The organism is Pseudomonas fluorescens (assembly GCF_002022275.1).
Lineage (GTDB): Bacteria > Pseudomonadota > Gammaproteobacteria > Pseudomonadales > Pseudomonadaceae > Aquipseudomonas > Aquipseudomonas fluorescens_AJ.
Map to the genome: position 1 here is coordinate 1 of NZ_MSDF01000057.1, position 57671 is coordinate 57671.

At 61.9% G+C, this 57671-nt stretch carries 47 protein-coding genes and 2 pseudogenes (1 of these 49 running past the window's edge); 21 read left to right on the top strand and 28 right to left on the bottom strand.

The features are described from left to right. Positions 1-365: 365 nt before the first annotated feature. From BFW87_RS28320 to BFW87_RS28340, 5 genes are read right to left on the bottom strand one after another with little or no spacing between them, the layout of a single operon-like run. Positions 366-1370, bottom strand: coding sequence for a substrate-binding domain-containing protein (locus tag BFW87_RS28320; RefSeq protein WP_078743015.1), 1005 nt, complete (start codon positions 1368-1370; stop codon positions 366-368). A 37-nt stretch (positions 1371-1407) separates the two neighbouring features. Next, positions 1408-2271 (bottom strand): SMP-30/gluconolactonase/LRE family protein, encoded by an 864-nt coding sequence (locus BFW87_RS28325; RefSeq protein ID WP_078743016.1) that lies wholly within the window; start codon positions 2269-2271, stop codon positions 1408-1410. A 36-nt stretch (positions 2272-2307) separates the two neighbouring features. Next, a complete protein-coding gene (locus tag BFW87_RS28330) occupies positions 2308-3888 on the bottom strand; it encodes an aldehyde dehydrogenase (NADP(+)) (protein ID WP_078743017.1) in 1581 nt (526 codons plus the stop codon). Between the two features lie 10 nt (positions 3889-3898). Next, a complete protein-coding gene (gene araD1 / locus BFW87_RS28335) occupies positions 3899-4888 on the bottom strand; it encodes an AraD1 family protein (protein ID WP_078743018.1) in 990 nt (329 codons plus the stop codon). A gap of 15 nt (positions 4889-4903) precedes the next feature. Then, positions 4904-6226: an MFS transporter gene (locus BFW87_RS28340; protein ID WP_078743019.1), complete on the bottom strand. Its 1323-nt coding sequence runs from the start codon at positions 6224-6226 to the stop codon at positions 4904-4906. Positions 6227-6419: 193 nt separating this feature from the next. Here BFW87_RS28340 and BFW87_RS28345 point away from each other — a divergent pair, with 193 nt between their 5' ends. The 6 genes and pseudogenes from BFW87_RS28345 to BFW87_RS32675 all read left to right on the top strand — a co-directional run. Beyond that, entirely contained in the window at positions 6420-8156 is a 1737-nt protein-coding gene (locus BFW87_RS28345; protein WP_078743020.1) for an IlvD/Edd family dehydratase, read from the top strand. A gap of 46 nt (positions 8157-8202) precedes the next feature. Continuing rightward, entirely contained in the window at positions 8203-8925 is a 723-nt protein-coding gene (locus tag BFW87_RS28350) for a FadR/GntR family transcriptional regulator (protein WP_078743021.1), read from the top strand. A 47-nt stretch (positions 8926-8972) separates the two neighbouring features. Then, positions 8973-9656: an SOS response-associated peptidase gene (locus BFW87_RS28355; protein ID WP_078743022.1), complete on the top strand. Its 684-nt coding sequence runs from the start codon at positions 8973-8975 to the stop codon at positions 9654-9656. Between the two features lie 114 nt (positions 9657-9770). Then, entirely contained in the window at positions 9771-10661 is an 891-nt protein-coding gene (locus tag BFW87_RS28360; protein ID WP_078743023.1) for a bestrophin family protein, read from the top strand. Between the two features lie 154 nt (positions 10662-10815). Beyond that, positions 10816-11895: pseudogene (locus tag BFW87_RS32670) on the top strand (HAMP domain-containing protein); the annotation flags it as partial. 327 nt (positions 11896-12222) lie between these two features. Continuing rightward, positions 12223-12759: pseudogene (locus tag BFW87_RS32675) on the top strand (methyl-accepting chemotaxis protein); the annotation flags it as partial. Between the two features lie 89 nt (positions 12760-12848). Here the strand turns inward: BFW87_RS32675 and BFW87_RS28370 are convergent. After that, on the bottom strand, positions 12849-14069 hold the full coding sequence (locus BFW87_RS28370) for an MFS transporter (protein ID WP_078743025.1): 1221 nt from the start codon (positions 14067-14069) through the stop codon (positions 12849-12851). Then, positions 14066-14740, bottom strand: coding sequence for an RraA family protein (locus BFW87_RS28375; RefSeq protein ID WP_078743026.1), 675 nt, complete (start codon positions 14738-14740; stop codon positions 14066-14068). The genes BFW87_RS28370 and BFW87_RS28375 overlap by 4 nt, the downstream gene beginning before the upstream one ends. A 311-nt stretch (positions 14741-15051) precedes the next feature. Between BFW87_RS28375 and BFW87_RS28380 the strand changes: the two genes are divergently transcribed. The 5 genes from BFW87_RS28380 (at position 15052) to BFW87_RS28400 (ending at position 22196) form a co-directional block, all read left to right on the top strand. Then, a complete protein-coding gene (locus BFW87_RS28380; protein WP_078743027.1) occupies positions 15052-16029 on the top strand; it encodes a hydroxyacid dehydrogenase in 978 nt (325 codons plus the stop codon). 84 nt (positions 16030-16113) lie between these two features. Next, entirely contained in the window at positions 16114-17451 is a 1338-nt protein-coding gene (locus tag BFW87_RS28385; RefSeq protein ID WP_078743028.1) for an MFS transporter, read from the top strand. 76 nt (positions 17452-17527) lie between these two features. After that, positions 17528-18274: an IclR family transcriptional regulator gene (locus BFW87_RS28390; protein WP_078743029.1), complete on the top strand. Its 747-nt coding sequence runs from the start codon at positions 17528-17530 to the stop codon at positions 18272-18274. A gap of 190 nt (positions 18275-18464) precedes the next feature. Then, the gene (locus BFW87_RS28395; RefSeq protein ID WP_078743030.1) at positions 18465-20873 is read left to right on the top strand and encodes a glucose/quinate/shikimate family membrane-bound PQQ-dependent dehydrogenase; all 2409 of its coding nucleotides are present in this window, start codon (positions 18465-18467) and stop codon (positions 20871-20873) included. Between the two features lie 57 nt (positions 20874-20930). Beyond that, complete coding sequence (locus BFW87_RS28400) at positions 20931-22196, top strand: carbohydrate porin (RefSeq protein WP_078743031.1); 1266 nt, start codon at positions 20931-20933, stop codon at positions 22194-22196. A 108-nt stretch (positions 22197-22304) separates the two neighbouring features. Here the strand turns inward: BFW87_RS28400 and BFW87_RS28405 are convergent, their stop codons facing one another. Further along, positions 22305-23480, bottom strand: a complete 1176-nt coding sequence (locus tag BFW87_RS28405; protein ID WP_078743032.1) for a XylR family transcriptional regulator — start codon at positions 23478-23480, stop codon at positions 22305-22307. A 139-nt stretch (positions 23481-23619) separates the two neighbouring features. Here BFW87_RS28405 and xylA point away from each other — a divergent pair, with 139 nt between their 5' ends. The 4 genes from xylA (at position 23620) to BFW87_RS28425 (ending at position 28758) form a co-directional block, all read left to right on the top strand. Next, a complete protein-coding gene (xylA, locus tag BFW87_RS28410; protein WP_078743033.1) occupies positions 23620-24936 on the top strand; it encodes a xylose isomerase in 1317 nt (438 codons plus the stop codon). A gap of 133 nt (positions 24937-25069) precedes the next feature. Further along, complete coding sequence (gene xylF / locus BFW87_RS28415) at positions 25070-26071, top strand: D-xylose ABC transporter substrate-binding protein (RefSeq protein WP_078743034.1); 1002 nt, start codon at positions 25070-25072, stop codon at positions 26069-26071. 5 nt (positions 26072-26076) lie between these two features. Next, complete coding sequence (gene xylG, locus BFW87_RS28420) at positions 26077-27621, top strand: D-xylose ABC transporter ATP-binding protein (protein WP_176159844.1); 1545 nt, start codon at positions 26077-26079, stop codon at positions 27619-27621. Further along, positions 27622-28758: a sugar ABC transporter permease gene (locus tag BFW87_RS28425; protein WP_078743036.1), complete on the top strand. Its 1137-nt coding sequence runs from the start codon at positions 27622-27624 to the stop codon at positions 28756-28758. A 294-nt stretch (positions 28759-29052) separates the two neighbouring features. Here the strand turns inward: BFW87_RS28425 and BFW87_RS28430 are convergent, their stop codons facing one another. The 4 genes from BFW87_RS28430 to BFW87_RS28445 all read right to left on the bottom strand — a co-directional run bounded on the left by BFW87_RS28430 (position 29053) and on the right by BFW87_RS28445 (position 31996). After that, positions 29053-29772, bottom strand: coding sequence for an alpha/beta hydrolase (locus tag BFW87_RS28430; RefSeq protein WP_078743037.1), 720 nt, complete (start codon positions 29770-29772; stop codon positions 29053-29055). A 12-nt stretch (positions 29773-29784) separates the two neighbouring features. Then, positions 29785-30540 (bottom strand): precorrin-6A synthase (deacetylating), encoded by a 756-nt coding sequence (cobF, locus tag BFW87_RS28435; RefSeq protein WP_078743038.1) that lies wholly within the window; start codon positions 30538-30540, stop codon positions 29785-29787. Between the two features lie 45 nt (positions 30541-30585). After that, positions 30586-31140: a histidine phosphatase family protein gene (locus BFW87_RS28440; RefSeq protein WP_078743039.1), complete on the bottom strand. Its 555-nt coding sequence runs from the start codon at positions 31138-31140 to the stop codon at positions 30586-30588. Positions 31141-31456: 316 nt separating this feature from the next. Further along, positions 31457-31996, bottom strand: coding sequence for a DUF4865 family protein (locus BFW87_RS28445; RefSeq protein ID WP_078743040.1), 540 nt, complete (start codon positions 31994-31996; stop codon positions 31457-31459). A 92-nt stretch (positions 31997-32088) separates the two neighbouring features. Between BFW87_RS28445 and BFW87_RS28450 the strand changes: the two genes are divergently transcribed. Continuing rightward, the gene (locus BFW87_RS28450; protein ID WP_078743041.1) at positions 32089-32955 is read left to right on the top strand and encodes a LysR family transcriptional regulator; all 867 of its coding nucleotides are present in this window, start codon (positions 32089-32091) and stop codon (positions 32953-32955) included. An 8-nt stretch (positions 32956-32963) separates the two neighbouring features. On the opposite strand, the gene BFW87_RS28455 is transcribed toward BFW87_RS28450, so the two are convergent. Further along, the gene (locus BFW87_RS28455) at positions 32964-33443 is read right to left on the bottom strand and encodes a YbjN domain-containing protein (protein ID WP_078743042.1); all 480 of its coding nucleotides are present in this window, start codon (positions 33441-33443) and stop codon (positions 32964-32966) included. A gap of 217 nt (positions 33444-33660) precedes the next feature. On the opposite strand from BFW87_RS28455, the gene BFW87_RS28460 reads away from it, so the two are divergent. Both BFW87_RS28460 and BFW87_RS28465 read left to right on the top strand, forming a co-directional pair. Continuing rightward, positions 33661-37110, top strand: a complete 3450-nt coding sequence (locus tag BFW87_RS28460) for a hypothetical protein (RefSeq protein WP_078743043.1) — start codon at positions 33661-33663, stop codon at positions 37108-37110. Between the two features lie 62 nt (positions 37111-37172). Continuing rightward, on the top strand, positions 37173-38057 hold the full coding sequence (locus BFW87_RS28465; protein WP_078743044.1) for an AraC family transcriptional regulator: 885 nt from the start codon (positions 37173-37175) through the stop codon (positions 38055-38057). Here the strand turns inward: BFW87_RS28465 and BFW87_RS28470 are convergent. The 3 genes from BFW87_RS28470 to BFW87_RS28480 form a co-directional block, all read right to left on the bottom strand. Then, positions 37999-38586: a LysE family translocator gene (locus BFW87_RS28470; protein ID WP_078743045.1), complete on the bottom strand. Its 588-nt coding sequence runs from the start codon at positions 38584-38586 to the stop codon at positions 37999-38001. The genes BFW87_RS28465 and BFW87_RS28470 overlap by 59 nt on opposite strands. 88 nt (positions 38587-38674) lie before the next feature. Continuing rightward, entirely contained in the window at positions 38675-40363 is a 1689-nt protein-coding gene (locus tag BFW87_RS28475) for a phospholipase D-like domain-containing protein (RefSeq protein WP_078743046.1), read from the bottom strand. Positions 40364-40400: 37 nt separating this feature from the next. Next, on the bottom strand, positions 40401-40880 hold the full coding sequence (locus tag BFW87_RS28480) for a winged helix-turn-helix transcriptional regulator (protein ID WP_078743047.1): 480 nt from the start codon (positions 40878-40880) through the stop codon (positions 40401-40403). A gap of 107 nt (positions 40881-40987) precedes the next feature. Here BFW87_RS28480 and BFW87_RS28485 point away from each other — a divergent pair, with 107 nt between their 5' ends. Further along, entirely contained in the window at positions 40988-41686 is a 699-nt protein-coding gene (locus BFW87_RS28485) for an SDR family oxidoreductase (protein ID WP_078743048.1), read from the top strand. On the opposite strand, the gene BFW87_RS28490 is transcribed toward BFW87_RS28485, so the two are convergent. After that, positions 41676-42560: an NAD(P)/FAD-dependent oxidoreductase gene (locus BFW87_RS28490; RefSeq protein ID WP_078743049.1), complete on the bottom strand. Its 885-nt coding sequence runs from the start codon at positions 42558-42560 to the stop codon at positions 41676-41678. The two genes, BFW87_RS28485 and BFW87_RS28490, sit on opposite strands and share 11 nt — an antisense overlap. 145 nt (positions 42561-42705) lie before the next feature. On the opposite strand from BFW87_RS28490, the gene BFW87_RS28495 reads away from it, so the two are divergent. Continuing rightward, entirely contained in the window at positions 42706-43143 is a 438-nt protein-coding gene (locus tag BFW87_RS28495; protein ID WP_078743050.1) for an Rrf2 family transcriptional regulator, read from the top strand. Between the two features lie 177 nt (positions 43144-43320). Here the strand turns inward: BFW87_RS28495 and BFW87_RS28500 are convergent, their stop codons facing one another. Beyond that, positions 43321-43950 carry a ribonuclease T2 family protein gene (locus BFW87_RS28500; RefSeq protein WP_078743051.1) on the bottom strand — a complete coding sequence of 210 codons (630 nt, stop codon included), beginning with the start codon at positions 43948-43950 and terminating at the stop codon, positions 43321-43323. A 24-nt stretch (positions 43951-43974) separates the two neighbouring features. After that, positions 43975-44955 carry a Gfo/Idh/MocA family protein gene (locus BFW87_RS28505; protein ID WP_078743052.1) on the bottom strand — a complete coding sequence of 327 codons (981 nt, stop codon included), beginning with the start codon at positions 44953-44955 and terminating at the stop codon, positions 43975-43977. Positions 44956-45082: 127 nt separating this feature from the next. On the opposite strand from BFW87_RS28505, the gene BFW87_RS28510 reads away from it, so the two are divergent. Beyond that, positions 45083-45445, top strand: coding sequence for an NUDIX hydrolase (locus BFW87_RS28510; RefSeq protein ID WP_078743053.1), 363 nt, complete (start codon positions 45083-45085; stop codon positions 45443-45445). Here BFW87_RS28510 and BFW87_RS28515 read toward each other — a convergent pair. From BFW87_RS28515 to BFW87_RS28560, 9 genes are all read right to left on the bottom strand, one after another. After that, positions 45425-46144, bottom strand: coding sequence for a transporter substrate-binding domain-containing protein (locus BFW87_RS28515; RefSeq protein WP_078743054.1), 720 nt, complete (start codon positions 46142-46144; stop codon positions 45425-45427). The genes BFW87_RS28510 and BFW87_RS28515 overlap by 21 nt on opposite strands. After that, positions 46137-48791: an aconitate hydratase AcnA gene (gene acnA, locus BFW87_RS28520; protein WP_078743055.1), complete on the bottom strand. Its 2655-nt coding sequence runs from the start codon at positions 48789-48791 to the stop codon at positions 46137-46139. Before acnA ends, BFW87_RS28515 begins: the two co-directional genes overlap by 8 nt. Beyond that, entirely contained in the window at positions 48788-49981 is a 1194-nt protein-coding gene (gene rocD / locus BFW87_RS28525; RefSeq protein WP_078743056.1) for an ornithine--oxo-acid transaminase, read from the bottom strand. Before rocD ends, acnA begins: the two co-directional genes overlap by 4 nt. Positions 49982-50116: 135 nt before the next feature. After that, on the bottom strand, positions 50117-51235 hold the full coding sequence (locus tag BFW87_RS28530; RefSeq protein ID WP_078743057.1) for a succinylglutamate desuccinylase/aspartoacylase family protein: 1119 nt from the start codon (positions 51233-51235) through the stop codon (positions 50117-50119). A gap of 295 nt (positions 51236-51530) precedes the next feature. Next, positions 51531-52784 carry an OprD family porin gene (locus BFW87_RS28540; RefSeq protein WP_078743059.1) on the bottom strand — a complete coding sequence of 418 codons (1254 nt, stop codon included), beginning with the start codon at positions 52782-52784 and terminating at the stop codon, positions 51531-51533. Positions 52785-52895: 111 nt separating this feature from the next. After that, on the bottom strand, positions 52896-54539 hold the full coding sequence (locus BFW87_RS28545) for an ABC transporter ATP-binding protein (RefSeq protein WP_078743060.1): 1644 nt from the start codon (positions 54537-54539) through the stop codon (positions 52896-52898). Then, entirely contained in the window at positions 54536-55414 is an 879-nt protein-coding gene (locus BFW87_RS28550; protein ID WP_078743061.1) for an ABC transporter permease, read from the bottom strand. The genes BFW87_RS28545 and BFW87_RS28550 overlap by 4 nt, the downstream gene beginning before the upstream one ends. Continuing rightward, complete coding sequence (locus BFW87_RS28555; protein WP_078743062.1) at positions 55411-56352, bottom strand: ABC transporter permease; 942 nt, start codon at positions 56350-56352, stop codon at positions 55411-55413. Before BFW87_RS28555 ends, BFW87_RS28550 begins: the two co-directional genes overlap by 4 nt. Before the next feature lie 2 nt (positions 56353-56354). Further along, positions 56355-57671, bottom strand: partial view of an ABC transporter substrate-binding protein gene (locus BFW87_RS28560; protein WP_078743063.1) — the 3' portion only. It continues 246 nt past the right edge of the window; only the last 1317 of its 1563 coding nucleotides appear in the window; its start codon lies off the right edge, out of view; the stop codon is at positions 56355-56357.

Genomic DNA, 57671 nt, shown 5'->3' on the forward strand with positions numbered 1-57671 from the left:
GGCGGCCCACGGATTCAAGCCGGAGTGAGGGCACACCGAGCCTAGGCGAGGTGCCGAGTGGTGGGGCGAGGACCTTTTGGTTACTTTTGGGTCCTTCCAAAAGTGACCCGCCGTAAGGGCGGAACCCTAGGCGGCCGTTACCGCAGCAATGGATATGTACTCCGACCCTAACCCCCTAGTGCCTGACCCATAGCCTTCGCGAGCAAGCCCGCTCCCACAGTTGGATCGTGGGCATCAGTGAGAGAGTGTCCAGCCTTCAGGCCGCTATCGCAGGCAAGCCAGCTCCCACATTTGAACTTCACAAGGACACGAATCGGCATTCGTGCTTCGAGCGGCCCCATCACGGCGGCCGCCAAACCAAAAAGTCAGTTCCACAAACCGATCTTCTCCAGCTCCTGCTTAAAGTTCGCACGCGTGATCAACGTCACCTCATCCATGGCGGTGTACTTCGGCGGCTCCGTACCTTTGGTCACCCACTCATACATCATCAGCGCCGTGTTATACCCCTCAATATGCGGACTAGGCAGCATCGAGCCAAAAAACCCGCTGTCAGCTTTTTTCAGCTCGCCAATCGCATCCGTCCCATTGATGCCAATGCCAATCACATTAGCCGCAGCAAACCCCGCACTCTCAGTCGCACGCACCCCACCCAGCACCGTGTTGTCGTTCATGCCACCAATAATCAAGTGCTTCGCACCACTCGGCAGCTTGACCAGCGCCGAATTGGTCGCATCCATGCTGCCGGGAACATCCAGCGTCTTGGCAGCCGTAAACAGAATGTGATCCTTGGGAATACCCGCATCCTCCAGGGATTTAACCGAACCGTCAGTGCGCTTTTTACCGGTATCAAGCTCGTTGAAGGTATTGATCACCGCATACGTATCCTTCCACTCCCACCCGCGCTTTTTCGCCTCCGCCGCCATCGCGGCGCCCTGCTTCTGGCCCACCTCAAACGCCGCCATACCAAGGTATGGCACGTCCTCCATGAAATTGCCCTTGGCGTCGACAAAACGGTCATCTACCGCAATCACTTTCAGCCCGTTAGCCTTGGCCTTGGCAACAATGGCCGGGCCGAGCGACACATCCGGCGGGCAGATCACAAAGCCCTTCGCGCCGTTGGCCGCCAGGCTGTCGATCGCCGAAAGGGTTTTCTCGCCATCGGGCACAGCGATCTTGATCACAGTGAAACCATGTTCCTTGCCGGCTTTTTCGGCAAAGGCCCATTCGGTCTGGAACCACGGCTCTTCAGCCTGCTTGACCAGAAAACCGATCTTCACTTCCTCAGCGGCGAGCAACAGCCCGCTCAAGCTCAGGGTCGAGACCGCCACAGCGGCGCAGCACAGGGAACGCAAACCACGACGACGATTCATACGGGTGACTCCTTGTTGTTGTTTTAAAGTCTTGGGTTTATCCGGCAAAGCGGTGACAGGGCTTGCCTGCCACGTCGACCTCAATGGCCAATACCGCGCCATCCAGAGGGTGATCCAATGGGCTGGCGGCACTGGTGATATACAAAGTGGTCAGGTTCGGCCCACCGAATACGCAACTGGTTGGGCGACTGACAGGCAGTTCGATGACACGGTCCACTTCACCGCCGGGCGTCAGGCGCAGCAGGCAACTGCCATCCCAACGCGCGTTCCAGATATAGCCTTCGGCATCCATCGCCGAACCATCCGGCCCGCCGTGCGCGTGCGACCCGAACCACAGGGTGGCGGGGTCGAGTTGGCCATCGGGCTGGATCGAATACCGGTACAGCGTCTCGTCCATGCTGTCGCCGAAAGTCACCTCGGTGCCGTCATCATTCCAGAGCAGGGTGTTGGGAATACCCAGCCCACTCAGCAGCGGCGTGACCTGCGCATCGGCATCAATCCGAAATAGCCCACCGGAGCGCCGCGTGATCGGCAAGTCTTCGCCGTTCTCGCCAATATTGTTTTGCATGGTGCCCAACCACAGGCGGCCCTTGGCATCGCAGCGTGCTTCATTACCGCGGTTACCCGGTTGCGGGTCGGCCACGCACAGCAGGGTCAGGGCTTCGGTGACCAGGTCGAGCCGGTAAACACCGCTGCTCAAGGTCACCAGCGCATCGCCGCTTTCACACGGGATAAATGCCGAGACATGCTCGGGCAATTGCCAAATGCGCAATTGCCCATCCATCAAACGCAGCGCCTGTTTGCCGGCGATATTGACCCAATACAGCGCCTGGGTCGGCACGTCCCAGAACGGACCTTCGCCCAACTGCGCGCGGTGCGGGGTAACGGCGATACACGACATGTAGCCTCCTGGATTTTTATTGTTTTCGGCTGCGCGTCACAGCGGTTCACGGGATGGCGTGCCATCCACCAGCCGCTGGATACGCAACGGATTGGCGTTTTTCAACGCGTCGGGCAGCAGGCTATCAGGGTAATTCTGGAAGCACACGGGGCGCAGAAAACGCTCGATGGCCAAGCTGCCGACCGAGGTGCCACGGGCATCCGAGGTGGCAGGATACGGGCCGCCGTGAACCATCGAATCGCAGACTTCAACGCCGGTCGGGTAGCCGTTGAGCAGGATACGGCCGACCTTTTGCTCCAGCAGCGGCGTCAGTTCGGCGAACTGATCAAAGTCGGCCGGTTCGCCAATGATCGTCGCGGTGAGCTGGCCGTGCAGCCCGTTCAAGGCGGCGCTGAGCTGGGCCTTGTCGGCGACTTCAACAAACACGGTGGTCGGGCCAAACACTTCTTCCTGCAGTACTTCATCGCCGTCGATCAACAGCTGCACGTCAGCCTTGAACAGCTGCGGCTGCGCCTGTTTGCCCGTTTGCGCGCTGCCCGCCAAGTGCTGAATGCCCGGGTGTGCCAGGAGCTTTTCCAGGCCTTTGCCGTAGCTGTTCAAGGTGCCCGCATTGAGCATGGTTTGCGCCGGTTGATCGCCGATCAATTGGGCGACCTGCCGGGTGAACGCGGTGAACTGCGCTGATGCAATACCGATCACCAAACCGGGGTTGGTGCAGAACTGGCCGCAACCCTGCACCACCGAGGCCGTCAGGTCGCGGGCGATGCTCTCGGCACGGGCCTGGAGTGCCTGAGGCAATACGATCACCGGGTTGATGCTCGACATTTCGGCAAATACCGGGATCGGCTGCGCGCGTGCGGCTGCCATGTCGCACAAGGCACGCCCGCCCTTAAGCGAGCCGGTGAAACCCACGGCCTGGATCGCCGGGTGCTTGACCAACGCCTCACCCACGCCATCACCGAAAATCATGTTGAACACGCCCGCCGGCATCTCGGTGGCCTCGGCCGCCCGAATGATCGCATCGGCGACGCGCTCAGCCGTCGCCATGTGCCCGCTATGAGCCTTGAACACCACCGGGCAGCCTGCCGCGAATGCCGCCGCCGTATCGCCGCCGGCGGTGGAGAACGCCAGGGGGAAGTTGCTTGCACCAAACACGGCCACGGGGCCGAGGCCGATGCGGTATTGGCGCAGGTCCGGACGCGGCAGCGGCTGGCGATCGGGCAGTGCCCTGTCGATACGCGCCCCGTAGAAATCGCCGCGACGCAGCACCGTTGCGAACAGGCGCATCTGACCGCTGGTGCGCCCGCGCTCGCCTTTGATCCGTGCAGCCGGCAGCGCGGTTTCACGGCAAACCAGCGCAACGAAATCATCCCCCAGCGCGTCCAGCTCATCGGCCACCGCATCCAGGAATTGCGCGCGGCGCGAGGCGCTTAATGCGCGGTACGCCGGGTAAGCAGCGGCGGCCGCTTGGGCGGCAGCGTCGACCTCTTCGGGCGTGGCCTGGTAGAAGCCCTGGGGCAAGGCTTCGCCGGTGGTGGCATCGACGCTTTTCAGCGTGACACTGCCGTTGGCGCTGCGCTGCCCGCCGATGTAGTTGTGGCCGAGAAACGGGGTCATGGTGATCTCCTTAAAGCGTGATGACGTCGCCGGGTTCAAAGGCCGCATCGCTGGTGCCGACACGGTTGACCAGCGGCGCGCCGAACTCGGCCTGGCTGATCTCGAACACATCCCCCGGCTGAGTGCGTATGCCGTCGGCGAATGACAACGTGGCGGTGCCGAAAAAGTGAATATGCACATCACCCGGCGTGAGGAACTGGCGGTATTTGAAATGGTGGTATTCGAGGTTTTGCAGGCTGTGGCACATATTGGCCTCGCCACTGAGGAATTCGTTCCGCCAGATTTCCTCGCCGTTGCGCAGGATGCGGCTGGTACCCGCCAGGTGCTCGGGCAACTCGCCCACGCGCAGCTCCGGGCCATAGCTGCAACTGCGCAGTTTGGAATGGGCCAGGTACAGGTAATTCTTGCGTTCCATGATGTGGTCGGAGAACTCGTTGCCCACGGCAAACCCCACGCGGTAGGGCTTGCTGTCGTGGCCGATCACGTAAAGGCCGCCGATTTCCGGCTCTTCTCCGGCGTCTTCGGCAAACGGTGGCACCGGGAACGCCCCACCCGGACGCACAACGATGCTGCCGTCGCCTTTGTAAAACCACTCGGGTTGCACGCCTGCCTGACCGGCGGCCGGCTTACCGCCCTCCACGCCCCATTGGAAGATGCGCATGCTGTCGGTCAGAGCGGTGTCGTCAGCGGCCTGGTGCATTTTGTCCCGCGCCGAGGCGCTGCCCAAGTGGGTCAGACCGGTGCCGCTGATCAACATGTGCGCCGGGTCCGGGTGGTCCAGCGGCGGCAGGATTTTCAGGTCCGCCAACAACGCGGCGTAGTCGTAGCTGTCGCCCAAGCCGAGGCTGTTGACCTGTTGCGCCAAATCCACACCGGCTTCGATGGCCGCCAGGGCCAGTTCGCGTACCGTACGCGCACCGGTCACTTCGCGCAGTTTGCTGCCTTCGACGACGCCAACGCGACGCTCGCCATTACGTAATTCGAACTGAACCAAACGCATTAAATTTCTCCTGGATTAAAGTCGTGAAGCGCCACGCGCACTGGCGGAAAACTGGTCGACAGGCAGCACGTGCTTGCGCTCCAGCACGCGGTAAACCACGCCGGTCAAGACCAGCCCGAACACCATCACCCCGGACAGAAAGTACAAGCCCGAAGCCAGGTTGCCGGTGTATTCCTTGAGCGCACCGATCACGAACGGGCCGATATAGCCGCCTAGGTTGCCCACCGAATTGATCAGCGCAATGCCCGCCGCCGCACTGGCACCGGCAAAAAACCGCCCCGGCAAGGTCCAGAACACCGCAGTGCAGGAAAACAGCGCAAACGCCGCCAGGCACAGCGCGGCCATTTGCAGCACCGGCACACTCAGCCAGGCGCTGCAGAACAGGCCGATGGCGCCGAGCACATAGAGCACGGCGAGGTGGCCGTAGCGGTCATTCAAACGGTCGGAACTGCCCGGGATGATCAGCAGCCCGATGATCCCGAAGATGTAGGGCACGGCAGAGATGAAACCGGTGGTGAGGTCGCTGCCGCCGAATTGCTTGATCAGGGTCGGCAGCCACAGGCCCAGGCCATAAATGCTCAGGGTCACCGGCAGGTAAAACAGCGCCAGCAGCAACACCCGCGTGTCTTTGAGCGCCTGCAGCGGGTTGCCGTGACGGGTCTGGCCGTAGGCTTGCAGGTCTTTATTCAGCTCGCCGGTGAGCCAGGTTTTTTCGTTCTCGGTCATCCAGCTGACTTGCTTGGGGCCATCCGGCAGAAAACGCAGCACCGGCCAGGTCAGCAGCAGCGCCGGGGTGCCGATCACGATAAACAGCCATTGCCAGCCGTGCAGGCCGAGGATGCCGTCCATGCCAAGCAATCCGCCAGACACAGGACCGGTAATCATCATCGCGATGGGTTGCGAAAGGATGAACAGCCCGAGAATCTTGCCGCGATGGCGCACCGGGAACCATTGAGTGATGTAGTAGAGAACGCCCGGGAAGAACCCGGCTTCCGCCGCGCCGAGCAAAAAGCGCATGACGTAGAAACTCTGCGGCCCCTGCACGAACGCCATGCCGATGGTGATGGCGCCCCAGGTCAGCATGATCCGCGCAAACCAGCGCCGCGCGCCGAAGCGGTCGAGCATCAGGTTGCTGGGGATTTCGAAGAGAAAGTAGCCAATGAAGAACAACCCCGCACCCAACCCATAGGCGGCGTCGCCAATGCCGACGTCGGCACCCATGTGCAGTTTGGCAAAGCCCACCGCCGAGCGGTCCACGTAGGCGATCAGGTACAGCAGGATCAGGAATGGAATCAGTTTCAGCGTGATGCGCCGAATAAGCCGCAATTCCTGGCTCATGGGGTCGATCTCCGATTGTTGTTTTTATAGAAGCTCGGGGGGCGCGCCTCTGGCGAAAAATCGCCAGGGCAACGCCTCAGTTGGACCGACTATATAGTACGACTATTTACAAGACAACACTTCCAAAGCATCGATTTTGCGCTTATGTTTACGACTATATAGAACATATAGTCATACAATAAGAGAATCGATCATGCCTGATAAAACGCCCGCCCTACGCTCCGCCCAGTGGTTTGGCACCGCCGACAAGAACGGTTTCATGTACCGCAGCTGGATGAAGAACCAGGGCATTGCCGACCATCAGTTTCATGGCAAACCGATCATCGGCATCTGTAACACCTGGTCGGAGCTGACCCCGTGCAACGCGCATTTCCGCCAGATTGCCGAGCACGTCAAACGCGGCGTGATCGAGGCCGGTGGCTTTCCCGTGGAGTTCCCGGTGTTCTCCAACGGCGAATCGAACCTGCGCCCGACCGCGATGCTCACGCGCAACCTGGCGAGCATGGACGTGGAAGAAGCCATTCGCGGCAACCCGATTGACGGCGTGGTGCTGCTTACCGGTTGCGACAAAACCACCCCGGCACTGCTGATGGGCGCGGCCAGTTGCGACGTGCCGGCGATCGTGGTCACCGGCGGGCCGATGCTCAACGGCAAGCACAAGGGCCAGGACATTGGTTCGGGCACGGTGGTGTGGCAGCTCAGCGAGCAGGTCAAGGCCGGCACGATTACTCTGGATGATTTCCTTGCGGCCGAGGGCGGCATGTCGCGCTCTGCGGGCACCTGCAACACCATGGGCACCGCCTCGACCATGGCCTGCATGGCCGAAGCGCTGGGCACCTCGTTGCCGCACAACGCGGCGATTCCGGCGGTGGATGCGCGGCGCTATGTGCTGGCGCATATGTCCGGCATGCGCGCGGTTGAGATGGTGCGCGAAGATTTGAAACTGTCGAAGATCCTGACGAAAGAGGCATTTGAAAACGCGATCCGCGTGAATGCCGCCATCGGCGGTTCGACCAACGCCGTGATTCACCTGAAGGCCATCGCCGGGCGCATCGGCGTGGAACTCGACCTCGACGACTGGACCCGCATGGGCCGTGGCGTGCCGACCATCGTTGACCTGCAACCGTCGGGGCGTTTCCTGATGGAGGAGTTCTACTACGCCGGCGGCCTGCCCGCGGTGCTGCGGCGTCTCGGCGAAGCGAATCTGATTCCGCATCCGAACGCCCTGACCGTCAACGGCAAATCCCTGGGCGACAACACCAAGGACTCGCCGATCTATGGTCAGGACGAAGTGATCCGCACCCTCGACAACCCGATCCGCGCCGACGGCGGCATCTGTGTGCTGCGCGGCAACCTCGCCCCGCTCGGCGCGGTGCTCAAGCCGTCTGCGGCCAGCCCCGAGCTGATGCAGCACCGCGGCCGCGCGGTGGTGTTTGAAGACTTCGACATGTACAAAGCGCGCATCAACGACCCCGAACTGGACGTGGACGCCAACTCGATTCTGGTCATGAAAAACTGCGGGCCCAAGGGTTATCCGGGCATGGCCGAAGTCGGCAACATGGGCTTGCCGGCCAAGCTGTTGGCCCAGGGCGTGACCGACATGGTGCGCATTTCCGACGCGCGCATGAGCGGCACCGCCTACGGCACGGTGGTGTTGCACGTGGCGCCGGAAGCCGCCGCCGGCGGGCCGTTGGCCACGGTGAAGGAAGGCGACTGGATCGAACTCGACTGCGCTAACGGCCGCCTGCACCTGGACATCCCCGACACAGAGCTGGCGGCGCGCATGGCAGATTTGGCGCCGCCGCAGAAACTCATCGTCGGCGGCTACCGCCAGCTGTACATCGACCACGTGTTGCAGGCCGATCAGGGCTGCGACTTTGACTTCCTGGTGGGCTGCCGTGGGGCTGAAGTACCGCGTCATTCCCACTAAGTGGGATGCTATGATGCCGCGAACCTAGTCAGAGCCGTCCGTCGTTATGGATCACCAGCCGCCCAAGCCGCGCAAGAGCATGCATGCCCAGATCGTTCAGGACTTGGGCATGCACATCGTTTCCGGCCGCTTCAAGCCCGAAGAACGCCTGCCCATGGAGGCCACGCTCTGCGAGGAGTACAAGGTCAGCCGTTCGGTATTGCGCGAAGCGACCCGGGTGCTCAGCGCCAAGGGCCTGGTGTATTCCAAGCCACGGGTGGGCGCAGTGGTGCGCCCGCGCCTGAAATGGCACTTGCTCGACCCGGACGTGCTGTCGTGGCTGATGCAGTCCACGCCCCACAGCGAGTTCTTCAATACGCTGGCGGGGGTGCGGCGCATTCTTGAACCGGAAATCGCCGCCATGGCCGCGACCACCGCCACCGCTGAAGACATCGCCACCATCGAAAAAGCTTACCTGGGCATGGAAACCGCGAAGACTCACGACGACCTACTGCAGGCCGACCTCGACTTTCATCGCGCCATCGCCGACGCCACCCGCAACGACTTGCTCGCCTACATGTGCAACATGCTCTCGCTGCCGCTGCGCGAGTCGATCAACATCACCAACCGCCGCCCCGACATCCAGGGCCTCAGCCTGCCGCGCCACAAGGCGATCCTCACGGCCATCCAGAACCGCGACGCCCTCGGCGCCCGGCACGCCTCGCTGGTGCAACTCGACGACACCCGCGTGGCGCTGGACACCGTGATGAATGTGCTGACGCCGTTGTAACCCGCGCATCTGCGGCTACGCTCAGGTGACAGCCTGAGGGATCAGCCATGTGCGGACGACTGACGCAGTACCGGGGCATCCACGACTTTGTGGCCGCCTTGAGCATGCCCAATGCCCTGGTCAACAGCGTGGGCGAGCAACCCCTTGAACGCTACAACGTGGCGCCTTCGACGCCAGTCGCCCTGCTCCACCTTGAAAACGAACTGCTGCACGCCGACCGCGTGCGCTGGGGCTGGCGCCCGCACTGGGCCAAAGACCGCGCGCCGCCGATCAATGCGCGCGTGGAGAAAGTCGCCAATGGCCCGTTCTTTCGCGCGATCTGGCCGCACCGCGCCATCGCGCCGATCGACAGCTGGTTTGAATGGGTGGACGAAGGCGGTCCGAAAAAACAGCCTTATCTGATTCGCCGTCGCGACGGTGAACCGGTGTTTTGTGCCGCAATTGGCCAGTTACCGGACACCGATGAAGGCGCGGGTGAGGATGACGGGTTTGTGATCATCACGGCCGACAGTGCCGGCGGCATGATCGATATTCATGACCGCAGACCGGTGGTGCTCAACCCGGAACTGGCGCGCGAATGGCTGGACCCGGCCACACTCAGAGGGCGTGCCGAGCAGATGGTGATGTTTCAGGGTGAACCGGCCGAGGCGTTTGAATGGTTTCGCGTGGACGCGGCGGTTGGTAATCCGCGCCATGATGGGCCGCATGTGATTGAGCGCATCGACGGCTGACACCCTGGCGATCGGAAACGATTCAGCCTGCGCAAACATTAACGCCGAACCTTTCCCCCAGACCCGCGTCCGAGCTAAGGCACCGTTGCCAACTGCTCGCCGCGAGGTTGTCGTTTGAAAGCCGCCATCATCAAAAAGTATCGTTTGATCATCAAGACCATGGGCTATGTGGGCTGGGCCCTGTTCTGGCTGTTGTTGTGGGATGTCGCCGTGACGGTGGACTTCATGCTGTTTCTCACCACCAAAATCAATTTGCCGCTGATGCCGCTTACCCTGCTGGGTTCGGCGCTGGTGGTACTGATCAGTTTTCGTAACAGCAGCGCCTACAACCGCTGGTGGGAAGCGCGCACGTTGTGGGGCGCAATGGTCAATAACTCACGCAGTTTTGCCCGTCAGGTGCTCACCCTGATGGATGACCCGGACACCGAGGTCAACCCGGTCAAGTCCACCCTGCTGCGCCGTCACGTCGCCTATGTGAACTGCCTCGCGGCGCACCTCAAGGGCCAGCCATGCCCGGATGAGGTGCGCGCATTTATCCCCGCCGAAGAATTTGCGCGCAACGGTGCCACCAACAACTTTGCCAATGACATCCTCACCGGCTCGGCGGCGATACTTGCCCGGGAATACAAGGCCGGGCATCTGGACAGCATTCGCCTGGCGCGTCTGGAATCAACATTGGTGGACCTCTCCAACGCCCAAGGCGGCATGGAACGCATCGCCAATACGCCACTGCCCTACCCTTACGTGTACTTCCCGCGCCTGTTCATTTCGCTGTTCTGCCTGATCGTGCCGGTGGGTCTGGTGGAGTCTTTGGGTTGGTTTACACCGCTGGCGTCGACGGTGGTGGGCTTTATGCTGCTGGCGATCGAGCGCATCGGCACCGACCTGCAAAGCCCGTTTCATTCCAGCGAACACCAGATCCAGATGGAAACCATCTGCGAAACCATCGAAAGGAACCTGCAGTCGATGCAGCGCGATGCCCTGGGCAGCGAGCGCCTCGGCTGACCGTCCGTCCGCTTCCTCTTAACGGCCTAAAGTGCTCATCGCCCCAGTCGATACACCGGATGAGCATGGGCCGCCCTCTGCAAAAACAACACATGCGACGCTCACCGCTACCGTTTTTTCCTTGCCAAAACTATAAATACCCGCGGGAGAAGTCATGAATATCAAGCAAAAGCTGACCCTGGCGTTTGCAGCCATCGCGTGCGTGCCGGTTATCCTGGTGGCCGTGCTGGTGGTGTTGAACCTGCGCGAGGGGGCCCAAGCCAATTTCCTCGACAGCAGCGGTCGCGAAATCCGCCAGATCGACAACGGCATGAAGCAGTTCTTCGATGGCATCAGCCAGAACGTCGACTATGTGGCCAAGGACCCGCGCGTTGTCGCGGCCAAGGACCTCAAAAGCTACGCTGGCGCCGATGCGGCGCAAATTCCCCTCACCCCCACGAACAAAGCGCTTCTGGACATTTTCGACCAGTTCGCCAAAAGCCACCCCAGCACCGCTTACCTGTCCCTGGGGTTGAGCGATGGCGGCTACGCCAGTTGGCCGGACGACGCCAAACTGAACAACTACGACCCGCGCGTACGCCCCTGGTACAAAGCGGCCGTGGCTGCGCCGGGCACCACCGTGCGTACCGGCGCCTACTACTGGGCACCCGACGATGTGGTACTGATCGGCACGGTACGCACGGTCGCCGACGCCACCGGAAAAGTGCTCGGCGTGGTCGGCCTGGACGTATCGCTCAAGCAACTGACTGAACTGGTTCGCAACATCAAGCTCGGTGACAGCGGCTACCTGATGTTGGTTGAAGCGAACGGTAACGTGCTGGTTGACCCCAGCGATGCCACACACAATTTCAAGCCCCTGGCTGACCTGGGCGCCAACTACGCCGAGCTGGCCAAACAGGGCGACGGCGTCACCCGGATCGACATCAATGGAGTGACGTACATGGCCAACGTGGTGAGCTCCAAAGACCTGGGCTGGCGCTTTATCGGCCTGATCAAACGCGATGAAGTCATGGCCCAGGCCGCACACCTCACTTGGCTGATCGCCGCCATCGCAGCGGTGCTGGCCGTGGCGTTCGCGATTGTAGGTGCCAGCTTTGCCCGGGTGATCGTGCGTCCAATTCGCGGGGTTGCCGACGGCCTGCAAGAGATCGCCGAAGGTGAAGGCGACCTCACCCGTCAGCTCAAGGTCGAAGGCAAGGATGAAACGGCCAGCCTGGCAGGTTGGTTCAACCAGTTTCTGAGCATGATCGCCCAACTGGTGCAGCGTATCGGCAACGCTTCATCCGACCTGCAAACGGCCGCCGCCGATACCAGCGAAGTCGCCAACAACATGAACAGCGCGGCCGGGCGTCAGCGTGAAGCCGTGGAGTTGGTAAGCACCGCGTTCAATGAGATGGTTGCCACCGCCAACGAGGTGGCCCGCTCGTGCAGCGCCGCGGCCTCAAGTGCCGATGAAGGCTACCGCGATGTACACGACGGCCAGCAACACATCGGTGAAGCCACCGGCAGCGTGCTCAAGCTGAGCGAAGACCTGCAACGCTCGACCCAGACCATGCAGTTGCTGGAACAAGACAGCAAAAATATCAACACCATCCTCGACACCATCCGCTCGATTGCCGAGCAGACCAACCTGCTCGCGCTCAACGCTGCGATTGAAGCGGCACGTGCGGGTGACCAGGGTCGTGGGTTTGCCGTGGTTGCCGACGAAGTACGCGCCCTGGCCCGGCGTACCGCCGACTCCACCGGCGAGATCGACAGCCTGCTGGGCAACCTCGCCCGCCGCACCCAGGAAGTCACTCAACAGATGCAGGGCAGCCTGCTGGTATCCAACACCAGTGTGGAACGCATCCAGCAAGCCCGCGACAGCTTCGACAAGATCCGTGGCTCAGTCGATTCGATCCGCGACCAGAACACCCAGATCGCCACGGCCGCCGAAGAGCAGCACCAAGTGGCCGAAGAGATCAACCGGCACATCGCACAGATCCACGCTGACGCCCGTCTGGTGGAAGGGTTTGCACACTCGGCACAGACCGGGTCTGGGCGCTTGACGGATATTTCCGGGCAACTGAAGGGGTTGGTGGGACGGTTCAAGTTCTGATGCACCCGCACGCACCACCGTAGCGGGGGTGCGTGTTTTGCGAGAAGGTCGCGTCTTACCGGCGATGGGGCTTGCGCTGTTGACTGCAATCAATCGCGCCGACGGCTGAAGTGCCAGCTGAGCATTTGATAAAACCCGAGCAGGCTCCCGGCCAATATCAATGTCCACTGCACGCTCAGCGCTGCCGCCAGCAAGCCGGCCAACAGCCCGCCGATGGCTTCGAAACCAAACCGCATGGCGATGTAGAACGCGATAACCCTGCCCCGCAGCGCTTCCGGGGCGGCGCTTTGCAGCGTCATATTGCTGCTGACATTACTCACGGTGATCCCGAAGCCCAACCCGGCGAGCGCCACCAGTGTGAGCCACAACGCAGGGTTGGCGGCTACCGCGCACAGCGAGCCTGCGCAAACAACAGTGCCGACCGCAATGATGCGACTCAGGTTCGAAGAGCTGCCGGCGAACGCCAGGAAGATCGTGGCCAAGAAAGCGCCGGCACCCGCCGCCCCCCACAACCAGCCCAGCGTTTGTGCATCACCGCTGAACACGTGTTTGGCCAGAATCGGTAACAACACCGTGTAGCCAGAGGCCAGCAGATTGACCATCACCACACTGATCAGCAAACGCCGGATGGACACGGTGCCCCACAGGTAGCGCAACCCTTCACGAAAGATCTCGCCAGTCGAGCCCTGAGCCCTGGACTGGGCACGGCTCTGCACGTTGCTCAAGCCGACCAGCAACATGCCGAACGCGATGGAGGTCAACAAGAAGCAACCGGCCTCACCGCTCCAGCCAATCAACAAACCGGCCAGCGGCGGGCCGATAAAGCGCGCGGCGTTGATCAACATCGCGTTGAGAACGAGCGCGTTGGGCAGGTCACCGGGGTCATCGACGAAGCTGGCGATCAGCGCTTGCCGCAGGGGCGTTTCCAGCGCGTTGAGCAGGCCCAGCAGCAGTGCCATAGCGATGATCACTTCGCGCCCCATCCAGTGCTGCCAGGTGAGCACGGCCAGGGCCAGAGACTGTAATGCCAGTGCTGCTTGCACAACCATCAACAGGCGACGCTTGTCGTGCCGGTCGGACCAGGCACCCGCCAATGGCCCGACCAGCAATTGCGGCAGCAGCGTCAGAAACGCAATTGCACCCAGCAGTACTGCCGAGCCCGTCAAGTGGTAGGCGAGCCAGGACAATGCAACCTGTTGCACCCATTTGCCCAAGGTGGAGAGGCCCTGGCCGACAAAGTAGATCTGGAAATTTCGATGGCTCAGCGCGCGAATGGGCGCGGGCCAGCGGGAGGCAGAAGCAGGATTCAAATAAACTCACAGCCCTTTTGTACAAGGGATTTCAAGACCCAGGAACGGTCGTTTTCGCCCAGAGCAATCTGTTCAAGCTGCTTCTGTTCGGCGGCATGTTTGGCATGGGCGCGATCATACACCTCACTGACCTGATCGAAGGGCACGCAGAGCAAACCGTCCTCATCACCGATTATCAGGTCGCCAGGCTCGATGACCATGCCACCGAGGGCAATCGGCACATTGACTTCGCCGGGGCCGTCCTTGTAAGGACCACGGTGGGTGATACCGGCAGCAAACACTGGAAATGCCCCGGCGCCAATGCTGGCGGCATCACGAATGGCCCCATTGATCACAACCCCCGCCACGCCTTTCTTGATCGCATAAGCCACCATCATTTCGCCTATCAGCGCATTGCTCAGGTCACCCCCTGCGTCCACAACGATCACGTCGCCTGGCTCAGCAATATCCAGCGCGTGGTGCAGCATGAGGTTATCCCCGGGCCGCGCCTTGACGGTCAACGCCGGGCCTGCCAGCACGCCCGAGCGGTGCATCGGTTGCAGGCCGGCGCCGCCTGCGGTCATGCGGTTCATCGAGTCGCTGATGTTGGCGACGGGGACGGTTCGATAACGCTCGACCCACTCGGCGGCGACTTTACGCGGCTGCTTGAGCACTCTGAATCCGATGGACATGGCCTTTCCTCTTGTGGCTTTTATGGGACGCTGATCGCTTGTTAATGAAACGACGTTTCGAAATTAACACCGAGATTTGAAACTGACAAGATAAAAGCCAGAGGTCCTTTTAAGCGAATGGCGTTACAAATCTGCTTATTTACAGGAAAACCCACCACCATCAAGGATTACAGCCAAACCGATGATCCTTTCTGAAACAGATGTCTTTAATTTTATATTGCAACGCCATTTCATTATGGTAGGTTTCAACCACCGTTGAACGCCACAAAGCGCCCCAACTGCACACCGACAAGAAAACAAAGGTGCAAAAAATGACCCGAACCCTTCTGCTGACCGGCCCGCAATTGACCGACGAAGCCATGGCCCACGCAGCCGCCCACGGTGTACGCGTTCTGCCGACCACGCCCTACGCCCCCGCCGACGAACTCACCGCGATCATCGCCCGCGAGCAGCCGGACGCGATTATCGTGCGCCAGGGCAAACTGACCCGCGAGATGATCAACGCGTCAGCCTCGTTGAAGATCATTGCCAAGCACGGGGTGGGCTACGACACCATCGACATTGCCGCCGCCGCCGAACGCCGCATTCCAGTGACCATCGCCTTGGGTGCCAACGCCCAGTCCGTGGCCGAGCACGCACTGGCGCTGATGTTCAGTGTCGCCCGCCAGACCGCCCTGCTCGACGCACGCATGCGGGACGGTCACTGGGACAAGGCCACGTCGGTGGGCATTGAGCTTTCGGGCAAAACCCTCGGCCTGGTAGGGCTTGGCGCTATCGGACGAATCCTGATGGACCTGGTGGCGCCGCTGCGCATGACCGTCAAGGTTTATGACCCCTACCTCGACCACCTGCCACACCTGCCGAATGTGGAGCGTGTCGAGGACTTCGATGCCCTGCTGACAGGCTGCGATATCATCAGCCTGCATTGCCCGCTGACCGAACAGAATCGCAACCTCTTCGGGGCCACGCAGTTCAAGCGCATGCGCGCCAGGAGCCTGCTGATCAATACGGCGCGCGGCGAGCTGATTGATACCGATGCGCTCATCCAGGCCCTGAGCACCGGCCAGATCGCCGGTGCCGGCCTCGACACCTTCAACCCCGAACCACCGCCTGCGGATTCGGCGCTGTGGGGTTTGCCGACCCTGGTAGCCACCCCGCATGTGGGCGCCAACACGGCTGAAGCGCGTGACCGGGTAGGCCTTCTGGCGGTGCAACAGATCATCGCCTGCTGGGGCGGTACTGCGCCGCACCCACGCACGGTGGTGAACCGTCACCTCTTCGCCCACTGATCCGGCGTGCATTGCCTGGGCTTCACGTGAGAGAGCACGCGCTCATAACGCTTCTCCAAAAAAAACAAAACGGGAGAGAGAGTCATGTCTAACAGTTCTACCGAAATCAGCGCGCTTGAGCGCTCAACCATGCGCAAAGTCGCGTGGCGATTGTTGCCGTTCCTGATCCTCTGCTACCTGCTGGCGATCATCGACCGGGGCAATATTGGCATGGCCTCCCTGCAGATGAACCAGGACCTGGACCTCACCCCTGCCATCTTCGGCTTCGCCAGCAGCTTGTTCTTTGTCTCGTATTTTCTGGTGGAGGTGCCCAGCAACCTGGCGTTGCAGCGCTTTGGCGCACGGGTATGGATTGCGCGGATCATGATCACCTGGGGGCTGATTTCGGCCGCTACGGCGTTTGTCCAGGGCGTCAATTCCCTCTACGTCATGCGGTTCTTGCTGGGAGCGGCCGAGGCCGGGTTTTTCCCGGGCGTGTTGCTTTACCTGACTTATTGGCTACCGGCGGCCTACCGCGGGCGCATGGTCGCAATTTTCATGGTGGCGATTCCGGGCGCCAACTTCATTGGCTCCCCCCTGTCGGGCCTGCTGCTGAGCATGGATGGCTGGTTTGGCATGCGTGGCTGGCACTGGCTGTTCATCCTCGAAGGCATTCCCGCCGTGCTGCTGGGGATCGCGTGCCTGTTTGTCTTGACCGATCGCCCGGAGCACGCCAAATGGCTGAGCAGCGAGCAGCGCAACTGGCTCACTAGCCGGCTCGACGAAGAGCGCAGCCGCAAGACCGCCATCGGGCATATTTCGTTGTGGAAACTGCTTCGTCACAAACACATCTGGGTGTTGGCGCTGATCTACTCGGGCGCATCGGCAGCAGGCAGCACGATGAGTGTGTGGGCACCGCAGCTGCTCAAAACCTTCGGCCTGAACAACCTGGAAATCGGCATGGTCAATGCCATCCCCTACGGCCTGGCGTCGGTCCTGATGATCATGTGGGGGCGCAGCTCCGACAAGACGGGTGAACGCCGCTGGCATACCGCCACCACCTTGCTATTGATTACCGCCGGCCTGTTAATGGCGCTGCTCACTTCCTCCCTGGTCGCGACGGTGATCATGATGTCCATGGTGCTGATCGGTGCGTACTCGATGAAGGGACCCTTCTGGGCGCTGGTGTCGACCTGGCTGTCCTCCTCCACCGCCGCTGCCGGCCTGGCCGCCGTAGGCGCAATGGCCAACCTGATTGGCGGCGGCATCATGGTCAACGTCTACGGCACGATCCACCACGCCACCGGCAGCTACGCCCTGGCGCTGATGCCACTGGCGGCGCTGTGTGCAGCGGGTGCCGTGATGGTGCTGCTGATGGGGCGCAAACAAATGAAGGGTTCCAGCGACGCGGCCGAACTCAAGGCGCCTGCAAGCGCCAGTTGAGCCCTTGTGCATTGCCCCCACGGGGCAATGCCAGTATTTTGCTGCGTACTCGCCTATCCCCCACAAGGAACGCCCCATGGTAAAAACCCGCCCACGTCCCGCCGTTACCGGGGTTGCTTCAGCTGATCGGGTGCTGACTGTGCTCACTGCCTTCAAGATGGGGGATACGGCCCTGGAGTTGGCCGAACTGGCGGCCCGCACCGGGCTGATCAAAAGCACCATCATGCGGTTGATGGTGTCACTGGAAGACCATGGCCTGATCACGCGCCTGGCGGATGGTCGCTACCAGCTTGCTACCGAGATCATGCGCCTGAACACCGTGTATCAGGATGGCCTGGACCTTGAGCGCCATATCACCCCGCTGCTGCACCGCCTGACCCAGGAAACCGGGGAAACCGCCTCATTCTATGTACGCCATGGTGCCTACCGAATGTGCCTCTACCGCATCAACTCCCCCCACCACCTGCGCCTGCACCTGCAACCGGGTGACACTCGCCCCATGGACGGTGCCGCTGGCGCCGAAGCGTTACGCACGCCTTACTCGCTGGCAGCGAAAATGATCAAGCCGTTTTTTTCCCACGGTGCCACCGACCCTCACGCCTCCTCCATGGCCCTGCCTGTGTTTGGCCCCGGAGAAAACCTGATCGGCGCGCTGGTACTCTCCGGCCCGGCCAGCCGCCTGACTGCCGAGCAAGCGCAGACGCTTCATCCATTGTTCCAGCAAGCAGCCCTTGAGCTGACACGCAGCCTGGGAGGCAACGCATTGGCGGGCGCCGAAGCCGAAGCCGGGCAGAAAAAACCTCGCGGCAAAAAAACCGACTAGCGCCTGGGGCAGACGCAGACAACGCCACCGTGTGATGCCGGCCTGAGGCCCATTGCACGCTTGGCGACATTTAGCCACACCGCATCTTCGCAGCACCTGTAATAGTCTATTGCAGGACTCTAATGTACTAACTGGTTACTTATCTTGCTAAGATTCGTCCTTTAGTCAGTCACATTCGAGCCCTGCCGACATGAAACGAGCACCCCGCGCCGCTGGCGCCTCACGATATCTCCTGCTGGGCCTGGGCATTGTCATTGCCCTGCTCGGCGTGGCCCTGGCCGTTGGCGGCGCCAAACTGGTCAGCCTCGGCGGTTCCTGGTATTTCCTGATCGGCGGCGGCGCCATGGCCGTTTCCGGCGTGTTGATTGCCCTGCGCAAAGCCACCGGTGCGTGGTTGTTCGCAGCGTTTCTGCTGGGTACGGCGGTGTGGGCCGTCGCGGATGTGGGGCTGGTGTTCTGGCCGCTGTTCTCGCGACTGTTCATGTTTGCGGCCATCGGCATGGTGGTGGCGCTGGTTTACCCGCTGCTGGTCGACCGGCCTGCGCGCGGCGCCTATGGCGTTGCCGCCGTGTTGGCGGTGGGCGTGGCGGTCGCGGCGGGCAATATGTTTGTCGCCCACCCAAGCGTGGCGCCGACCGGCGCTGGCCCGGGCATTACCCCGGTTGCCGCTGCTGATGCACAGAAAGACTGGGCGCACTACGGCAACACCGAGGGCGGCAGCCGTTTCGCCGCGCTGGACCAGATCAACCGTGACACCGTCAATAAGCTCAAAGTGGCCTGGACCTACCACACCGGCGACGTGGCGATCAGCGACGGCAACGGTGCCGAAGACCAACTCACGCCCCTGCAGATCGGCAACAAGGTGTTCATCTGCACGCCGCACAACAACCTGATCGCGCTGGATGCCGACACCGGCAAAGAGCTGTGGAAGAACGAAGTCAACGCCAAATCGGCGGTGTGGCAACGTTGCCGGGGCATGGCCTATTTCGACGCCACCGCGCCGATTGCCCAGCCGACTCAACCGAACAGTTCGCCGATCATTGCCGCCACTGTTCCTGCTGGCGCGCAGTGCCAGCGTCGCTTGCTGACCAACACCATCGATGCGCGCCTGATCGCCGTGGACGCTGACACCGGCAAGTTCTGCGAAGACTTCGGCACCCATGGTCAAGTGGACTTGAAAGCCGGCCTGGGTAACGTGCCGGACAGCTACTACCAACTGTCCTCCGCTCCGTTGATCGCCGGCACCACCGTGGTGGTCGGCGGCCGCGTGGCCGACAACGTACAGACCGACATGCCCGGCGGCGTGATCCGGGGTTTCGACGTGATCAGCGGCCAGATGCGCTGGGCTTTCGACCCGGGCAACCCTGAAGACAAACAAGCCCCGGCCGCCGGCAGCACCTATGTGCGCAGCACGCCGAACAGCTGGGCGCCAATGTCGTATGACCCGCTGATGAACACGGTTTTCCTGCCGATGGGCAGCTCGTCCACCGACATCTACGGCGTGGAACGCACCCGGCTCAACCACAAGTACGGCGCTTCGGTATTGGCGCTGGATGCCTCCACCGGCGCAGAAAAATGGGTGTACCAGACCGTCCACAATGACCTGTGGGATTTCGACCTGCCGATGCAGCCGAGCCTGATCGACTTCACCCCGCCGGGCGGCGACAAAGCGGTACCTGCGGTGGTGATCGGCACCAAGGCCGGGCAGATCTATGTGCTCGACCGCGCCACCGGCAAACCGCTGACCGACGTGCGCGAAGTGCCGGTCAAGGCCGCCAATATCCCCAACGAACCTTACTCGCTGACCCAGCCAAAATCGGTGGGCATGCCACAGATCGGCGCGCAAACCCTGAGCGAGTCGGACATGTGGGGCGCCACGCCATACGACCAGCTGCTGTGCCGCATCGACTTCAAGGGCATGCGCTACGAAGGCCTGTACACCGCGCCGGGCACGGATAAATCCCTGAGTTTCCCGGGTTCTTTGGGCGGCATGAACTGGGGCAGTATTTCCACTGACCCGGTGCATGGTTTTATCTTCGTCAACGACATGCGCCTCGGCCTGTGGATTCAGATGGTGCCGTCGCAGAACAAGGCCCAGGCCTCGTCGGGCGGTGAAGCACTGAACACCGGCATGGGCGCCGTGCCGCTCAAGGGCACACCGTATGCAGTGAACAAAAACCGCTTCCTGTCGGTGGCCGGCATTCCGTGCCAGGCGCCGCCGTTCGGCACCTTGACCGCCATCGACATGAAGACCCAGAAGATTGCCTGGCAAGTACCGGTCGGCACCGTGGAAGACACCGGCCCGCTGGGTATCCGCATGCACCTGCCGATCAAGATTGGTTTGCCGACGCTGGGCGGCACACTGTCGACTCAGGGCGGCCTGATCTTTATCGCCGGCACCCAGGACTTCTACCTGCGCGCCTTCAACAGCGGCAACGGTGACGAAATCTGGAAAGCCCGCCTGCCCGTGGGCAGCCAGGGCGGCCCGATGACCTACGTGTCGCCGAAAACCGGCAAGCAGTACATCGTCATCACCGCCGGCGGCGCACGCCAATCCACCGACCGTGGCGACTACGTGATCGCCTACGCCCTGCCATAACCAATGTTCGCGCGGTGCCTCCCCCGGCACCGCGCTTTTTTGTCTGGAACAGTTCGCATGACCCCCACTTCTCATACCTCCCTTGGGCGCCTGTTGCTGGGCCTGGCCCTGGGCGCCGCCCTGCCCGTTCAAGCTGACGACACCACCCTGACCGGCGACTGGGGCGGCCTGCGCCGCGAGCTCGACGAACAAGGCATCCGCTTTACCGGCGACTACAGCGGCGAAACCGCCTACAACGCCGACGGCGGCCAGCACCGCGCGGCGCGCTACTCGCAGAACATCAAGCTGGGTGTGCAGTTTGATCTGGGCAAGCTGTACGGTTTCAACAATGGCGACCGCATCCAGCTGACCATCAACGACCGACGCGGCAACAGCGCCTCCGAGGACCTGGTGGGCAACCGCCTGCCGATCCAGGAAAACTACGGCGGCCTCTACACCCGCCTCACCGAGCTGAGCTACGAGCGCACGCTGTTCACGCCTGCGCTGAACGTCAAGCTCGGCTACATGGCCATGGGCAATGACCTCGGCGGCCTCGACAGCGGTATTTTGTGCAACTTCATGAACGCCGGTTTCTGCGGGCACCCGCTCAACATGTCCGGCGGCAGCGGCTGGACCAACTACCCGAACGCCCGCCTTGGCGCGCGGGTGAAATATGACTTTTCGCCAGACTGGCAACTGCGCGTGGCGGCGTTCAACGTCGACCCGGACAGCAACGGCAACTCCAGCCGCGCTTGGCATTTGGGGCCCAAACATACCACCGGCACCGTGGTGCCCATCGAACTGGTCTACAAACACGCAGGCCCCCTGCCGAGCGAATACAAACTGGGTTATTACTACGACAGCTCCGATGTAAAACGCATCGGCAGCGACAAGAAAGTCAGCGGGCGCGGCGGTCATTACCTGCTGATTGATCAAGCGGTGTGGGCGTCCAACTCATCCGCCGGTCGTGTGCTGCACGCCTTCGGCCAATACTCCGCAGCGAGCGAAGCTGCCTCGCCGTTCAGCAAGTGGTATGGCGCAGGCGTGGTGTTGTACAAGCCGTTCGAAGGCCGCCCACGAGATACGTTGGCGCTGGGTTATAGTCGTGCCGTACCCAACCCGCGCAGCCGGGATGTGCAGGAACTGGCTGCATTCAACGCCGGGACCGATTACCCCAACCTGAATAATGCCGAGCAGTTGATTGAGCTGAGTTATGGCTACCAGGCCACGCCATGGCTGACGTTGCGTCCGGATGTGCAATACATCATTGAACCGGGGGCGTTTTCCGGGGCGGATATCGACAATGCGCTGGTGCTGGGATTGCAAGTCAAGGCGCTATTCTAAAATGTGGGAGCTGGCTTGCCTGCGATAGCGGAGTGTCAGTCTGCATATCCGATGCTGATACGGCGCTATCGCAGGCAAGCCAGCTCCCACATCGGCCACTGCTGTGTATCAGACCACACCCTGCTGATACTCCCGCGGCGTACACCCAAACTCCCTTCGAAACACCGTGTGCAGGTACTGCGCCGACTTGAACCCGCAACGCGTCGCCACGTCGGCAATCGCCAGGCCATGGTTTTCCAGGCCCTTGGCAGCAGCCGCGAGTTTGAAGCGCAATATTTCATCGTGCACGCTGCAGCCACGCGCCTTGCGAAAGTGTGACTCCAGGGACGAGCGCGACACGCCGACATAGGCCGCCACCTGGGCGGTCTTGATGCCCTGGCAGGCGTATTGGCGGATAAACAGCAGCGCCTGCATCACGTAGGGGTTGCCCAGCGGCTGATGCAAACTGGACGCCTGCACATTGATCGCGTCCGGCGGCACCAGAATCTGCGTGCCGGCGCCGGGTTTGCCGTGCAACATCTGGTGCAGCAGCGCGGCGGCGGTGCGGCCCATGGTTTCGGTGCCCTGAATCACCGAACTGAGCGGCACGCGCGTCAGGGTGCGGGTCAGCGGGTCGTTATCGATACCGATCAGTGCGACTTCTTCCGGCACGGCGATACCGGCGGTAAGGCAGGCCTGCAGCAACTGGCGGGCGCGGGCGTCGGTGACGGCGATGATGCCGATGGGTTTGGGCAAGGCTTGCAGCCAGGCGATCTGCTGTTCGACGGCACTGTCCCACAAGGGTGCGCTGGTGCCCAAGCCGCGATACACCTCCACCTGCAACCCATCACGTTGCATCAGCCGGCGGAAAGCTTTCTCGCGTTCCTGGGCCCAGCGGTTGGCCTGAGCCTGCGGCAGGCTGAAGCAGGCAAACCGGGTCAGGCCGGCTTCAATCAGGTGCTCATAGGCGAGCTTGATCAGCGCGTAATTGTCCGTGGCCACATACGGAATGCCTTTGGGATAGGCCCGCGCATCCTCGTAGGAACCACCCACCGCCACCACCGGCAACTTGATGTCGGCCAACGCCTCGCCAATCAACGGGTCGTCAAAGTCGGCAATGATGCCGTCGCCCTGCCAGCGCTCGATGCCGCGCAGGCGGCACAAAAAGTCTTCTTCCAGAAACAAGTCCCACGATACGCGGGTGCTGCTCAGGTAGTTGCCGATGCCGGTGATGATGCCGCGGTCATAAATTTTGCTGCCGTTGAACAACAACGCGATGCGGTGAACGGGCGGTAGGGTTTTCATTGTTTTTATCCGAAGGCCTGTCGGCACAGACTAGACCGCGCCACTCAAAATCGCACCATGCCTTGGTGATTTTCATAATCGGCAGGCAGAGCGCCGTTGCTAGTATCGGGGCATCGCCAAGAACAATAAGGAAAACGCCATGCCGTACTTCCCCGGTGTCGAGAAGGTTCGCTTCGAAGGCCCCAGCAGCGATTCCCCCCTCGCCTTTCGCCATTACGACGCCAACAAACTCATCCTCGGCAAACCCATGCGCGAACACCTGCGCATGGCGGCCTGCTATTGGCACACCTTTGTGTGGCCGGGGGCGGACATGTTCGGTGTGGGCACCTTTAAACGGCCGTGGCAGCGCAGCGGCGACCCGATGGAACTGGCCATCGGCAAGGCGGATGCAGCTTTCGAGTTTTTCTCCAAACTGGGCATTGATTACTACAGCTTTCATGACACGGACGTCGCCCCTGAAGGCAGCTCGCTCAAGGAGTATCGCCACCACTTCGCGCAAATGGTTGACCACCTTGAGCGCCATCAGGAACAGACCGGGATCAAACTGTTGTGGGGTACCGCCAACTGCTTCAGCAACCCGCGTTTCGCCGCTGGCGCCGCGAGCAACCCGGACCCGCAAGTGTTTGCCTTTGCTGCCGCGCAAGTGTTCAGCGCGATGAACGCCACCTTGCGCCTCAAGGGTTCCAACTATGTGCTGTGGGGCGGCCGTGAGGGCTATGAAACCCTGCTCAATACCGACCTCAAACGCGAGCGCGAACAGCTCGGGCGCTTTATGCGCATGGTGGTGGAACACAAGCACAAGATCGGCTTCAAGGGCGATTTGCTGATTGAGCCCAAACCCCAGGAACCCACCAAGCACCAGTACGATTACGACAGCGCCACGGTGTTCGGCTTTCTGCATGAGTTTGGCCTGGAGCATGAAATCAAGGTCAATATCGAAGCCAACCACGCGACATTGGCCGGGCACAGCTTCCATCACGAAATCGCCACCGCCGTGTCCCTGGGGATTTTCGGCAGCATCGACGCCAACCGGGGCGACCCGCAGAACGGCTGGGACACCGACCAGTTCCCCAACAGCGTCGAAGAGATGACCCTTGCCACCTATGAAATTCTCAAGGCTGGGGGTTTCAAGAATGGCGGCTACAACTTTGACTCCAAGGTGCGTCGCCAGAGCCTGGACGATGTGGACCTGTTCCACGGCCATGTGGCTGCGATGGATGTGCTGGCCCTCGCCCTGGAGCGTGCCGCGGCGATGGTGCAGAACGACCGCTTGCAGCAGTTCAAGGATCAGCGTTATGCCGGTTGGAACCAGCCGTTGGGCCAGGCAGTGCTGGCCGGTGAATTCAGCCTGGAGTCGCTGGCCGAGCATGCGTTTGCCCATGAGTTGAACCCGCAGGCGGTGAGTGGGCGGCAGGAGATGCTTGAAGGCGTGGTTAACCGATACATTTTTGGTTGAACCACAGATACCTGTGGCGAGCGGGCTTGCCCGCTCGCCACAGGAAGCCCGTTCACCTCAACAACAGTGTTCGTCTACAGTCCTACCCGCATCACGCTGTGTCTTTCCAACAACAATAAAAGGACGCACCACCATGAAGTCATTCAAACGCACCTTGCTCGCCTCTGCCCTGGCCCTGCTCGCCCTGCCGGTCATGGCCGATTCCGCCCACCCGAAAATCGGTTTTTCCATCGATGACCTGCGCCTGGAACGCTGGTCCCGCGACCGTGATTACTTTGTGGCGGCCGCTGAAAAACTCGACGCCAAGGTCTTCGTGCAATCGGCCGATGCCAACGAGCAAAAGCAAATCTCGCAGATTGAAAACCTGATCTCCCGGGGCGTCGACGTGATCGTCATCGTGCCGTTCAATGCCACCGTGCTGACCAACGCCGTGGCCGAGGCCAAGAAAGCCGGGATTAAAGTCGTGTCCTACGACCGCCTGATTCTCAACGCCGATATCGACGCCTACATCTCCTTCGATAACGAAAAAGTCGGCGAGATGCAGGCCAACGGCGTGCTGCAAGCCGCGCCCAAGGGCAACTACTTCCTGCTCGGCGGTGCGCCCACCGATAACAACGCCAAGGTCTTGCGCGAAGGCCAGATGAAAGTGCTGCAACCCTCGATCGACAAGGGCGACATCAAGATTGTCGGCCAGCAATGGGTCAAGGAATGGAACCCTACCGAAGCCCTGAGCATCGTCGAAAACGCCCTGACCCGAAACAACAACAAGATCGACGCCATCGTCGCCTCCAACGACGCCACCGCCGGCGGCGCGATCCAGGCGCTGGCCGCGCAGAAACTCGCGGGTAAAGTGCCAATCTCTGGGCAGGACGCCGACCTCGCGGCGATCAAACGCGTGATCGACGGCACCCAGACCATGACCGTGTACAAGCCGCTCAAATTGATCGCCACCGAAGCGGCCAAGCTCTCGGTACAACTCGCGCGCAATGAAAAACCCACCTACAGCTCGCAATACGACAACGGCAGCAAAAAGGTCGACACCATCCTGCTCACGCCGACCCCGCTGACAAAAGCCAATATCGACCTGTTGGAGAAAGACGGGTTCTACACCAAAGAGCAGATAGCCGGGCAGTGACCGCCATGGCCGACTACCTGCTGCAAATGAACGGCATCGTCAAACGCTTTGGCGGTGTCAACGCGCTGAACGGCATCGACATCAAGGTGCGGCCGGGGGAATGCGTCGGCCTGTGCGGCGAAAACGGTGCCGGCAAATCCACCTTGATGAAGGTGCTGTCGGCGGTGTATCCCTACGGCACCTGGGACGGTGAAATCCTCTGGGACGGCCAGCCGCTCAAGGCCCAGTCCATCAGCGAAACCGAAGCCGCCGGTATCGTGATCATTCATCAGGAGCTGACCCTGGTGCCCGACCTGTCGGTGGCCGAAAACATCTTCATGGGCCATGAGTTGACGTTGCCGGGTGGGCGCATGAACTACCCGGCGATGTTCCATCGCGCCGAAGTCCTCATGCGCGAGCTGAAGGTGCCGGACATGAACGTCGCGCTGCCGGTGTCGCAGTACGGCGGCGGCTATCAGCAACTGGTGGAAATCGCCAAGGCCCTGAACAAACAGGCGCGCCTGTTGATTCTCGACGAACCTTCCTCGGCCCTGACCCGCTCGGAAATCGAGGTATTGCTCGACATCATCCGTGACCTCAAGGCCAAGGGCGTGGCCTGCGTGTACATCTCCCACAAGCTCGATGAGGTAGCGGCGGTGTGCGACACCGTCGCGGTGATCCGGGATGGCAAACACATCGCAACCACGGCCATGGCCGACATGGATATCGCGCAGATCATCACGCAGATGGTCGGCCGCGAAATGAGAGACCTCTACCCCACCGAGCCACGCGAGATCGGAGAGGTGATTTTCGAAGCGCGCAACGTCACCTGCTACGACGTCGACAACCCCAGGCGCAAACGCGTGGACGACGTGTCCTTCGTGCTCAAGCGCGGTGAAATCCTCGGCATCGCCGGGCTGGTGGGCGCCGGGCGCACGGAACTGGTGTCGGCGCTGTTCGGTGCCTACCCCGGACGCTACAGCGCCGAGGTGTGGCTGGACGGCCAGGTGATCGACACGCGCACCCCGCTCAAATCGATCCGCGCCGGGCTGTGCATGGTGCCCGAGGACCGCAAGCGCCAGGGCATCATTCCTGACTTCGGGGTGGGCCAGAACATCACGTTGGCCGTGCTCGACAGCTATGCCCACCTGACGTGCATCGACGCCGAAGCCGAACTGGGCAGCATCGATCGGCAAATCGCACGCCTGCACCTCAAGACCGCCAGCCCGTTTTTGCCGATCACCAGCCTGTCCGGTGGCAACCAGCAAAAGGCCGTGCTGGCAAAAATGCTCATGGCCAAGCCCCGCGTGCTGATTCTCGATGAGCCCACGCGCGGCGTGGATGTGGGCGCCAAGTACGAGATCTACAAGCTGATGGGCGCGCTGGCGGCCGAGGGCGTGTCGATCATCATGGTCTCCTCCGAGCTGGCTGAAGTACTGGGCGTTTCCAACCGCGTGCTGGTGATCGGCGAAGGCCAACTGCGTGGCGACTTCATCAACGCCGGCCTGACCCAGGAACAGGTACTCGCCGCCGCGCTCAGCCCTAATAATAATGATCGGAAGACCGCGTAGATGAATCAGGTCAAACACCTTTTCACCCGCTACAAAATGCTCGCCCTGGTGATTGCCGTGGCGATCATCTGGCTGTTTTTCAGCTGGCAGACCGAGGGCGGTTTTGTCACGCCGCGCAACCTGTCCAACCTGCTGCGGCAAATGTCGATCACCGGGATTCTGGCGTGCGGCATGGTGCTGGTGATCATCAGCGGCGAGATCGATTTATCCGTGGGTTCGTTGCTGGGCTTGCTGGGCGGGTTGGCAGCGATTCTGGATGTGGTCTATCACATTCCGCTGTTGGCCAACCTGAGCCTGGTGGCGCTGTGCGGCTTGATGATCGGTTTGGCCAATGGCTACATGACCGCCTATTTGCGCATTCCCTCGTTTATCGTCGGCCTGGGCGGCATGCTGGCGTTTCGCGGGATTTTGCTCGGGATCACCGGCGGCACCACCATTGCACCGGTGTCGCCGCAACTGGTGTATGTGGGCCAGGGGTATTTGCCGCACTCGGTGGGCATTGGGCTTGGCGTATTGCTGTTTGCCTTGACGGTGTTCCTGACCTGGAAACAACGGCGCAACCGCGCCGCTCATGGCTTGGCGGCCCACTCGTGGGTACGCGACGTACTGCGCGTAGCGGTGATCGGCGCGGTGCTGGCCGGCTTCGTCACCACCCTCAACAGCTACGACGGCATCCCCGTGCCGGTGCTGTTGTTGCTGGTGCTGCTCGGCGTGTTCAGCTACGTCACAGGCCAGACCGTATTTGGCCGCCGCGTGTATGCGGTGGGCAGCAACATGGAAGCCACGCGCCTGTCGGGCATCAACGTGCAAGCCGTGAAACTGTGGATCTTCGGCATCATGGGCGTGATGTGCGCCCTCGCCGGCCTGGTCAACACCGCGCGCCTTGCCGCTGGGTCGCCCTCGGCGGGTAACATGGGCGAACTCGACGCCATCGCCGCGTGCTTTATTGGCGGCACGTCCATGCGCGGAGGTTCGGGCACGGTGTATGGCGCGTTGCTTGGGGCATTGGTGATCACCAGCCTGGACAACGGCATGTCGATGCTGGATGTGGACAGTTATTGGCAGATGATCGTGAAGGGCAGCATTCTGGTACTGGCGGTGTGGGTGGACGTGAGTACCCGGGCGGTACGCCGATGAGCGCTTGGCATACTCATCCCACCGCCGGGCAACCTGTTCGGCGCTGGCCGCCCTGACGCGGGAGAGATCGAACGGATAATCGACGCCAGGTAAACCGCCATCGCAGGCAAGCCAGCTCCCACATTGGATCTTCATCGCTGATGAGACAGTGACCCGGGTATTTCAGACACCACAGATCAACTGTGGGAGCTGCGATGCGACGACTCGACTTGCCTGCGATGGCGCTGGGTCAGGCGACATCTCTTTCGTCAGTGCCGCCGCCATTGCAGCATAGGTATACAGTTTGAACCGTGTTTACCTCAGGCTCTTCTCCAGCCAGGCCTTGAGGTCCTGTATTTCCGCCTCACTCACGGTATGTGGCATCCCCGGGTACCCGTGAAATTCCGGCTTCAAGCCCAGCCCCGTCAACACCTCGTTCGCCCGCGTCGCCGACGCATACGGCAGCGCCTGATCGAGCGTCCCGTGGCCGATAAAGATCGCCAACCTGTCCAGTGCCGCATTCGGTTTGAGTTCAGCCTTGAGCACCGGCAACACACTGCCACTCAACGCCGCAATCCCGCGGACCAGTGCAGGCTGGCGCAAGCCCACCTCGTAGGACATGATCGCGCCCTGGCTGAACCCCACCAGAAACACCCGATCGCTTTGCGTGTGGTATTTGGCAGTGGCCTGGGTCACGAAGGCTTCGATCAGCTTCGCGCTGCGTTGCAGGTCGGCGGTCTCGCCGTTGTAATCACCGTCACCGGGTGTCTTGGCAAACCAGCGATAGCCATTGGGGTCCACCGGCATGGGCGCCCGCGCCGACAGGTAGGTCCACGTGGACGGCAGCGCATCCTTGATGCCAAACAGGTCTTCCTCGTTACTGCCAAAGCCGTGCAGGAAAATCACCAGCGGTTGGTTGCGCGCATCGCTCTGGGTTTGCTCCAGGTACTGCAGCGGCAAGTCGGTGTGTAACGTGGAATCGGCATGCGCGCTACCGGCCAACAGGGTCAGCGCCAGGGCAAACAGTTTGAGCATGGGGAAGCTACCTCAGGGTTTGCGCAACAGATAAGTGTCCATGATCCAGCCATTTTCAAGGCGTGCGGCCTTGCGCACCCGTTCGATTTCTTCGGCCACTTCAGCGACTTTTCCACTGATAAGAATTTCATCCGGCGTGCCCAGGTAGGCGCCCCAGTAGATATCCAGGTCCTGATCCGCCACGGTGTGGTAGGAATCCTCGGCGTCGAGCATCACCACCAGCGTGTCCGCATCACTCGCCTGCCCCGCCGCCAACCGACGCCCAGTGGTGATCTCGATGGAGCGGCCGATACGGTTCAGCGGCACTTTATGCTGGGCGGCCAGCGCCTGAACGCTGGTGATGCCGGGGATGACTTCAAATTCAAACTCACAGCGGCCGCCGGCAAGGATCGCCTGCAGGATGCGAATGGTGCTGTCGTACAACGCAGGGTCGCCCCAGGCCAGGAAAGCACCCACTTCACCGTCAGTCATTTCCTCGTTGATCATGCGTTCGAAGGTCTGCTGCTTGTCGCGGTTAAGGTCCTGCACTGCGGTGGTGTAGTCGATATCGCCCCGCACACGCTCGGGGCAATCGGCCTCGACGAAGCGGTAGCCGGGCTCGGTGATGTAGGTTTCGCAGATCTCGCGGCGCAGGTCGATCAGCTTGTCTTTGCTCTGGCCCTTGTCCATCAGGAAAAACACGTCGGTGCGGTTCAGCGCCTTCACGGCCTGCATCGTGATGTAGTCAGGGTTACCGGCGCCGATGCCGATGATCAGGATGCGTTTCATGGGTTGCTCTCATTGCGGGGCGTGGATTTTGCCATGTTCGCGCGCTCAGGCGTGAGTTTCCAGGCGCAGGCGCCACAGGTGGTTGAAGCGCAGTTCGGTGGCGGACAGCGGCTCGACGTCGATCCGATAAAACATGGACACAGGAAACTGCATCACGTACAGCATCGCGGCGCGGATCACAAAAGGGTGGGTGACGGCGACCACGTGTCCCGGTTGGGATTCAAGGGACTGCATCCACCGCCCGATACGTGCACACATCTGATCCACCGACTCGCCACCGTGGGGTGCACAGGCGCTGTCGGTCATCCACGCCCCCAGTGAATCGCTGTCCAGTTCACTGATGGCTTGACCTTTCCAGCCACCGAAATCGCCATCGCGCAACGCTTCCACCACTTCTGCGTTTTCGCCGAACAAGCCCGCCGTTTGCTGGGTTCTGGCCTCAGGCGCGCACATCAGGCGCCGGTTGTTCTTGTAGCGATTTGCCAATGATAAGGCGGCGTCCTGCCAATTCATCGTGACGGATTCGTCATCGGGAAAGCGCCCCTGTTTTTGAAGGGGCGTGGCGGCATGGCAAATCAGGGTCAAACGAGTGGCCAGCATCACAATTCACTCTGTTTCGATGCGCAGTCAACGTCGACTCGCAAGTTGCTTCAACATGTTACAACGAACATGAAACAGGAAGCCGGTTCAAACCCGGCGCGGTCGTGCCACTGTATTCGGCTCCACAGCCGTAAGCCAGACCCTGTTTTGGCCCTTTCGCTATCCATTTCGGGACGCGCCATCCCTGGCGTGGCGCTGTACATCGTGATTGTGTCGGTGGCCCAGCGGGTGCTGTGGACCACCCTGGGCCTGGTGCCGGGTGCGATGGCCGAGCGCACATTGAGCCCGCCACAGGCCAGGTTCAAGCCGTACACCGCTAGATTCCCGGACGGGCCAGGTACCACACCTGATAACCCGTCCCCGGATGCGCCGCGTCCAGCACCTGCGCCGACAACGTGATGCGAATCAGGCGCCACGCCTGCACATCCAGCGCCAGGAACACCGCGAACGTATCGCTGCTGTCCGCCAACTGCTGATTGCGCGCTTTGCCCTCGGCCAGAATCGCCGCCCGATCCGCCCCCGGCTCCAGCGGCCACTCCTCCCGGTACAAACTCAACGCGCTCTGCGCCGGCCCGCGCTGCACATCCAGTGGCAGCCAGCTCTCGATATGCGGGCGACCAAAGCTGTCGAGCACCTTCTGAAAGCGCTCCCCCAATAAAAAGTCGGCAGCCTGCAAAGGGTCGGACCACAGGTACACCGACGAATACACATTGGCGCCGTGCTCCTGGGCGATAAACGCCTTGAACAGCAACCCCTCGGCGTGATCCCACAGTGGCCCCAACTGCGCGGCACGGCGGCGAATCACGCCCATGTCGTAGTCGGCAGGCAGACGGTGCGAATACTGTTTGGCGAACATGGCGAAGCTCCTGGAGAGATGAGGATTCAGCTTGCGCAGTGCCGATGATTTCAACAAGATATCAGTCGATATAAGTGCAATAAGGAACGGATATGACCGATGCACTCAAACCTCTGGATATCGACACCGTACAGGCCTTTGTACTGGTGGCGGATTTCACCAGCTTCACCCGCGCCGCCGAGGCCCTCGACACTTCGCAGGCCGCCATCAGCCTCAAGCTCAAACGCCTGGAGGAGCGCCTCGGCTATCGCCTGCTCGAACGCACGCCGCGGCATGTGCGGCTGTCACCCCGGGGCGAACAGTTCATCGTCGCCGCCCGCGTGCTGCTCAATGCCCACGAGCGTGCATTGGGCGCCATGGTCACGCTGGCGCCCAGGCGTCTGGTGATCGGCATCAGCGACCACGTGGCCGGGCCGGACTTGCCGCTGTGGCTCAGCCGTCTGGCGGCGTACGACCCGATGGTGATTCTGGAGGTGCGCATCGCCTCCTCCCGCGACCTGGTCGCCGCTTTCGACCGCAACGAGCTGGACGCGGTGATCGTGCGCAACGAGGGCGACCGCCAGGACGGCGATGTGTTGGCCCTGGAGCGCTTTGGCTGGTTTGCGGCGCCCACCTGGCAGCACACCCCCGGTACGCCGCTGCGCATGGCGACCATGGCAGCGCCGTGCGGTGTGCGGCACCTGGCGACGCGGGCGCTGGATGCAGCGAATGTGGATTGGACCGAGGTGTTTGTCGGGGGCGGTGTGATGGCGGTAGGCGCGGCGGTCAGCGCCGGGCTGGGCGTAGCAGCCCTCGCCCATCGGGTGGCGCCGCCGGGGGCGGTGGACGTGGGCGAGCAATACGGTTTGCCCGTATTGCCCGTCAGCGAGGTGGTGCTCTACAGCCGGATCAGCGACGCACGTTCGCGCGAGACATTACGGGCATTGAGCGCGACATTTCGCGGTGTGCTGCAACGCTGATCCTGCTTTTACGCCACAGGCGTTTCTTCATCCACCGCTGCGGCGCTCGCCTGCGCCTGCAACTGCGCGGCCTGCTGGCTGTAGTCACGCAGGTAGACGATAAATTCCTGCAGCAGGCGATCCCACAACTCCAGTTGGCTGCGCAGGTGCGTGGCGCCCACACCCGCCACCACCACATCCATTTCCATCAACAAGAACTCCCCCTGAAGCGACAACCGCGCAAACCGCCGCGAGGCGTTCCACACCTGGGCCAGCCCTTGCGGCAATTCACCCTGCACCCGCAGCGCACAGCTGTAGGTGAAATCCACGTAACTGCCCGGCTCATCCGCCGGGTTGCCAAAGCGCACGGCATAACCAATGCCCTGGCTGGCGCTGAGCAATTGCACGATGCCGTTCTGCTCGGTCTGGTTGACGCGGGAGCCGGCTTCCTGCAGCAGTTGCGTGAAACTCTGAGGGGTGACGTGGGTGATCAGTTGAACATCGCTCATGGTGTCTCTTCCTTGTTGAGAATGGGTAAGGCGGTGTGCGGAGCATCAAACCGATTAAAGGTATAGCTCATCGTCAGGCGCCCAGTTCAAAAGTAGCGCTCACCGGCGCCTGACCGGCGTGGCTGAGACAAGCCACGGTATTTACCGAATCGGCTGCTGTCGGTGCATGCCCGTGCGCCGCAATCATCCGGGTTTAGCCACTGCCCGAGGCCGCCCCATGGATGGTTTGTTCGATCTTGCCCTTTCCCCTCAAACCCTGCCGCTATCAAGCATGAACTTCTCCGCTGCCGAACTCAGCGAACGCGAAGACCTGCTCCGCCTGGGCGACAGCGAACTGGTCAGCGAGTTGCTGGGTATTTTGCAGTCGCCGTCATACCAGGCGCAGCCCTCGGCGAGTACGCCGGTGAGCCTCTCGGAACTCTCGCTGCTCGGTCAATGGGGCGACGTCTACAGCAAGGCAATCAACCACGTCGAGTTTCTGGCTTGGGCAGACCGCCAGCAGCTGGATTTCGCTACGCTGCGGGTGAGGCTTGGCACGCTCACAGGTAACAACTCGGTCACTGCCACTCATCACAGGTTCACCCTCGCGGACGAATCCGGTTGGTGGAAAGTCGCCAACCCGATCACCTTTATCGCCCAACTGCTGGACCCGGCCGAGCTCGGCATGCCTTACCTGGGTCACCGCACAAGCAATGCCACCCGCCAATTATCGCTCGACCGGGTGCTGGCCTTTTATGGCTACCCTCTGCCTGCCAATCGCCTGCAAACCCAGGTGATCGTTGAGGAGCTGAGCGCCGCCGATGCGTTTCCTTCCATTGATCATCTCGGCCGCAACCGCTCCTTGATCCACGGCGAGCGCCTTAGTCAGCAACTCGATTTCGCGCAACTGGCCGACGCGTTGCAGGCACTGACACCGTTCGAAGGGTTTGCGCTGTTCAGTACCCGGCTGCACCTCACTTCCGGCTCGTTGCTGTCGCGCACGCTAAAGGAGGCGGCGCAGCACTTGAAGCTGATCATTGAAGATGATGGCGATGAGGGCGTTTCAGCCGCTTCGGGTCTGTACTACTTTGATCCCGCCCAGCGGGCGATCTGCGTATTGCCGACGCTAAACGAAGGCACAACACAGACGCATGAACTGCGCCCTGAAAACCCCGGCATCCGCTGGCATACGCTGCAACGCCTGGCTGATAAACTCGCTACCCGCATTTACCCCGATCACAGCCTGAGCCTTGCCGCGTGCATGCAGGTATATGGCATTGAGCGTGTCACGACCGCGGACGAGCTGACGGCGCTAGTCGCGTGCCTGCGTCAGTGGCCAATGCCGCCGACGCCAACGCTGTATGCCGCGGCGCGCAGCCTCGATGAGCGCTATATCTACACGCGTTTCATCGGTGTCCTCAACGATCGTTATTCCCTGCGCCACGCACTGTTCAAAATGGTCAGCGCCGGTGTATTGAACGGCCCACAGGGGCTGGATGCGATCATTCCAATCGACGCCGATACCCTGCCCACCCAACTGTTGCCCGGGCGCAGACAATTGCAGGCGTTGGTTGATCATCCCGAGTTTGTCGCCATCCTGGTACAGCAGCGCATCGCCCCCACCAGCCACGTGCTATTGAGTGTCGAGAAGGGTATAGGCGCCAAAGATGTGGACGGCCATTGGAAATCATTGTCGACGGTGGTGATGGCAAACGCGAAACTTGCGCCGATGGTCCGCCTGTTGGCAACCGTGGCGACACAACTGGGCGGCGAGTTACGCACCAACGACGCCATCAGTCTGCGCCAGGCACTGCGCCTCTACGCCATCCCGCTGCCGGCCAGCCTGGAGGCGGCGCGGCTTAGCGCACGACGCCGGGTCATCAGCCTCCCTCACCCTCTTTATGAAAGTAATTACTGGCGGGCACTCAGTCCCGCCATGCCTGAGCAACCGATCGGCTGGACCTTGTCTGAACCGGACCGTCAACAAGTCATCGCCACCAGTCGGCAGTTTTTGCCGGACGCTGACCAGTCTCTGTTCAGCTACTTGTGCGGCGCGCTGTTACGGGACAAATCGCCGGTCGATATCCGCGCCGAAGCCGACCTGTTGATGAGTCGCCTGATCGCCTCCCCCCTCGCCCAGCAATTGGCCAGGCAACTGGTTCAAGCGGTGCAATGGCAAGGCAGTGAGGCCAGCGATCCCGGCGGTCACGCAGGCCGTAGCGCACTGTTGTGGGCCGCGTTGATTCTGAGCCTGGACCCTGATGCCAGCCTGCACGCCACCCGCATCAACGGAATGGATTGGGCTGCGCCTTACTTTTGGGGCGAGTCCGTGGCGTTTGTGCGCAGGAACGTGGAAACCAGCTTCAGAAGCCTTGATCGCGGGGCCGCTGCGTTGGCGGCACACCTGATGCTATGTGGCCAGGCGCCCTACCTGCTGGTGCGGGACATCCCCGATACCCTGCCGTTTCTCTGCACCCAGACGTGGGTGCTGTTCCAGCAATATGCCACCTATCTGGAGCAGCGTTTGCCAGGCGGCGCCCGGCAAATGAGTCATGATGAAATGCTGTATTTGGCCTACCTGCCGCCTCATGGAAAATGGAGCCTGTTTCTGGACTCCGCCCACGCGACTCCGGCTATCCTGGCCTGGGCGGCCGCCAACGGTATTGTGCCGCGCAGTGAGCGATACAGCGTGAATCAGATGAACCTCGCCATCGCTGAACTGAACAGCTTGCGGGCACGCCTGCGGACGGCCGAAGAAGCGTTCACAGCGCAGGTACCCACCCAACGCTCCGTGGCACTTGAGGTCTTGAAAAAGGTGTATCCGCAGGTCGATTCACTGGAAAACCTGGTCTGGGAGTGGTCGGCGCAAGATGAAGAGTCCGCTGCGCTTGCCAGCCTCCACGCTGGCCGCAAGTACGCCTTTGTCGACTTGTACATGGCCAATGAGCTGGTGGCTTCATCCACCCACTGGCAGTCCAGCGATGTGCAGCTCAAGTACGCGACATTGGCCCCGCGGTTCGTTCAGCTGGCGCCGTTCAATCAAGTCCTCGCGCCTGCCTTTGACGCTCATCTGAACAAGTTGCAAAGCGCCTACGTGGACTATCTGTGCAGTGCCCTGCCCGCACGCTCACTGGATGAACGCGAAACACTGGAATTCGGCAAGGTTGAGTGCTTCGCCCTGCGCAGCGCGGCTGGGGCGGTCGGAGCATTCGGACTGATCGTCTGCGCCAGCTTCTACAAAACCAGGCATGTGTATGAGTGCTTCCCCAAGTACTTGCTGCTGCGCCGTCGGCGCGACCTGGCTTACAGCCTGTTGGTCAATGCTGTCGCCTCGGACAGCCAGACCGTCGCGGACCTGGCCGTCGAATGGCCGGCCTACGCCACGGGGGCAGAGCCTTCAACAACCCTCCCCGCGACCCGCTGGCCCGACCTGCGCATCGGCAGGCTCGACACCGTTTTGGCAGAAATCGAGGTCTTGCCGCCAGCGGATGCCAAGGGGCACCGCATCCCCCGCAGCCTCGACTCAACCCGCTCCCGCGCGTTGGCCGCCCTCATTACCGGGCACTATTTGCAGGAGGGTTCGCGGCTGCTCGCGCAAGCCAGGCTTGCCCAGACGCTGGAGCAGATCAGCAGCGGCAATGATCCCTGGGCTGATTACCTGCTGAGCATGTCACTGGCCGCGAAGTGAGGCCTTGAACATCCGCCGTTTATCCGGGAATCTAGTGCGGCAACCCAAAGGAGCGTCGCACCATGACCTTGTCGATCAGCCCCACGGCCCCCAGTTTCTGGCGCGACCCTGCGCTGCCGTTTATCGAGGCGCGCAGTATCGCTGATGGGCGCAAGGTCACTTACGGCCGGCATGCTCACGAGCATTTCTCCATCGGCGCGGTCACCACCGGTTGCAGTTACTACCATTACGGCGCAGACACCTTCGAGATCAGCGTCGGCACGGTGGTGTTGATGAACCCCGGTGATGTGCACGCCTGCAACCCTGTCCGCGACCAGCCCTGGTCCTATCAAATGCTGTACCTCGACACGCCCTGGCTGACTGACTTGCAGCACCAGCTGGGCTTCAGCACCGACCAGGGTTATCGCCCTTTCAACACGCCGTACACCCGCGACGCCGGGCTCTATGAAGGGCTGTTGGCGCTCTACCGGCTATTGGTGGACGAGCACGTCGAACACCTGCAAAAGCAGAGCACGCTGGTGAGTTATTTCAGTGAGGTGCAGCAGCGCCTGAACCCCGCCGAAACGCCGCCGCGCGAGGTCAATCACAAGCTGGAACGCGCCGCCGACTACATCCGCGAGCATTGCACCCAGGCATTGAAACTGGAGGACATTTGCCTGGCGGCCGAGCTGTCGCCGTCTTACCTGATCCGCGCGTTCAAGCTGTATTACGGGTTGACGCCCCACGCCTTTGTGGTGAACCAGCGCGTGCAGTTCGCCCGTACCCAGCTGCGCAACGGCGAGTTGATCGCCGACGTGGCCCTGGCCGCAGGCTTTGCCGACCAGGCGCACTTGCAGCGCACCTTCAAGCAGCATTTTGCCGCCACGCCCGGGCAGTACCGCGAGGCACTCAAGCCATCAGCAAATAACCCACACTGGCCACCAGCAACGCGGCCATTGAGCGGTTGAACAGCCGCACACCTTGAGGATTGCTCAGGTAGCGCCGCAAAAACGTCCCCGCATAAGCCCAGCATGCTACCGACAGGTAGCAGATCACCAGGTACAGCGCGGCGAACAGCCAGACCTGGCGAGCATCGCCGTCGGCCACAAACAAGCCCATCCCCGCCACACAGGCCAGCCACGCTTTGGGGTTGAGCCATTGCATGACCGCGCCATACAGCATCGACGGTGCAGTGGGCGTGCCGTCGGCGTCCAGCCGGCCCTCGTCCACCGCCAGTTTCCAGGCCATGTACAGCAAAAAGGCCACCCCGCCCCACTGAATCATCTGCGTCAGGATTGGCCAGCGCACCAATACCTCATGCAGGCCCAGGCCGATCAGCACCAGCAGCAACGTGAAGCCGACCGCCGCGCCGAACACGTGTTTCTGGCTGGCGGCAAAACCAAAACGCGCACCGGCGCTCAAGGCGACCACGTTGACCGGGCCGGGGGTGATCGAGGTGGCGAGCGCAAAGGCGGCCATGGAAAGGATAGAGCTCATTGCGATTCCTTTTTTGTGGTGACGATGAAGAGGCCGTCACGGTAAAGGACCAAACACTCGCGGTATTGAAGAAAATACCCCCCTGTCGCTATTTGACGAACAGCTCGCGGTCCCGCGCCTTCACATGGCCGGGACTGTAGTAGGCGTCGAACCAGGTCTTCTCCCCCGCTGCCGGTGGCTTGGCCAGGCGCAAGGTTTTCAGCGCGCCCGGCTGACTGGCATTGAAGCGAAAATGGAAGTGGTCGAACAGGCGCAATGCTTCGATGGCATACACCACGGCGATTTTGCGGTCTTCAATACGAATCAGATGGTCACCGTTGTTTTTCTCGCCGCCCCCGGCCAGGTTGGATGAGCCGGTGTACACCGTGGGGTTGGCGCCGTTGAAATCAATGACCACGAACTTGTTGTGCACCATGTTCCCCGCATTGCCCGACCATTCCGCCTTGAACGGCGCCGGCGCATTGCTCGCCAGGTAGCTGAACGGCAGCAAGCCCACCGAGCCATCCGGCTTGCGCACCGCCAGCTTGCCGGTGCGCTGCGCCACGCCATAGGAGAACAACGCGCGCTGCATCAACGCATCCAGGGCATCACGCACTTTGCCGTTGATCAAGCTCAGGAACACGATGGAATACAGCACCGAACTGGTGGCCTGTTCGATGCTGCTGGCGATCGGGTCCAGCGACAGCGCGCTGTCGGCATGGGGCGCGAAGCACAACGAGACTTTTGAACCGGGCTGATCGCGCACCACCCACCACTGTTGCGACAGCGGATTTTTGCGAAAGGTGGTGGGGGCGGTCCAATAGGCATCGAACACTTCGGCGAACTTGCCGGCCACGGTTTCATCGTCAAACAGCAACACGTTGTTGGCCTGGATATACAACCCGCGCAGGGCAAAGTTGGTAGAGCCGCCGAGTACCCGAATCGCTTTGCCCGCGCGGCGCACGATCAATACTTTGTTGTGCTGCTGGCTGGAGAAATGCAGGCGCTTGATCTGCGCCCCGGCAGCGGTCAAACGCGCCGCGCTGAGGCTTTCGCAGCTGTCGGCGGCGCCCTGGTCGCCATGGTCATCGATGATCGCCCGCAGCCGTGGGCCGAGGCCTTCGAGGCGGTGCAGGATGTCCGGTTCCTTGCTTTCGTAAATCAGCGCGTCGAGGGTCAGCTCGGGGTCGTTTGTCACTTGCTCCAGCACTTGCAGGATCAACTGCCGCGCCTCGAATCCAAGCCACGCGTAGTTTTTTTCAAACGGCGTCATGTCCAGGTCCAGATAGGCCCTGGGTGCCGAGCGCGCGGGCGGCAGGATGCGTGTTTCGTTGTTGAAGCGATCGCCGTAGGCCTGGGAAGAGGCAAAGCCGCGGGTGAAGCCGATGTTGACGAAATCGCTGATGGTTTGCGCTTCCAGGGACACCTGGTTTTCCAGGCTGATGCCCTTGCGCAACATACCGTCGGCGCCCATGTAGCAGGCAGTGACGCGGTAACGGAACAGGCCGGGAAGGATCTCGCTGGGCACGTGGATCCAGCGGAATTTCTGGAACGGCGCCTCGGTCGAGGGAAAGCTGCGGGGCTGCTCCGGGGTCGGCGGGTAATCGAAGTGCAGACGGTTGTGCAGCACGCCCCAGTGGTCGGCGCCGGGGTAGCGCACTTCGATGCTGAAGCCGACAAAATCCGGCGTGGCAAGGTCCGCAGCAAGGTCAAACGCCAACAGCGCCGCGCCCTCCCCGCGATACAGCTTGAAGGTCAGCCCCTGGAATGTGGTCTTGCTCTCGAAGTCGGCGCTCAAGCGATGTCCTTTGTGCTGAAGGGCGTTGCTGCGGAGTCTAGCGCGTGCGCGCCATCAAGCCACTGGCACCTGGCACCTGGCACCTGGCACCTGGCACCTGGGTGACAATATCTTCAATACCCAGCAGGCGGCCATCCTGCGAAAACACCTCGACCTTGCGCAAAGGCTGGAGACAGCGCGCATCCAGCACGCGGGTGCCGCCTTCCTCCGGCTCGGTGTGCACCTCGCCCCACTGCGCCAGCGTGACCAGCACCGGCATCAGCGCGCGGCCTTTGTCGGTCAGTTGATATTCACTGCGCGCGCCGACTTCGCTGGTTTGCAGCAGGCCTTGCTCGACCATGTCCTTGAGGCGCGTGGCGAGAATATTTTTCGCCACGCCCAGGTGCTTCTGGAAATCGCCGAAACGCGTCACCCCGGCAAAGGCGTCGCGGATGATCAACAGCGTCCACCAATCCCCCACCACGTCCAGTGCACGGGCGACCGGGCAGACATCGCCTTCCAGGCATTTGCGTTTCATCGTCGGGCCTCCAGGCAATTTGAAATATTAGGTTGCATTATAGGACCAACACGCGCAGGATAAAAACAGTTTCATCATTAAACCAAAACCGTCGTGTGGAGAGCATCATGGATATTCGTGGAAAAGTCGTACTGGTTACCGGCGCCAACCGTGGCCTGGGCAAAGCGTTCGTCATCGCCGCTCTCGAAGCCGGCGCCGCCAAGGTCTATGCCGCAGCGCGTGACCCGAGCAGCGTGAATATCCCCGGCAGCACGCCCATCGCCCTGGACATTACTGACGCGGCCAGCGTGCAGCGCGCCGCCGAGCAGTACACCGACGTCAGTGTGCTGATCAACAATGCCGGCTTCCTCAAATACGGCTCGCTGCTGGCTGAAGACAGCATTGAAAACCTGCAACAGCACTTTGAAGTGAACACCTTCGGCACCCTGCGCGTGACACGCGCCTTCGCGCCAACTCTGGCCAAGCAAGGTGGTGGCGCGCTGATCAATATCCTCTCGGTATTGAGCTGGCTGAGCCCTGCGGGTACCGGCGGCTACAGCACCTCCAAATCCGCCCAATGGGGCCTGACCAACGGGCTGCGCGCCGAGTTGCGCGAGCAGAAAACCCTGGTGATTGGCGTGCACCCGGCCTACATCGACACCGACATGGTCGCCGACATCCAGGCGCCGAAAAGCACGCCTCAGGAAGTGGTCGCCATCACCCTCAAAGCCCTGAGCGAAGACCGCGAAGAAGCGCTGATCACCGACATGACCCACGCGGTCAAAGCCTCGCTGTCCACCGACAGCCCGGTCTACCTCAACCCGTGATCAACGAGAAGTGCGCGCCCACCCCGGCGCGCACGCCCTCGCCCACCGCCAACGCCACCGAACCTGCCGCCAGGGCGGTATCGCCACAGGCGAACACGCCGGGAACTGAGGTCTGGCGCATTTCGTCAGTCTGCAGATAAGCGCCCGTAGGGCCATCAAGCAATTCACAAGCCAATTGCCCCGCCAGCGGGCTGATGCGCGTGCGCGCCATCGTGAACACACCGTCCAGGCTGAACACTCGCCCATCCTCCAGCTCCACATCGGCGCGCTCGCCGCTGATACGCCTGACCGCACCGCTGTGCACCGTCACGCCACGCCGATCCAGCTGCGCCTGTTGCTCGGCATCCGGTGTAAAAATGCCATTGGTGAACAAGGTGGTGGTGCCCCAGTCCGGCAGCATCAGCGCGTGGTGCATCGCCAACGGTGAGGTTGCCAGCACACCGATGCGGCCCTGATCCAACTCGTAACCGTGGCAATACGGGCAATGAAATACCCGTTTGCCCCAACGCTCCTCCAGACCTTCAATGGCGGGTAATTCGTCCACAACACCGGTGGCGAGGATCAGGCGTTTGCCCTGGAATGCTCCGTTGCACAGGGTATGAATGCTGAAACCGTCCGCCTGCTGCAACGCTTGCTGCGCGCTGTCTTGCACCCAGGTCACCGTCGGATATTCCATCAACTGGCTGCGACCTTCTGCGGCAATGACCTCTGGCGGCTGCCCGTCCTGCCCCAGAAAGCCATGGGAGGTGGCCGCAAACCGGTTGCGCCTTTGCCCTGCATCAATCACCAACACCTGGCGCCGCGCCCGCGCCAGTTGCAGGCCCGCCGACAGGCCGGCATAGCTGCCGCCCACGATAATGACGTCATAAATCATGTGTGCGATCTCGTTTTGCGGCGCACCCGGTTGTCCGGGCGCTTTCACGGCACACCATAAGTTACATGAAAATAAGACGTCAAGAGTCTCGCAACTATTCAGGTTACGAACGATACTCTGCGGCGAATCGACTTGAGGCTTCTGGATGAGAAACGACACCCGGCTTTCGCGCATGCTGCACGTGCTGATCCATATGGGCCGCCATGAAGAGCGCGCCACCTCGGAAACCATCGCGCAGATGCTCGGCACCAACCCCGTAGTGGTGCGGCGCACGCTCGGGCTGCTCAAGGAAAAAGGTTACGTGCGCTCGGAAAAAGGCCATCAGGGCGGCTGGACCCTGGGCAAACCCTTGAGTGAAATCACCCTGCTGGAGATTCACCACGCCCTGGGTACACCGTCGATATTCGCCATCGGCCTGTCCACCGACCATCCGGAATGCCTGGTGGAACAGGCGGTGAACGCGGCCCTGACCGATGCCTTCGAGCAGGCCCAGGCCCTGCTGTTGCAGCGCCTGGGCGATGTGACCCTGGCGCAGTTGGCCGAGGATTTTGACGAACGCTATCGCGTGGCGATGCTGCCTTAGCGTTCACAGGCGATAAGTCACCTGTGGCGAGCGGGCTTGCCCCGCGTTGGGCTGCGAAGCGGCCCTGAAACCATTCGCTGCGATGCAGCAGGAATAACGCGGTGGCTTCAACGGGGCCGCTTCGCAGCCCAGCGCAGGGCAAGCCTGCTCGCCACAGTAAGCGCGTGCGTCCTGGCCTTAGCGCTGCGACGGAATACGGATATCGCCGTTGCGGCATTGCGTCTTCACGCTGCGCGGGCAACCGGCGAACGCCAGGTCCTTGGTCAGGCACACGCGCACCTCCGACAGCACCTTGCCCTTGCAGATCACCGCCAGCCCACGGTTGCCCATGCGCGGGTTGCTTTCGCGAAACAACGCTTCGATCTCACGCGCCTGCAATGACGGCGGCGTGTTGAAGGGTTGTAATTGCTGCGGAATGCTCACCGCCCCCAGCGCGGCATCGGTTTTTTCCAGGTAAGCCAGCGGCTCAAGGCCGGTGCAGGTGCCGTGCTTGGCCCATTCGTGCTTGAGCAGCGAACGGGTTGGAAACAGCGTAGCGCCCTTGTCCATTTCTTCGCGGCTCAAGCGCGACTGCGAGTCACAGGAAGCCGGCCACCCGCCTTTCGCGTACTGCGGCCATAAACCGTGCAACACAAAGCCATAGCCCTTGCCCGAACACTGTTCGTTGTCCGGGTGCGTCAGGCAAAACGTCGGCGACCATGATAGCGACAGCACATAAAAATCAAATTCTCCCGGCGTGCCTTGACCACGCGGCGCCGCCGTTGTGCAGGTGGCAAACGCCAGCCATACCAGCATCAGGTATTTCATCCGTCTGTTCCTTGAAAACATCCATTACCCCGGTAGATGGGGATTACGCTGCAGCACCTTGTCGAGAATCCGATCGGTCTTCAACGCTTCGATTGCCAGCGAAGGATGCTCGGCTTCGCCACGAATATGTGCATTCATATTCAACACATGGTGCCACTGGATATGCGCATGGCACGGCACCGCCAGCACCTCGTTCGTCTCGCCCTCAAGCTGCAGCGGCTGGTCTTCAAACACCGCAAAGGTGATGCGCCCACGGCTGCCGATCAGTTCAACCTTGTCTTCGCGACGGTCTGCCACAAAGTTCCAGCAACCCATGCCCAGCGCGCCTGAGCTGAAAGTCCAGCAGGCCGTCACCGCGTCCTCCGCCGCATACGCTCCGGCCTGGCGTGCGGTAAAGCCGGTGACCTCGACAATATCGCCCGCCAGGTACTGAAACAGGTCAAAGCCATGGCTGGCGAGGTCAGCAAAGTAGCCGCCGCCGGCAACTGCCGGGTCGGTGCGCCAGTTGGCAGCGCTGGCGTCTTCAACCGCCGCAGGTTTGCACAGGCTCCAGGTGAGCTGACGCAGTTCGCCGATGCGTCCGTCCTGCAGCCAGTCGCGTACTTGCTGGAAACGCGGCAACGAGCGACGGTAGTAAGAAACAAACAAGTGCAGCCCGGCACGTTCGAAGGTGCGCTGCATCAATGCGCTTTGTTCGGCATTCAGCGACATGGGCTTCTCGACGCAGCAATGCTTGCCGGCCGCGGCCACCATCAGGCTGTATTCCAGATGGCTGTCGGGTGGAGTGGCGATGTACACAGCGTCCACTTCGGGGTCGTCGATCAGTGCCTGAGCGTCGGTGTAGAAACGGGCGATGCCATGGCGTGCCGCATAATCGCGCACGGCCTCTTCGCGGCGCCCCATCACGGCCACCAAGGCAGAACCTGGCGCTTTGTAGAATGCCGGTCCACTCTTCAACTCAGTGACACTGCCACAACCGATCATGCCCCAACGTACGGTAGTCATCTGTATTCCTCGTCCGTTTTCATCAATCAGGCAGTATCCACAACCCCTCACGTCGGCGCCACCGCCACTGAGCATGACAATTGCATTACACTTTTATGACATTCATCACGCTACGGGGGCACACAGGATGAAAATACGCGCCACGGTCATTTGCGAACACGAGGGGCATATCCTCTTCGTGCGCAAAGCCAGATCAAAATGGGCCTTGCCCGGCGGCAAGGTCGAACAGGACGAGCGCCCGGTCGGCGCGGCCGAACGGGAGCTGGAAGAAGAAACCGGGTTGAACGTGGACGGGCTGCTGTACTTGCAGGAGTTGAAGGCCCGCGACACGGTGCATCACGTGTTCGAAGCGTCAGTGGTCAACCTTGCCGACGCCAGGCCGTGCAACGAAATCATCGACTGCCAGTGGCACGACTACAGCGCCATGGACGAGCTCGACACCACCGACGCCACCCGCCACATCGTCAAATCATTCCTGCGTCGCCTGTAGTTCAGCGCTCTGCCCGCTGTCCAGCAAACCTCGCTTCACCACGCCATTCTCTTTCTGCCGTTCGACAAAGGATCTGACGAACGCGGCAGCGGCTGCATGCGCCACCGGCACTGCCATGGCCTGACGGATGGTCATGAAGTCATCCTCGACCAGCCGCCAATGCGCCGAAATCTTCGTCTGCAGGAAATCCCGCACGCCCGCCGCCGCGTCCAGGCCTTGCTCGATAAACCAGTCCACCGCTGCGGCGGACGTCGGCGCCCGCACCAGTTCGGCGTGCTGCACCGTGCGGCTCAGGTACAGGTCATAGGCGGCGCCCTGGCCGACGGCGATGCGTCGACCCGGTACATCGAGTTGCGCGACATGGGTAAAGGCTGAATCCGCCGCCACCAGATACGTGCCCTTGATCGCCACATAAGGCGCGCTGAAGGCGATTTCCTTCTCGCGCACCGGCTCGATGGCCAGAAACGCGACCCGCCACATATCGTCGGCCAACGCGGCGAAAACCTTGCCCGCCGCATCGAAAGTAATCAGTTGCAGCTCGACGCCCAACGCCTCGGCCAGCGCGCGCGCCAGCACCACGGAAACCCCCTGTGGCTCGCCGCCCGGGCCGCGTTGCGCGAGTACCGGGTTGCCGAAGTTGATGGCGGCGCGCAGTACGCCGTCGGGGGCCAGTTGGTGCAGCACTTGCGGGTCAATCATGGGGCGCTCCTTGGCGAGTCCGTTGCACGGTCTTGCGGATCACAAACGGCAATACGCCGCCGTGCTCAAGGTACCCAAGCTCTTGCAGCGAGTCGAGGCGCAGGGCCAACAAGCACGTTTCGACACGGCCGTCAGCGCGGTCAACCTGCAAGGTGATCGGGTTCTCACCGACGTGAAGCGTGTCCAGCCCCAGGAAGGTCAGGCGCTCGCTGCCGTCCAGCGCCAAATCCTGCACCGAGGCGCCTGCACCGAACACCAGCGGCAGCACGCCCATGCCAATCAGGTTGCTGCGGTGAATGCGCTCGATACTGCGCGCCACCACCGCCTTGATCCCCAGCAGGCTGAGCACCTTGGCCGCCCAATCACGGCTGGAACCGGCGCCGTAGTTGAGCCCGGCAAACAGCACCGTTGGCGTAGCGGCGTAGCTGTGCGCCGCCAGGTACAGCGGCTGGTAGGCGCTGTGGTCGGCATTCCACGCCCACACGCCCCGGCGCGGCGCTTGCTGCGGGTCGAGCAGGTTGTGCAGACGCGGGTTGGTGAAGGCGCCGCGCACCATCACTTCGTGGTTGCTTCGGCGGGTGGAGTACTGGTTGAAATCCACCTCGGCCTCGCCACGCTCGCGCAGCCAGGCACCGGCCAGGCTGTCGGGCGGGATGGTGCCGGCGGGCGAGATATGGTCGGTGGTCACGTCATCACCCAGCACCACCAAGGCCCGCGCATTGCGCACAGACAGGCTCTTCGCGGGCAGTGGCTGCACGTCCGCCAGATACTGCGGGCGCCGCAGGTAAGTCGAATCCGCGTGCCAGCCAAACTGCACGCTGCCATCGGCTTGCAGCGCCTGCCAGTGATGCGTGCCCTGCCACAACAGCTCGCTCCGTTGCTGGAACAACACCGGGCGCACTACGCGTGCCACTTGCGCAGCCACCTCGGTATCAGCTGGCATCAGCTCATGCAAGTACACCGGTTTGCCTTGGGCATCCATCGCCAACGGGCTGCTCGACAGGTCGATGTCGATACTCCCGGCAATCGCATAGGCCACGCACAACGCCGGCGACGCCAGATACCCGGCCGGCACGTTCGGGTTGACCCGCCCTTCAAAGTTGCGATTGCCCGACAACACCACCACCCCCTTGAGGCCCTGCCGAGCAAAGCTTTCGACGTGTGCCTCCAGGCTGCCGGAATTGCCGATACAGGTCATGCAACCAAAACCCGCCAGGTCAAAACCCAGCGCGGCAAAATCCTCCAGTAACCCCGCCGCCTCCAGATAATCCGCCACCACCCGCGAACCCGGCGACAACGACGTCTTGACCCACGGCCTGCGCCCCACACCCCGCGCCCGCGCATTACGCGCCAGCAACCCGGCCTGAATCATCTGCGCCGGATTGGCGGTGTTGGTGCAACTGGTGATCGCCGCCATCACCACGGCGCCGTGGGTCAGCGGCGCGTCGAATGACGGCTCAAAAAACTGCTGACCGGGTTCACCCTGTACCTGCTGATGAAACGAGGCGGCCGCATTTGCAAGCGACTGACGCTGATGGGGCTGATGGGGCCCCGCCACACTCGGTTCGACGTGCGCCAGGTCTAGTTCAATCAGCTCATCAAAGTGCGGTTGCGGCTCGCCTTCCTGGCGCCATAGCGATTGCGCCGCCATGTAAGTTGCTACCTTGGCCAGCAACGGCTTGGGTCGCGCAGTCAATTCCAGGTAGGACAGGGTCTCGTCATCAAACGGGAAAAACACCACCGTGGCGCCGTATTCCGGCGCCATATTTGCCACCGTACCGCGCGCCGCCCAACTCAGGGACGACAACCCCGGCCCGGTAAATTCAACAAACTTGCCGACCATGCTGCGCTGACGTAACAGCTCAGTCACGGTCAAGGCCAAATCAGTGGCCGTCACACCGGCTCGCAGCGCATTGCTCACACGAATCCCGACCACGTGCGGAAACGGTATCGGCACCGGCTCACCGAGCATCGCCGCCTGCCCTTCCAGCCCGCCCACGCCCCAACCGAGCACGCCGATGGCATTGATCATCGGCGTGTGGCTGTCGGTCGCCACCATGCAATCGGGGTGCAGCAACACACCGCCGTCGGCCGCCGGGCTTTCCCACACCACCTGCGCAATGGCCTCCATGTTCATCTGGTGGATGATCCCCGTGCCCGGCGGGATCACCTTGAAGTTGTCCAGACTGGCCTGGGCCCACTTGATAAAGCGGTAGCGCTCGCTGTTGCGGCGAAAGTCGATGTCGAGGTTGGCGTCCACCGCGCCGGCTTCGGCGTAATGCTCGACGATCACCGAATGGTCGATGGTCAGCACCGCCGGGATCGCCGGGTTCACCGCCGTCGGGTCGCCGCCCAATTCGGCCACCACGTCGCGCATCCCGGCGAAATCCGCCAGCGCCGGCAAACAGGTGGTGTCATGGAACATCAGGCGGTTGGGCTGGAACGGCACCTCGCAATCCGGCCCGTTGCCGGTTGCCCGCGCCAGCACCTGCGGCAACGCGGCCGGGGTACAGCGGGCGATGTTTTCCAGCAGGATGCGCACTGAATACGGCAACCGATGCAGTTGTTCCGGGGTCAGCAGTTTATGCAGGTCGATATAGGCGAAGCGCTGCCCGTCGATGTGCAAGTGGCTAAGAAAGTCGCTCATAGTTGGGCAAACACACGCTCGATGCGCGCCAGGCCCCAGTCGAGTTCTTCGCGGGTGATCGACAACGGCGGCGCAATACGCAGCACGTTTTCGTGGGTTTCCTTGGTCAACAGGCCTTCGGCGAGCAGGGCTTCGCAGATCGGCCGCGCGTCACGGTCCAGCTCTACGCCGACCCACAAGCCACGCCCGCGAATCTCGCGAATCGCCGGGGAATTCATCGCCGTCAGGCGCTCCACCAGGTACTGGCCGAGCCTCGCGCTGTTGTCGATCAAGCCTTCGTCTTCGAGCACGTTCAACGCTTCCAGACCGATGGCAGCGGCTAACGGGTTGCCGCCAAAGGTGGAGCCGTGGCTGCCGGCGTCGAACAGATCCATGATCGAGTGGTCGGCCACAAACGCCGACACCGGCATGATCCCGCCGCCCAGTGCTTTGCCGAGAATCAGCGCATCCGGGCGAATGCCTTCGTGCTGGAAGGCGAACCACTTGCCCGTACGGCCCAGGCCCGACTGGATCTCGTCGAGAATCAACAGGGTATTGGTCTCGTCGCACAGCTGGCGCAACTCACGCAGGAACCCGGCCGGCGGCACGCGAATGCCGGCTTCACCCTGGATCGGCTCGATCAGCACCGCGCAGGTGTCGGCGGTGATCGCTTGGCGGAAACTCTCGATATCGCCAAAGCGCGCTTCGGTGAAGCCGTTGCAGAACGGGCCGAAGTCGGCCTTGTAGTCCGGCTCGGACGAGAAGCCGACGATGGTTGAGGTACGACCGTGGAAGTTATTGTCGGCCACCACGATTTTCGCCTGATTCGCCGCAATGCCCTTGACCCGATAACCCCAGCGGCGTGCGGCCTTGATTGCGGTTTCCACCGCTTCGGCGCCGCTGTTCATCGGCAGGGCTGAATCGAAGCCCGTGAGGCGGCACAGGGTTTTGAGGAAGTTGCCCAAAGGCTCGCTGTAGAACGCACGGGAAACCACGCTGATCTTGTCGATCTGCGCCACGGCGGCGGCGCGGATACGCGGGTGTACATGGCCGTGACTCACGGCGGAATAGGCCGACATCATGTCCAGGTAGCGCGTGCCGTCATCACCAATGGCCCAGACGCCCTCGCCCTTGACGATGACCACCGGCAGTGGCGAGTAGTTGTGGGCGCAGAATTGGTTTTCGAGGGTGATAGCCGGGTTCGAGTGCATGGGGGTGTCCTGCCAGGTAAAAATCTAAAGAACAAAGGAGGTCAACTGTGGGAGCTGGCTTGCCTGCGATAGCGGTACATCAGACAGACCGCTATCGCAGGCAAGCCAGCTCCCACAGGTTTAATCGCATTTCAATCAGGCGCTGAGCAGCTTGCCACTGCGAATCGGCGTGGCGCCGGACACGCGGCCCAGCGGATCACCCGGTTTCACAAAGCGCACATCGCGACGCATGTACAGCACGCCCGTGTTGTGGCTCGTCACCGTCACCGTCTCGCCGCTGTGCGGGTCAACGATGTCGAACAACGCCTGCCCCGCTTCGACGCGGCTGCCGACGGCGGCGCGGTGCACCAGTACGCCGGCACTCGGCGCGTAAAACTGCTCGCTGCCGGCCAACGGCGTCGCCGGGTTGCGCAAGGCCGGCAACGGACGCGGTGTGCCTTCAATGGCGCCCAGGTGGGTCAGGTAATCGATGATCGCGGTGGCGTCATGCTCGGCCAGCTCGTAGGACACATCACGCTGCCCGCGATGCTCCACCGTCACCGCAATGCTGCTGTCGGGAATCGGGAAACGCTCGCCCATTTGTTCGCGCAGGTTCACCCACAACAGGTACAGCGCTTCATCAAACGAATTGGCCTGGGAATCGGTGGCCAGCAAAGTGGCCTCGGCGCCGATGTAACGCGCCAGGGGTTCGATGGTCGGCCACACCGACTCACCGGTGTAGAGGTGCATCGCCGCTTCGCGGGAGCAATGCAGGTCCAGCACGATGTCGGCATCGTGGGCCAGCAGCATCAGGGTTTGTTGCAGCGATTGGTACTCGTCCATCGGCTGGGCGGCGCGCAGGCATTCGCCCCAGGCGGTGCGGATCAGCTCGCGGTTGGCGTTGATGTCCTGGCCGAGCAGGTGTTCGACCTTGCCGACAATCGCCTGATACGGCACCGGGAAACCACGGTTGTAATTGCGCCCGCTGGCCAGCTCAAAACGCCCGCTCGGGGCGCCCATGATGTACTGGCCCAGACCCGCCGGGTTGGCCACCGCCACCAATACGATTTGCGCATTCAGGCGCCCGGCGCTTTCCAGCGCCACCAGGTGCCGGCGCAGTTGCGAGGCCACCAGCATCGCCGGGGTTTCATCGGCATGCAGCGCCGCTTGAATATAAATTTTTCGACCCGCACCCGTCGCGCCGTAGTGCTCACTGTCCACGTACCTGTGGGTGCCTTGTGTCGCTTGCAGCAAGGGGTGTTGAATAAGTTTCATAAACCGGAAGTCTCGATATTCGAGTGATGGACCTTGAGAAAAATACTAACGAGACCGGGTGATCGCCCGTAAGGGCGGCCAGGGCTATCTTGATCTGCAAATCCGATCAACATTTGGGAACCAGCCCCTTGTGGCGAGCGGGCTTGTCCCGCGTTGGGCTGCGAAGCAGTCCCAAAACCAGGCAACGCATGTTGTCTGCAGGAACGCGGTTGCTTCGATGGGGCTGCTACGCAGCCCAACGCGGGACGAGCCCGCTCGCCACAAATAAGCCACAGTTGATCGGACTATTGAGTGCCTACCAGAGCGCCAGGGTATAGCCCAGCATCACGCGGTTTTCGTTCACATCATTGAAGTAGTTGCCCTTGCTCAGGGCGTTGCGCCAGCGCATCGACACGCCTTTGAACGGCCCGTTCTGCACCACGTAACTGACGTCCAGGTCACGTTCCCATTCACGCCCTTCGCCGTTGAAGCCAATCACCTCGGCCGAATCGCCCTTGGCGTACTTGATGCCCATCAACAGGCCCGGCAAGCCAAGGTCGGCGAAGTTGTAGTCGTAGCGCGCGTGCCAGGCCTGTTCCTTGGTCTGGGTAAAGTTGCTGAACTGGTATTCGGTAAACAGGTAGGTGATCGAACCGTCCAGGTAGGTAAACGGCGTGGTGCCGTACTGGCGCTGGAAACCGCCGCCGATGCTGTGGCCGCCGTACTGGTAGGTAAAGCGCGTGCTCAATGCGCTGTTGTCGACTTTGCCGGCCAGGCCCGCGCCGTCCTTGTCGGAGTTGAAGTAGCGCACGTCGGTTTTCAACGTACCGCCGCCCAGCCCGAAGTTGTTCTTGAAGCCCACGTACTGCTGCTGGTAGATGCTGTCCAGCGCGGCGAAGTGGTAGCTGACCAGCGTGTTCGGCGTCAGCGAGTAATCACCCCCGGCAAAACGGAACTTGTCGCTCAGCGCCGTGCTTTTGTAGACCTTGCTGACGGTGGTCAGCTTCATGTCTTCATAGTTGGTGGAGTCGCGATCCTTGGCCTGGTCGATCTGCCCAAGGGTGACTTTGAGATTGCTGATGTCGTTGGACACCAGTTGCGTACCGCTGAACGACTGCGGGAAAAGACGGCTGGTGTTGGGCTGCAAAATCGGCAGGTCCGGCACCAGGTAACCCACGCGCAACTCGCTTTTGGCGAAACGCGCCTTACCCGTCACGCCGAGTTTTGAGTACTCGTCGGAGACGTTCTTGTCGCTGTCACGTTGCAGCAAACCCGTACCCGAAAGGCCCGGGCTGGAGTCGAGTTTCACTCCCAGCATGCCGGTCAAATCCAGGCCGAAACCCACGGTGCCCTCGGTAAACCCCGACTTGATACCCAGGATAAAACCCTGCGCCCATTCCGCACGCATCGACTGCGATGCGGCTTCGCGGTAGTCGCGGTTGAAGTAGTAGTTCTTCAATTCCAGCGTACCGCTGCTGTCCTTGATGAAGTCGGCCTGGGCGGCGAACGGGATCATCCCGCTGCTCACGACGCCTACGCCTGTGATGAGTTGAGTCAGGGATTTTTTCATTTTTTTAAGCTCCTGGCAGTGTCATGGTTGGGGGTTTTTATTGTTCTTCGGACGTGGCTTCGCCATTCGCGCCAATCAGCGATTGGCGCGGCGGGTGAAATCAGTCCTGGGTTACAGCGCTAGCGGTACGGGGCCCTGGCGGATGCGGTAGCCACCGTTTTCAAGTTTCTCCAAGGGGCTGGCGGCGGCCAGCAGCTTGCGGGTGTAAGGGTGTTGCGGGCGGTCGAAAATCTCATCACGCGCGCCCATTTCCACTACCCTGCCCTCGCTCATCACCGCCACCCGGTGGGCAATGCGCTCCACGGCGGCCAGGTCGTGGGAGATGAACAGGCAGGCAAAGCCGTACTGGGCCTGCAGGCGCTCGAACAGTTCGAGAATCTGCTTCTGGATGGTCATGTCCAGCGCCGAAATCGGTTCGTCGGCAATCACCAGCCGTGGGTGACGCACCAGCGCGCGGCCAATCGCGACACGCTGGCGTTGCCCACCGGAGAGCTGATGCGGGAAGCGGTCGACAAACTGCTCGGCCAAGCCGATGTCCAGCAGGGTTTTCGTCACGCGCTCACGCTTTTGCTCGGCGCTCATGCCGGGCACATGGCGCAGGGGCTCGGCGAGGATGTCGCCGATTTTCATGCGTGGGTCGAGGGACGAATACGGGTCCTGGAAAATCATCTGGCATTGCAGCCGATGCTCGCGGTTGCCGGACTTGAGAATGTCCACGCCTTCAAACTCGATGGTGCCGGCACAGGCTTTGTTCAGGCCGACAATCGCCCGGCCCAGGGTGGTTTTGCCCGAGCCGCTGCCGCCCACCAGGGCCAGGGTTTCGCCCGGTGCGATGCTCAGGTTGGCCGAGTGCACCACGCGTTTGAACTGGCTGCGGCCCCAAAAGCTGCGCGGGCCCGGGTGTTCAATGCACACGTCCCTGACAGTCAGTAACGGGCGATCCGATGGCGGTAGATCCGCCAACTCACCGCGGCGTGGCAAAGCCTCCAGCAATTGCCGGGTGTACTCGGCCTTGGGCGACAGCAGAATCTGTTCGATCGTGCCCTGCTCCACCGCGCGACCTTCACGCATCACCACCACCTTGTCGGCGTAGCGCGCGACCAGCGACAGGTCATGGCTGATAAACAGAATCGCCGTGCCTTGCTCGCGGGTCAGGTCGAGCATCAGCTTCAACACGTCCAGTTGCGCCAGGCAATCCAAAGCCGTAGTCGGTTCGTCGGCAATCAGCAGCGCCGGGCGCAGCAGCATCACCGAGGCGAGCATGATGCGTTGGCGCATGCCACCGGAGAACTCATGGGGGAACGCCGCCAGGCAACGCTCGGCGTCCTTGATGCCGATATGGCCGAGCATCTCCAGGCTGCGTGCGCGAATATGCTCCTCGGTCAGTTTGGTGTGCAGGCGCAGGCCCTCAGCCATTTGCTCACCGATGCTCATGGACGGGTTCAGCGAGACCATGGGTTCCTGGAACACCATGCCGATCTTCGCCCCGCGCAGCAGGCGCAGTTGTTCGGGCTTGAGGCTGTTGAGGTCATGGCCCTGAAACCGCACCTGCCCGCCGCAATGTTCCAGCGGCGGCGGCAGCAGGCCGATGGCGGCGCGGGCAGCCATGGTCTTGCCGCTGCCGGACTCACCGACCAAGGCGACGATTTCGCCCGGTGCGATGGTGAAACTCAAATCATTGACCGCCAGCGGGCCATGGGCGCCGACGCGGATTTTCAGGTGATCGACGGCCAACAGTACGTCAGTCATGTTCATTTACTCATCCGTGGATCAAGGCGGTCACGCAAGGCGTCGCCACACAGGTTGAACGCCAGCAGCGCCATGGCGATGCAGACCCCGGGAAACAGCCCCAGCCAGCTGGCCGTGGCAATGTACGGCCGGCTCGCCGCAAGCATGTTGCCCCAGGTGGCCGCCGGAGGCGGCACGCCCAGGCCGAGGAAGCTCAAGGCGCTTTCCGCGAGAATCGCCCAGCCAAACATGCTGGTCGCCAGCACGCACACCGGCGCCACGCAGTTCGGCGCGATGTGGCGCAGCATGGTGTACAGCTCTGAATTGCCGATCACCCGCGAGGCTTCCACAAACTCTTTCTCACGCAGCGACAACACCGTACCGCGCACCACCCGCACCACCGACGGCGTGTACGCCAGACTCAAGGCGAAGACGATGCCGTACAGGCTCGGGCCGATGATCGCCATCAAGCCCAGCGCCAGCAGAATCCCCGGAAACGCGAGCAATGCGTCGTTGATCATCATCAGGCCACGGTCGACCCAGCCACGCAGGAAACCGGCGAGCAAGCCAAGAAAGGTGCCGGCGACAATCGCCAGGCTCACCGTCAACACACTCACCCACAGGCTGGTGTGCGCGCCGATCATCAAGCGGCTCAACACATCGCGGCCGTATTCATCAGTGCCCAGCAAGTGCGCGGCGGTAGGCGCTTGCAAGCGTGCCAGCAGGTTCAACGCCAGCGGGTCGCGGGGCGTCCACACCAGGCCGAGGGCGGCCATGATCAACAGCAACGCCAGTAACGTCGCGCCGATCAGTGCGTTCAATGGCGGCACACGCCAGGCCCTGGGGGCACGCGCCGGTGCCGGCAGCAGCACGTCGGGCGCAACGGGAAGGGGCTTATTCATAACTTAACCCTGGGGTCGAAGAGCGGGTACAGCAGGTCCACCAACAGGTTGACCAGCACATAAACAAAGGTCACCAGCAGCAGGCAGCCTTGCAGCACGGGATAGTCGCGGGCGTAGATGGCGTCGACCATCAGGCGGCCGATGCCCGGCAGGGTGAACACGGTTTCCAGCACCGCGATGCCGCTGAGCAAGTTGCCGAGGATCAGGCCGATCAGGGTCAAGGTCGGTGCAAACGAGTTGCGCAACGCATGGCGCCACAGCACCGCGCGTTCCGACAAACCCTTGGCCCGCGCATGGGTGATGTATTCCAGGCGCAGCACTTCAATCGCACTGGCCCGCGCCATACGGGTGATCGCGCCGAGCTCCACCAGCGTCAACGTGACAATCGGCAGCACGATAAAGGTCACCGCCTGCCACGGCGATTGGCTGAACGACACATAGCCCACCACCGGCAACCAGCCGAGCTTGATACCGAAGGCATAGAGCAACAGCAGGCCGAGCCAGAAGCTCGGGATCGACAACAACAGCGTCGCCGTCGACACCACGCCAAAGTCCAGCGCACTGTCCTGCTTCCACGCGGCGAGCAAGCCCGCAGGCACGGCGATCAACGCGGCCAGCAACACCGAGACCAGTACGATCCCGGCACTCACCTGGAAGCGGTCCAGAATCAGCGGCAGCACCGCCTCATTGGTGGTGATCGAATGCCCCAGATCACCACTGAGCACGGCCTTGAGCCAGATCACAAACTGCACCGGCAAGGGCTGGTCCAGCCCCAGAGACGCGCGGGCAACCTCCAGGCTATGCGCGTCGGCCATGTCGCCAAGCATCAACAAAGCGGGGTCACCCGGCACAAGACGGATGATCGCGAACACCATCAGCGAGATCAGTAGCAAGGTCGGGATCGACATCGCCAGGCGTTGAGAAATAAAGCGGAACATCCTCAATTACTCCCGGAAGCGGGGACGCTGACGGTCCACAGGCGCGGCTTGGACACCGGCCAGGTGCGCAGGCCTTTCACGTAGTCGCGGCTGGCGGCAATCGCGTTGCCGTTGTACATCGGGATCAGCGGCACGTCCTTGAGCATCTGCTGGTGCAGTTGGTCGAACAACGCCTGGCGTTTGGTGATGTCGCCTTCGCGCTGGGCTTCACGCAGCCAGTGGCGGGCGTCGGGGTTGTCCCAGACCTTGCGGGCTTCCTTGTCCTTGTCGCCGGTCATCGAGTCAAAACTCAGGGCCGGGTCGAGGCGCTCGGAATACGGGAACGCCATCATCTGATAGTTGCCGCTCTGGTAGCGCTCAAGCTGGGTGCCCCACTCCAGGGTTTCCAGTTCCAGGTTGATGCCGCTGGCCTTGGCCATGGCTTGCACGAACACGCCCATATCGAAGATCGCCGCGTAGCGCTTGTTGACGATCAGCTTGATCGGCTCGCCTTTGTAGCCCGCCTCGCGCAGCAGTTGCGCGGTCTTGGCCGGGTCGAAGGCAAAGCCCTGATCTTCAATGGCGGTGTGGTAATGGCTGCCACTGGCGACCATCGAGTTATTCGCCTTGGAACGCCCGCCGGTCAGGGCTTCGACGATTTGCGCAGTGTCCAGCGCGTGGGCGATGGCCTGGCGCAGGCGCACATCTTTAAGCAACGGGTCGCGGGTCTGGAACAGCAAGGCATTGACCGACATAGTGCCGCTGGAGGTCACGCGCACGCCGGGGTTGGCGGCCAGCTCGGTGGCGTCCAGCGGGGTCACATCAATCAGCAGGTCGACGTTTTTCGACAGCAATGCCGCCTTGGCCGCCGCCGGGTCCGGGATCACCAATAAGCGCACACGGTCCAGGCTGGTGGTTTTGTTGCCGGTGTAGCCGTCGGGTTCTTTTTCATCGCGCGGCGTGTAGTTGGCGTTGCGCAGCAGTTCGACGTATTGGCCGGGTTTCCACTCGCCCAGTTGAAACGGTCCGGTGCCGACCGGCGCTTTCCAGCTGCCGTCGGCGTTGAGCGAGTCCGGCGACAGAATGCCGCTGCCGCCACATTCCGGCAGTGCGGTGCTGGTAAGGAACAGGCCGTTGGGCTTGTCGAGGGTAAACACCACGGTCAGTGGGTCCGGGGCACTCATGTCGACAATTTTTGCGCCGCCATGGCCGTCGAATTCAGGCGCGCAGCGCCATTGGGTCTTGGGGTCGAGGAAGCGCTTCCAGGTCCACAGCACCTCGGCGGACGTCAGCGGCTTGCCGTTCTGGAACTTCACCCCGTCGCGCAGGTGGAAGGTGTA

Bases quoted from the DNA above. Each gene is read 5' to 3' on its own strand.
- BFW87_RS28320 (WP_078743015.1), bottom strand. From the start codon at position 1,370: ATGAATCGTCGTCGTGGTTTGCGTTCCCTGTGCTGCGCCGCTGTGGCG.
- BFW87_RS28325 (WP_078743016.1), bottom strand. From the start codon at position 2,271: ATGTCGTGTATCGCCGTTACCCCGCACCGCGCGCAGTTGGGCGAAGGT.
- BFW87_RS28330 (WP_078743017.1), bottom strand. From the start codon at position 3,888: ATGACCCCGTTTCTCGGCCACAACTACATCGGCGGGCAGCGCAGCGCC.
- araD1 (WP_078743018.1), bottom strand. From the start codon at position 4,888: ATGCGTTTGGTTCAGTTCGAATTACGTAATGGCGAGCGTCGCGTTGGC.
- BFW87_RS28340 (WP_078743019.1), bottom strand. From the start codon at position 6,226: ATGAGCCAGGAATTGCGGCTTATTCGGCGCATCACGCTGAAACTGATT.
- BFW87_RS28345 (WP_078743020.1), top strand. From the start codon at position 6,420: ATGCCTGATAAAACGCCCGCCCTACGCTCCGCCCAGTGGTTTGGCACC.
- BFW87_RS28350 (WP_078743021.1), top strand. From the start codon at position 8,203: ATGGATCACCAGCCGCCCAAGCCGCGCAAGAGCATGCATGCCCAGATC.
- BFW87_RS28355 (WP_078743022.1), top strand. From the start codon at position 8,973: ATGTGCGGACGACTGACGCAGTACCGGGGCATCCACGACTTTGTGGCC.
- BFW87_RS28375 (WP_078743026.1), bottom strand. From the start codon at position 14,740: ATGTCCATCGGATTCAGAGTGCTCAAGCAGCCGCGTAAAGTCGCCGCC.
- BFW87_RS28380 (WP_078743027.1), top strand. From the start codon at position 15,052: ATGACCCGAACCCTTCTGCTGACCGGCCCGCAATTGACCGACGAAGCC.
- BFW87_RS28385 (WP_078743028.1), top strand. From the start codon at position 16,114: ATGTCTAACAGTTCTACCGAAATCAGCGCGCTTGAGCGCTCAACCATG.
- BFW87_RS28390 (WP_078743029.1), top strand. From the start codon at position 17,528: ATGGTAAAAACCCGCCCACGTCCCGCCGTTACCGGGGTTGCTTCAGCT.
- BFW87_RS28395 (WP_078743030.1), top strand. From the start codon at position 18,465: ATGAAACGAGCACCCCGCGCCGCTGGCGCCTCACGATATCTCCTGCTG.
- BFW87_RS28400 (WP_078743031.1), top strand. From the start codon at position 20,931: ATGACCCCCACTTCTCATACCTCCCTTGGGCGCCTGTTGCTGGGCCTG.
- BFW87_RS28405 (WP_078743032.1), bottom strand. From the start codon at position 23,480: ATGAAAACCCTACCGCCCGTTCACCGCATCGCGTTGTTGTTCAACGGC.
- xylA (WP_078743033.1), top strand. From the start codon at position 23,620: ATGCCGTACTTCCCCGGTGTCGAGAAGGTTCGCTTCGAAGGCCCCAGC.
- xylF (WP_078743034.1), top strand. From the start codon at position 25,070: ATGAAGTCATTCAAACGCACCTTGCTCGCCTCTGCCCTGGCCCTGCTC.
- xylG (WP_176159844.1), top strand. From the start codon at position 26,077: ATGGCCGACTACCTGCTGCAAATGAACGGCATCGTCAAACGCTTTGGC.
- BFW87_RS28425 (WP_078743036.1), top strand. From the start codon at position 27,622: ATGAATCAGGTCAAACACCTTTTCACCCGCTACAAAATGCTCGCCCTG.
- BFW87_RS28430 (WP_078743037.1), bottom strand. From the start codon at position 29,772: ATGCTCAAACTGTTTGCCCTGGCGCTGACCCTGTTGGCCGGTAGCGCG.
- cobF (WP_078743038.1), bottom strand. From the start codon at position 30,540: ATGAAACGCATCCTGATCATCGGCATCGGCGCCGGTAACCCTGACTAC.
- BFW87_RS28440 (WP_078743039.1), bottom strand. From the start codon at position 31,140: ATGCTGGCCACTCGTTTGACCCTGATTTGCCATGCCGCCACGCCCCTT.
- BFW87_RS28445 (WP_078743040.1), bottom strand. From the start codon at position 31,996: ATGTTCGCCAAACAGTATTCGCACCGTCTGCCTGCCGACTACGACATG.
- BFW87_RS28450 (WP_078743041.1), top strand. From the start codon at position 32,089: ATGACCGATGCACTCAAACCTCTGGATATCGACACCGTACAGGCCTTT.
- BFW87_RS28455 (WP_078743042.1), bottom strand. From the start codon at position 33,443: ATGAGCGATGTTCAACTGATCACCCACGTCACCCCTCAGAGTTTCACG.
- BFW87_RS28460 (WP_078743043.1), top strand. From the start codon at position 33,661: ATGGATGGTTTGTTCGATCTTGCCCTTTCCCCTCAAACCCTGCCGCTA.
- BFW87_RS28465 (WP_078743044.1), top strand. From the start codon at position 37,173: ATGACCTTGTCGATCAGCCCCACGGCCCCCAGTTTCTGGCGCGACCCT.
- BFW87_RS28470 (WP_078743045.1), bottom strand. From the start codon at position 38,586: ATGAGCTCTATCCTTTCCATGGCCGCCTTTGCGCTCGCCACCTCGATC.
- BFW87_RS28480 (WP_078743047.1), bottom strand. From the start codon at position 40,880: ATGAAACGCAAATGCCTGGAAGGCGATGTCTGCCCGGTCGCCCGTGCA.
- BFW87_RS28485 (WP_078743048.1), top strand. From the start codon at position 40,988: ATGGATATTCGTGGAAAAGTCGTACTGGTTACCGGCGCCAACCGTGGC.
- BFW87_RS28490 (WP_078743049.1), bottom strand. From the start codon at position 42,560: ATGATTTATGACGTCATTATCGTGGGCGGCAGCTATGCCGGCCTGTCG.
- BFW87_RS28495 (WP_078743050.1), top strand. From the start codon at position 42,706: ATGAGAAACGACACCCGGCTTTCGCGCATGCTGCACGTGCTGATCCAT.
- BFW87_RS28500 (WP_078743051.1), bottom strand. From the start codon at position 43,950: ATGAAATACCTGATGCTGGTATGGCTGGCGTTTGCCACCTGCACAACG.
- BFW87_RS28505 (WP_078743052.1), bottom strand. From the start codon at position 44,955: ATGACTACCGTACGTTGGGGCATGATCGGTTGTGGCAGTGTCACTGAG.
- BFW87_RS28510 (WP_078743053.1), top strand. From the start codon at position 45,083: ATGAAAATACGCGCCACGGTCATTTGCGAACACGAGGGGCATATCCTC.
- BFW87_RS28515 (WP_078743054.1), bottom strand. From the start codon at position 46,144: ATGATTGACCCGCAAGTGCTGCACCAACTGGCCCCCGACGGCGTACTG.
- acnA (WP_078743055.1), bottom strand. From the start codon at position 48,791: ATGAGCGACTTTCTTAGCCACTTGCACATCGACGGGCAGCGCTTCGCC.
- rocD (WP_078743056.1), bottom strand. From the start codon at position 49,981: ATGCACTCGAACCCGGCTATCACCCTCGAAAACCAATTCTGCGCCCAC.
- BFW87_RS28530 (WP_078743057.1), bottom strand. From the start codon at position 51,235: ATGAAACTTATTCAACACCCCTTGCTGCAAGCGACACAAGGCACCCAC.
- BFW87_RS28540 (WP_078743059.1), bottom strand. From the start codon at position 52,784: ATGAAAAAATCCCTGACTCAACTCATCACAGGCGTAGGCGTCGTGAGC.
- BFW87_RS28545 (WP_078743060.1), bottom strand. From the start codon at position 54,539: ATGAACATGACTGACGTACTGTTGGCCGTCGATCACCTGAAAATCCGC.
- BFW87_RS28550 (WP_078743061.1), bottom strand. From the start codon at position 55,414: ATGAATAAGCCCCTTCCCGTTGCGCCCGACGTGCTGCTGCCGGCACCG.
- BFW87_RS28555 (WP_078743062.1), bottom strand. From the start codon at position 56,352: ATGTTCCGCTTTATTTCTCAACGCCTGGCGATGTCGATCCCGACCTTG.